Here is a 56,723-nt window from a genome sequence, read left to right as displayed (position 1 = left end):
CGCGCTCGCCGAGTCCCGCAAGGACCACAACGAGAACGATCTGCGACTGCTCCAGGCCGTGCACCGGCTCCATGAGCAGAACCCGATGCTGGGCCTGCGCGGGGTGCGGCTGGGCCTGGTCATTCCGGGGCTGTTCGCCATGCAGGTGCGGGCGATCGCCGAGGCCGCCGCCGAGCGCCGGAACGCCAAGGGCGACCCGCGGGCCGAGATCATGATTCCGCTGGTCGGCACGGTCCAGGAGCTGGAGATCGTCCGTGAGGAGGCCGAGCGGGTCATCGCGGAGGTCGAGCAGGCCCGGGGCGTGAACCTCAAGCTCACCCTCGGCACCATGATCGAGCTGCCGCGCGCCGCGCTGACCGCCGCCCAGATCGCCGAGTCCGCCGACTTCTTCTCCTTCGGCACCAACGACCTCACCCAGACCGTCTGGGGCTTCTCCCGGGACGACGTCGAGGCCAGCTTCTTCACCGCCTACCTGGAGAAGGGCATCTTCGGCGTCAGCCCGTTCGAGACCATCGACAAGGACGGCGTCGGCTCCCTCGTCCGCGACGCCGCCCAGGCGGGCCGCGCCACCCGCCCCGACCTCAAGCTGGGCGTCTGCGGTGAGCACGGCGGCGACCCGGAGTCCGTCCACTTCTTCCACGAGGTGGGCCTGGACTACGTCTCCTGCTCCCCGTTCCGCATCCCCGTGGCCCGCCTGGAGGCCGGCCGCGCGTCGGCGAACGGGCGGTAGCCGGTAGGGGGCCGGTGGATGGTGACGCCCGCGGCGGGCTGATCCCCTCCCCGCCCCTTCCCCCGCAGCATCGATTTGCGGCTCCGCCGCGTGGGGGCTCCGCCGCGTGGGGGCTCCGCCGCGTGGGGGCTCCGCCCCGGACCCGGGGTCCAGGGGCGAAGCCCTCGCCACGCGGCGGAGCCCGTAAGACCACCGGAGCCGGTGCCGGGAACACCCACCCTCACCCCCGGCATCGGCTCCGGACCTCAAAGGGGGCGGCACCTTGTGCGGAGGTGCCGCCCCCTCTTTCATATCTGTCAGTCGAGGGGCATATCAGGTGAGCGGAGCCAGAGTCGCTGTCCGCCGGGGGACACGGTCAGTCCGAAGTCGCCGGGGTCAGGGCTGCCGTCGTCCACGTATGCCCTGTGCACGGCGGTGGTCTCGTCCCACAACTGGCGTGGGCCGTACTGCCACACCTCCTCCTCGGTGACCGTGGCCGCCGAGCCACTTCGATCGTGGAGCCACATCTGATAGCTGCCGTCCGGCGCTCCGTCGGCCATGACCACGCCCGGCAGTTTCGCGCCCGCGTAGAGCGCGAAACCGAGGCCCGCCATGGTCTCGGCGGGAAGCGCGCCGGTGCCGCCGCGCCGCCCGGTTCCGCTGTCCACCGGGCGGTCCGGGCGAGGGCGCTCCGAGCGCATCGGCATGAACCGGGCACCGCCGATGAACCGGCCGGAGGCCACCCCATCGCCGCCCACGTCGAGCCGTACCAGCGTCCCGGACCAGAAGTCCCCCGCCAGCGGGGCGAGGATGAGCCCGCCCGGCTTGGTCTGCCGTACCCATGCGTAGGGGATGCGGCGCACCGAACAGGTCGCGATGATCCGGTCGTACGGCGCACCGGACTCCCACCCCCGTGCGCCGTCGCCCCACACGACGGCGGGGCTGTACCCGGCCTCCTTGATGACCTTCGCGGCTTGCTCCGCCAGCACCGGATCGACCTCGACGGTGGTGACGTTCCCGCTCCCCAGACGCGCGGCGAGCAGCGCCGCGTTCCAGCCGCTGCCGGTGCCGATCTCCAGCACGCGCTGCCCGTCGGCGACCTCGAGCGCGGTGAGCATGCGCGCCACCATCGTGGGCATGGAGTTGGACGAGGTCGCGATACCCGGGCCGGCACTGCGCCCGTCGTCCACCTGCGTCACGATCGGCACATCCCGGTAGACCAGGTCCCACCAGGCCGCGTCCGTCGTGACGGGAACGCAGGTGGCCCGCTGCTCCCAGATCTCGCCGGGGATGAAGTGGTGGCGCGGGACAGCGGCGAAGGCCGACGCCCATGCGTCCGGCAGTTCACCGGACGCGATGAGGGCTTCCAGCAGCGCCGCGTGACGCGGTCGCCAGTCCTCGGACATGGACCCTCACCTCTCTCGCGGGGGCGGGGTGCCGTCCGGCGGGGGCGGCGGCGGGGGTGTCCACGGCTTGATCGGGGCGGGGTCGCCCTTGCGCTTGTTCTCGACGGTCATAGTTCTACCTCCTGGGTACGGGTGCCGTGCCTGGGCGTCCGGGTTGAAGGCCCGTCCCGGCCGGGCCTGCCGCGTGGCCTGCTCGTAGGCGTGCAGCAGCCGCTCCCCGGTCCCGCACTTGGCGCCGGGCGTCCGGCAGGACAGGCAGCCCGCGGCGTGTTCGATGGCCGTACGCCATGCCTCGTCGGCGAACGGGTCCTTGGCCTCTTCGGCGGTGTGCTCGGGGGCCGTCACCGGCCGTCCCTCCGACCGTCAGTGGCGGTGGCGAGCAGCGCGCGGATCAGCGCCTTGTACAGCAGCCGCGGGTCGGTCAGGTACCCGTCGCGGGTGAACGGGACCCGCCAGTGCGTGCCGGGCCGGGTGAGCCGGTCCACGGGAGGAACGCCGAGGTAGGTGGCGACGCCTTCGACCGCACCGAGGACGTTGACCCGGTAGAGATTCCAGGTCGCGGCGGAGCCGGGGGCGATGAGCCAGTAGAGGGTGTTGCAGCGGTCATTGATGACGGCGCCGGACTGGGCGCCGAGGACGCCGAGGGCGTGCTCGCCGATGTCCTCGGGCACGCGGACCGCGTCCCACCATGTGCCCGCGGGTAAGGCCGCGGTCTGTGGCCCGGTGGGTGGTGTCCACTGCTCGGTGTTGGTCGTCATGGGCGGCTCCGTGCACGGTCTGTGTTCTGACCGTCACATGGTGTCGAGCTGGCGTGGCGTCAAGTTGCACTCCGTTGTGCAACTTGACGGTTACCGTCCGTGCTACAGGCCGATCCAGTTCGAGAAGTCGGCAAGCTCGCTGCTCCGGGACCGTTCACGCGACCGCAGTGCGATGACCGTCTCGCGGGTCGTGGGGTGGTAGCGCGTCTGCTGCGGCGCCGTTCGACGCGCCTTCTGCAGACAGCTGAGTGCCTGCGCCGCATCCCCGGTCCATACGCTGGCCCTGCTCAGGTCCAGCCAGTGATGTCCTGCCCGAGACCGGTCCCACCGCTTGGGGAACCGTACGCCGTCCGCCAGTTGGACCGCCTGGTCGTACTCCTCCAAGTCACAGGCGATCGCGACGGCGTGGACGCCGACGTTCGTCGGACCCCAGCCCACCCCGTAGGCCGCGGTCTCGCCGGTTCGTCGGGCCAGTTGGCGGGCCTCGGTTACGCGGGCTTCGACCTGATCGGGGTCCTTCATCCGGCCCGCGATCACAGCCGCCCGCAGCTGAAGGACACCGGCCATCGCGGCGAGGCCGTGCGGGCTCCGCGCATCCTGGCCCTCCAGGTCCCGGAGGGTGCTGTCCACGACGCGCATGCCCAGGTCGTATCGGCTGGAGGAGAGAGTGGTCTGGGCACGCAGGTAGCCGTACATGGCGGCAAGGCCCGGTTCGTCGGCGCGGGGTGCCGCCCAGTCCAGGCGTTGCAGGGCAACGGTGGCCAGGTCCACGTACCCGAAGGACCAGGCCAGCGTGAAGACGCACCGGAACGCCCAGGCCAGACATTCGTGGGCCTGCCGCTGCTCCTCGCCGCCGGTGGTGTGTATGGCCTGCACGCATTCGTCGATGAGTGCCGGGAGGTCGACCGCCATCGGCAGATACTCGGCTTGTCGCCGCTGCACCAGGACCTTCTCCATGTCGGCACGGATGAGCGCGACCGGACGGGCCGGCACCTGCCAGTCGAGGGGGATGTCCCAGTTCTCCATGCTGACCCGGATGGGCTGTATGACCTCGTCGAGCCGCTCGCGCCGAAGCTCCTGGATGTAGGGCTGGCCGAGCAGATCCGAGGTGGTCACGCTCAGCGCGCGTGCGCAGGCCGCGATGAGCGATGGCGAGGCGGGCCGCTGGCCGCACTCCACCTTGGACAGCAGGGACTTCGAGACGTTGGCGCGCATGGCCAGACCCTGTTGGGTCAGGTCGCGTTCGCGGCGGGTGCGAGCGATGCGTGCGCCGGTGTGTTCCTCATTGCTCTGCGGCATGGTGAACTCCGTTCTGGCCTCGACACTCAGAACGGTACCCGCGGCTGCGGCAGTGGTGCCTCCAACTCGGCCCCGCCACCGCGGCTGACCCGGGCGAGCGCGTAGTAGCCGACCGCGCCCACCACCAGGCCGACCAGCCAGGCGATGTCGGCACCGCCGAGCGGTTCCACCAGCGGGCCGACGTAGAGGCTGCTGTTGACGAACGGCAGCTCCGCGGCGATGGACACCGCGTAGAGGATCACCGTCCCCCAGTTGCACCGTCCGTAGCGGCCGTCCGGTTCGAAGAGGGCGGAGATGTCGTAGTGGCCGCGCCGGACGAAGTAGTAGTCGGTGAGGTTGATGGCCGTCCACGGGATGAGCAGATACAGCAGGAACAGGGTGATGTTCGTGTAGGTGGTGATCATGCTCCCGCTGGACAGGATCGCGAGGACCGCCCCGACCAGGGTGAAACCGATGACGAAGAGCGCGCGGGCGAGGGCCGGGGAGCGCAGGCTGTCCTTCCGGGAGAAGATGCTGAGGGTGGAGAGGAAGGCACCGTAGGCGCCTTCGGCCCCGGCCGGGATCATGGACATCAACAGGGCGAAGACCACCAGGCCGCTGATCGCCGGGTAGCGGTCGGCGAGGAAGCCGATCGCGTCCGCGTTCAGCGCCTTGTCGTTGATCGCGGCGGCCATCGCGCCGATGACCATCGTGAGCGTGCCGCCCACCGCAGAGCCGAGGTAGGTGTACCAGAAGGTGGTTCCTCTGGGGGTGTCCTCGGGCAGATAGCGCGAATAGTCGGAGACGTAGGGCGCCCAGGTGACCTGCCAGGAGATGGAGATCGAGACGGCGAGCAGCACCGTGCCCGGCGTGGCCGGGGAGCCGGAGTTCGGCAGGTGGGCGGGAAGGTGGGTGGCGAGCTGCACGAACAGTGCCAGGAACACGATCCCCGAGAGCACGGAGATCACCCGCGCGGTGGCGTGAATCAGCTTGTAGCCGACCAGCGCGACCAGCAGGTGCAGCACGCAGAAGATCACGATGCCCGTGGGCTTGGGTATGCCGGTCCAGCCGGCCAGTGCCCCGCCGCCCACCAGACCGCCCTCGACGGAGAAGCCCAGGTACATCAGGACGACGATGAAGGAGGGCAGCGCCCCGCCGAGAAACCCGAACTGGGCCCGGCTCTGGATCATCTGCGGAACGCCGAGTTCGGGCCCCTGCACGCTGTGGTAGGCCATGAAGACGCCACCGACCAGGTTGCCGACGACGATCGTGGCGATGGCCCACGTCAGGTCGAGGCCGAGGGTGACCGCCACCGCTCCGGTGACCACCGCGGTCATCTGCACATTGCTGGAGAACCAGAGGGTGAGCTGATGCCACGGCTTGCCGTGGCGCTCGGCGGCCGGGATGTGCTCGATGCCGTGCTGTTCGAGAGTCGGCGCGGGGTCCTGGCCCGGCGTTGGCGCGGGGTCCTGGCGTGGTCCCCCGGTGTCGTTGCTCATCGTGGCTCCTGGCCGAGGCGGGAGGACCGGCGGGCGGCGGCGACCGCGGCCGCGATCTGGGTGAGGGACGAAGCGTGCTCGGCGCGCTGCGCGCGGGGGCCCAGCAGGCTGGACTGTTTGGCGATGACCACGTCCCGTTCGGGATCGAGCCAGAGGTACTGGCCGAAGATGCCGAGGCCGAGGAAGCTCCCGGCGGCGTCGCCGGTGATCCACCACTGATTCCGGTACGAGCCGTTCGGGTGGACCTTACGGAAGTCCGCGTCCGGGACCACCCCGGACGGCGCACCGCCGCGGGTGGCGCGGACCCATGCCTCCGGGACGACCTGGGTGCCGCCGACCGAGCCGTTGTCCAGCACACAGCGCCCGAAGCGGGCGAGATCCCGCGCCGTCGCGTTGACCCCGGCGCAGGCGTAGGGGGTGCCCTCCGGGTCGGTGGTGACCAGGGCGTCGTGTTCGGCGCCGATGCGGGACCAGATCCGGTCGGCGATCACCTCGGGGTAGGGCTGTCCGGCGGCTCGTTCGAGGATCCAGGCGAGGACGTCGGTGGTGGCCGAGCAGTACTGGGTGGAGCGGCCGTGCGGCCGGTCCGGTTCGAGGGTGGCCAGGAAGGCGCGCACGGCCGGGTCCCCGGGGCCGCGCGGGCGCCAGCCGGAGGCGCGGTCCAGCGCCTGCACCTCGGACGCCGGATCACGGTAGTCATGGTTGAACCGGAGCGAGACCGACATGTCCAGGACCTCGCCCACGGTGGCGGTCCCGTACGCCGAGGCGGCGAGTTCGGGCACATAGGACCCGACCGGCGCGGACAGCGTGAGGCGTCCCTCGTCCACCAGGCGGCCGGCGGCCATGCCCGCGATCGACTTCGAGATCGACATCAGGGCGTGCCGCCGGTCCGGCCGCCCCTCGCCGAAGTACCGCTCGAAGACGATGTGCTCCCCGTGGAGCACCACGATCGCGTCGGTCCGGGTTCGCTCCAGGAACTCCGCCACCGTGCCGGGTGCCCCGGCCAGGTCGATCTCGGCGTCATCCAGCGGAAGGGGCGCCTCGGCGAGGGAGCGGTGCTCGCCGCGTCCCCGCGAGATCACGGCCGTCGGCAGGAACTCCTCGACATGGTTGAAGGCCCACCGGTTGACCGGCGGTTCGAGCCAGTCCCCGAGTGAGGAAGGCGGAGAGGCGGGTGTCATCGCGGACATAGGCGGATGCTCCGGGGGAGTCGGCTCTGAGGGGCCTCCATCGTCTTGAGCTCGAAGCATGCTGTCTAATACCAAAAGTGCCGGGATTCCCATGCCGATATGGCATGATGCCGCGATGGAGATCAAGCGCCTGCGGTACTTCCTGGCCGTCGTCCGCGCCGGTACCGTCACCGCGGCGGCCGAGCGGCTCCATCTCGCCCAGCCCGCGCTCTCCCGGCAACTACGCAACCTGGAAGACGAGTTGGGGGTCGTGCTGTTCGACCGCTCCGGCCCGCGCCTGCGGCTGACCAGTGCCGGCCGGCAGCTCATCGACAGTGCGACGGACCTGGTCAGCCGCGCCGACCAGATCGAGTCGGTGGCGCATCACATGGCGCACGGCGGGCTGCGTCGCGTGGTCGTGGCGGCCTCGGAGACCACGATCCACGAAGTGGTCGCCCCCTTCGTGGCCCGGCTGTCGCCCGCCGACCCGTTCGTCTCGATCCGGGAAGTGCCCGCACAGCAGGTGCCCCATACGGTTGCCGAGGGTGCCGACCTCGGCGTCGCCGCGACCGCGCCGGTCGCCCATGGGCTGAGCTGGCGGCCGCTGACGGACGTTCCACTGCGCGCCTATGTCGCCGCCGCCCACCCCTGGGCCGTCCAGCGCCGCGGCAGCGTCGAACTCGCCGAGCTGGTCCGGGAACGGCTCGTGCTGCTGACCGGCGAGCACCCGGCCAGGGCCGTACTCGACCAGGCGGTCGTGGCGGCGGGCCTGGCCTTCACCCATGTCGAGGAGAGCTCCACCGCGCGGATGATCCAGGCCCTCGCCGCCGCCGGATCGGGCGTCGGCGTCGTCACGGACCTGCCGCACTTCTCCGCCCATCCGCTGCTGATCACCACATCCGACGGAAATCCGCTGCGGCTGGCCCTGCACGCCTGCTGGCCCACTCAGCACTACGCGGCCCCCGCGATCGCGTCCTTCGTCGCCGGTCTCGGAGAATTCGCCACCGCCCATGTCCGCCCGGCGGCCTGGCGGCTGGACGCGGGCGGAGACGCCGGCCGTCGTCCGCCTTCCTGACCACGACGAGGGCGGTGCCGCGGCGCATTCAGGGCGTCATCGCGGCTCCGGATCTCAAAGGGGGCGGCACCTTGTGCGGAGGTGCCGCCCCCTCTCACTCCCCCCACGGGAGCTGTTGCCGCGCGCATCGGCTACGTGCGGCAACACAAGTGCCCAGTCGCCGTAACGTACTCGTCACCCCCCACGGGAACGAGCGAACTGGCTCTGAGCACCGCCTGTTGAATTCCGGACAGCCCCGGGAAGCTTTTCCCGGTGGTCCCCGGCTTTCCTGGGGAACAGCTTTCCTCTTCCGGGCTCCGCGCCGCTCCCCGTTTCACATCTGGCTAAAAGGGCGTGGTGACTGACCGTGCCAGCGTGCATACTCATCGGTGATCGGGGGGCGGTCGCATGTCATGTGTGGGGGTCTGGTGCTCCGTGTTCATTTCAGTGAACTCGATCTGGCCCGGCTGCGGATGGCGGTTCGCCCGGACGCGCTCTGGGAAACCGTTTTAAGTTTCCATAGGTTGCGGGAGAACCGGGCCGAGACCGTATACGGGAAATGGCGTTCCGAGGCGCGAAACCGACTCAACGGCGAAGCGCGGCTGCTTGCGCCGCTCATTCCGTCGCGCGGCTATTTCCCGGACTTCCTGACACCCGCCGAAGGGGTAATCGGTTGCGATGCCGCGATGTCCGCGCTGCGCGCCGTCCCGGGTGAGCGCTTGCACACGGAGCTGGCCGGGCTTCCGGGGTTCCGGGCGCTCCCGGGGTGGATACGGGATCTGGCGCAGGGCGAGCGAAGATCGCTGGACCGCCTGATCAGCACGCTGCGCGCCTACCACCAGGCCGCCGTGGCCCCGTACTGGCCGCATATCCAGGCCCGGATCGAGGCCGACCGGGTGGCCCGGGGCCGTGCCCTGCTGGACGGGGGCGCCGACGGGCTGCTGGCCTCGCTGCCGCCGACGATGCGGTGGCGGGCGCCGGTGCTGGAGGTGGACTATCCGGTGGACCGCGATCTGTGGCTGCGGGGGCGGGGGTTGCTGTTGTTGCCGTCGTTCTTCTGCCGGGGGACGCCGGTGGCCTACCGGAACCCGGATCTGACGCCCGTTCTGGTCTACCCCGTCGAACACGCCCGGTGCGGTCTGATTCCCCGCCCCGAGCAGCGGCCCGCCGTGGCGTCCGGGCCCGGGGCCGGGTCCGGGGCCGGGTCCGCCCAGACGCTCGGCAAGCTGGTCGGGCAGACCCGCTCGGCGGTGCTGCTGGAGGTCGGCGGCGGCTGTACGACCAGTGAACTCGCCCGCAGGGTCGGCGTATCGCTGGCCTCGGCCAGCCAGCACGCCAGCGTGCTGCGCGAGGCGGGCCTGGTGCACACCCTGCGCCAGGGCAGCGCCGTCCTCCACACGCTGACCCCGCTGGGCGCGGCGCTGCTGCGGGGCGGGGCCCCGGGGGAGCGCGTCTTCGGCGTACCGGCGGCGCTGCCGCCGGTCGCCACGAGCGGACGGGGGCCGTCAGGGCGCGGATGAGGTTTTCCGGCCCCTGGCGAACTCCATCAGACCTTCTTCGGGGGACCCACGGCTTTAGCCGAGGGAGCGTCGAATCCTTGGGCCGGAGCCGCGTAGCGGTGGAGTCCACTGCGTTGTCAGTGGCGGCCGGTAGAGTGACCACATATGCGTTGACCTGGGGAAACGGGTGAGGGGCGGGCTGCGTTTTGTTGCGTGCGTATAAGTTCCTGCTGCGCCCTACGGCCCGTCAGGCGGTTGCGCTGGGCGAGATGCTGCGGGATCACTGCTCGCTGTACAACGGAGCCTTGCAGGAACGCCGCGATGCCTACCGGCACGCCTCCAGGACGAGTATCAAGTACGGCGACCAGTCCGCCCAGCTCAAGGAGATCCGGGCGTTCGACCCCGAGCGTCAAGGCCGCTGGTCGTTCTCCTCCCAGCAGGCCACCCTGCGCCGCCTGGACAAGGCGTTCCAAGCGATCCGGCGGCCGCCGCCGCGGCCGTCACCGCGGCCGCCACCGCGCATCTGTCCCAGACCGAGGTCTGGCTGCGGCGGTACGCCCCGCTGCCGGACGACGGCCCGGCCGCCGGATGAGCCCAACCGGCCACAGGCTCTCAGTCGTCGATGCCCGTGCGCTCGACGCCCGCGACGATGTAGCGCTGCAGCACCAGGAAGACCACCAGCAGCGGCACGATCGACACCGCCGCCGCCACGAACAGCTCATGGAGGTTGACGGTCTGGGCGGTGGTGAACGTCGACAGCGCCACCTGCACCGTCCAGGCGTCCCGGTCCTGCCCGATGACCAGCGGCCACAGGAACGAGTTCCAGGCGCCGATGAAGACGATCGTGCCCACCGCCGCGAACACCGGCCGGGAGTTCGGCACCACGACCCGCCAGTACGTACGCCAGTAGCCGAGACCGTCCACCCGCGCCGCGTCCTCCAGCTCCCTGGGGAAGCCCAGGAAGTACTGGCGGAAGATGAACGCCGCGACCGCGCTGAACAGCGTGGGCACCACCAGACCGCGCAGCGTGGACACCCACCCGAGCGAGCTGACCAGCACGAAGCTGGGCACGAAGGTGACCGCCGCCGGGACCATCAGGGTGCCCAGGATCCAGTAGAAGACCACATTGGCGTAGGCGTACGGGATGCGCGCGAGACCGTACCCGGCGAGCGAGGCCGGCAGCAGGGTGCCCACGGTGGTGAGGACCGCGATCAGCGAGGAGTTGAGCAGCGCGTGCGCCATCGGCACATTGGGGTCGTCGAACAACTCGCTGACGTTGGACCAGTGCAGCTCGCCCGGGAAGAACGTCCACCCCGGGGAGGTGAGGTCCGCCTCGCTCGACAGGCCGTTGCGCACCAGCAGATAGAACGGGATCAGGAAGACCAGCGCGAGCGCGAGCAGCAGCACCAGCCGCACGGCGCGCCCCACGCCGACGAGGGCGTCCCGGACGTCGCGCGACTTCGGGGGAGTGGGCATCAGTCCTCCTTCCGGCCCAGGCCGAACCAGCGGGCCTGCACCACCGTCACCACGGCGATGATCAGCGCCAGGATCACCGCGCCCGCACTGCCCAGACCCAGGTTCTGCCCCTGGCCCAGCGCCGTGTAGTAGAGATAGACCAGCGGCGGACGGGCGTAGGGCGGATAGCCGCGCGAATCCGACAGCAGGTTGTAGAACTCGTCGAACGCCTGGAAGGCGTTGATCACCAGCAGCAGCACCACCGCGACCGAGGTCGCCCGTAACTGCGGAAAGGTGATGTGCCGGAACACCTGCCAGCCGGGCCGCGCCCCGTCCACGGCCGCCGCCTCGTACAGCCGCGGGGAGATGCGCTGCAGCCCGGCCAGGAACAGCACCATGTAGAACCCCGCCTGGAGCCACAGCCGTACGGTCACGATGACCAGCCAGTACCAGGGCGGGTCCGTGGTGGACAGCCAGGCGATCTGATCGGCGCCGAACCAGTCCAGCACGGTGTTGGCCAGCCCGAAGCGCACCCCGTTGAAGATCGACATCTTCCAGATCAGCGCCGCCACCACATACGAGCACGCCACCGGCAGGAAGAACACCGACCGGAAGAACGCCTGCGCCCAGCGCAGCCGGTTGACCATCAGCGCGAGCGCGAGCGAGAGCGCGTAGGTGGCCGGGACGATGAACGCCGTGAAGACCAGGAAGGTCACCAGGCTGCCGGTGAACGCGTCGTCGCCCAGCATCGCCGTGTAGTTGTCGAAGCCGACGAAGTCCGTGGGCGAAACGGTGTTGTGCGCGTCGAAGAAGCTGAGGTAGACGCTCCAGGCCAGCGGGACGTAGGTGAAGAGGGTCAGCCCCAGGACGAACGGGCCGACGAATACCCAGAACCACAGATGGCGGTTCTGCGGGCCCAGGAGCCTGCGGACGAACGCCCCCCGCATCAGCTCTTCTTCTTCACGCGGCGCAGCTCGGCCTCGGCCTTGCGGACCACCGACCGCAGCTCGCCGTCCGGATCGGCCCCGCCCTTGATGATCCGGCTCAGCGCGTCCTGGTAGGCCGTACGGCTCGCGGCGGTCCACAGCAGCGGTTCGGCGTGGCCGTGGTCGGTGGCGAAGCGCACCGCCTCACCGGCCGCGCCCTGCCGCAGCTTGGCCGCCTTCGTGGCGAGCGAGATCCGGGCGGGGATGTGGAAGCCGTAGCGCAGCGCGAAGTCCTCCTGGTAGTCGGTCCGTTCCACCCACAGCCACTTCACATACGCCTTGGCCAGCGCCGTGTTCCGGGCCCGTGCGCTGACCGCGGCCCCGTACGCGCCGACCGGCACCGCGGGCGCGCCGTGCGCCCCGTCCGGGGGGAACGGCAGCACCCCGAAGTCGTCCCCCAGCGCCTTCTTCACCTGCGGCAGCGCCCACAGCCCGGACCACTGCATGGCGGTGAGCCCCTGGGTGAACGCGGCCGGGTCCGACCAGTCGGACGGCGCCCCGAGCAGCAGCGACTTCTCCGCGTAGAGCTGACGCAGCTTGCCGAGCGTCCGGGCGGCGGCCGGGTCGTCGAAGCCGACCTTGCCGTCCTCGGCGACGAGCGTGAGCCCGGCGGCGTTGAGCGGGGTGCCGCCGAGGACGCCGGGGCCGCCGTCATTGCCCAGGAAGAGCCCCTTGACGTCCTTGGTGGTCAGCTCCTTCGCCGCGTCGATCAGCGCGTCGAGGCTGCGCGGCGGCTCCACTCCCGAGGCCTCGAGCATGCTCTTGCGGTAGTAGAGCAGCTGGGTGTCGATGACCTGCGGTACGGCCCAGATCCGGTCCTGATACGTCTTCGGGGCGAGCACGGCCGGGTTGAAGTCGTCCCTGGCCTCGCTGAGGAGATCGGTCAGATCGGCCACCTGACCGCCCTGGATCTGGTCCAGCGTCGGGCCGTTGACCTCGAAGACGTCCGGGCCGGACTTCGTGAGCAGCGCGGCGGCGGTCTGCTGGTCGTAGTTGCCCGGCCGCCACTGCACCTGGACGTTGGCCTTTTCGAACGCGTCGGCGTAGCGCCTGACGGCCTGCTCGGTGCCGGGCTCGCCGTACTGGTGGTACCACTGTTCCAGCACCGGCTGGCCGGCGTGGTCATCGCCGTCCCGCCCGGTGTTCGACCCGCAGGCGGAGGCGAGCGCCCCGGTGAGGGCCAGCCCTCCGCCCGCACCCAGCAGCCTTCGGCGGCTCATGGACATGGGTGTGTGCCCCCTCGTCTCCCGGTCTCGGTCTCCCGGACCCCGGTCCCCGTACGACCCAACGATCAACGATGGAGGCGGATTACGACAGAGGTGTTGCGGGGGGATGTCACTTTTCGGTATTGGAATGTGACGCAGAGTCGACGTCGGTGCCGGGCGCGGCGTCGGTGCCGGGCGCGGCGTCGAGCGCGGCGTCGGGCTCGACGTCGGTGTCGCGCTCGGTGCCGGGTTCGACGTCGGCGTCGATCTCGTCGAAGACGCGCTGGGCGGTGGCGAAGGCTGAGTTGGCCGCCGGGACGCCGCAGTAGATCGCGGACTGCAGCAGCACCTCGCCGATCTCCTCACGGGTCAGCCCGTTGGTGAGCGCGGCCCGGATGTGCATGGCCAGTTCGGCGTCATGGCCGTGGGCGATCAGCGCGGTGAGGGTGATACAGCTACGGGTCCGCCGGTCCAGCCCGTCGCCGGTCCAGATCTCGCCCCAGGCGTAGCGGGTGATGAAGTCCTGGAAGCGGGCGGTGAACGGGGTCGTCCGGGCCACCGCGCGCTCCACGTGCGCGTCCCCGAGGACGGCCCGGCGCACGGCCATCCCGGCGGCGTGGCGTGCGGCGTCGTCCCGTGGCCGCGACGGTGCCGGGCCGTCGAGGTGGGCGAGCAGCGCCCCGGTGACCGCCTCCGGCCGCTCCACGCCCGCGAGGTGCGCCGCCCCGGCGACCTCCAGCAGGCTCGCGCCGGGCGCGGCGTCGGCGATCCGGCGGGCGTGCGCGGGCGGCGTCGCGGGGTCGTCCCGACCGGCCACGACGAGGGTGGGTGCCGTGATCTTCTCCAGGTCGGCCGTCATGTCGTACCCGGCGAGAACGTCGCAGCAGGCGGCATACCCCGCACGGTCGGTGGCCCGCAGATCCTCGATCAGCGCGGCGGCGACGGGCGTACGGGCGAAGTCGTGCGAGAACCAGGTGCCGGGACGGCTCGCCACCATCGCCTCCGTGCCCTCGGCCCGTACGAGCGCGGCCCGCTCACGCCAGACGGCGGGCTCGCCGAAGCGGGCCGAGGAGCAGACGACGGAGAGGCGGCTGATCCGGTCGGGGTGGTGTGCGGCGAGATGCAGTCCGACGGCGCCGCCGATCGAAATCCCCGCGTACGCGAACCGCTCCCACCCCTGATCGTCGGCGAGCCGCAGCACGAGGGCGGCGAGGTCGTCGATGGTGGCCGACCCGTCCGAGGGCAGCAGCGTGGCGGGGGAGCCGCCGTGGCCGGGCAGATCCCAGCGCAGCACGCGGTGGCCTCGGGCGAGCGCGGGAAGCTGTGGCTCCCAGACGGCGAGGGAGGTGCCGATGGAGGGACCGAGGACGAGGGGTGGGGCGGTGGGGGGTCCGGTGAGGTCGTGGTGCGGTGGGGTGTTGGTCATGGGGTGGGGTGCTCCGGTGGGTGGGGGTTGGCTGCTGCGGGGTGGCTGTGGCCGGGTCTGGGGCTGGGGCTGGGGTTGGCGGCCGGGTGCGGGCCGGTGGTTTTTCCCCACCCCGCCCCTTCCCGTAACCATGGGCTCCGCCCCTGGACCCCGGGGCTGCGCCTCCGGGCATCTCCAGCCCCCCGGCGATTGAGGAGCGGGGTCCGGGGCGGAGCCCCGGCGGGGGTGTGGCGGAGCCCCCACGGTGGGGGCCGGGGGTGTCCCCCGGTTCGGGAAGGGGCGGGGTGGGGGCTGGGCCGCCGCGAGGCGTTACCCATCGCGGGACAGGGCGCGGTCCACCAGGACGGGGGCCGAGCCCACGTACGCGGTCGGGTCCGTCAGTTCGCGTAGCCGGTCCGGCGACAGGACGTCCGACAGGGCTTCGGTCAGCCCCGCGCCCTCCTTCGCCGCCTCCGCCAGGAGTTCCTTCGCACGGGCCCGGCCGACCCTCGGCTCAAGCGCGGCGAGAAGGCGTTCGCTGACGATCAGCCCATCCGTCAGCCCCAGGTTCGCGGCCATGCGGTCAGGGAAGACCCGCAGCCCGGCGGCGAGGTCCACGGCGTCGCGGGCAGCCCCGCCCGCGAGCCGCAACAGCTCCCGCAGCGGCAGCCACTCCGCATGCCACGCCCCACCCGGCCGTTCGTCCTCCGCGGCGAGCGAGCCGAGCAACGTGGCGGCATGCCCCGGGGCCTGACGGGCCGCGGCGGCCATCAGCGTGGCACGCACCGGGTTCGACTTATGCGGCATCGCGGACGAGCCGCCCCCCGCCCCCTCCGCCACCTCGCCGATCTCCGTCCGCGAGAGCACCAGCACATCCGCCGCCACCTTCCCCAGCGCCCCGACGGCGAAGGCGAGCGCGGTGCCCAGGTCGGCCACGGGGGTGCGCAGGGTGTGCCAGGGCAGTTCGGGCTCGGCGAGACCGGTTTCCTCGGCGAACCGGCACAGCAGCGTGACCCCGCCGTCGAAGGCGGCCAACGTGCCCGCCGCACCGCCCAGTTGGGCGGGCGGCCGCAGCGCCGCGAGCCGGTCGCGGGCGTCCAGGGCGAGCGCCCGCCAGCCCGCCGCCTTCAGCCCGAAGGTGGTGGGCACCGCGTGCTGGGTGAGGGTGCGGCCGGGCATCGGGGTGTCGCGGTGCGCGGCGGTGAGCCGCGCCAGCTCCGCCGCCGTACGCTCCAGATCGGCCACGATCAGCGGCAGCGCCCGCGCGGCCACCAGCATCGCGGCCGTGTCCACGATGTCCTGGCTGGTCGCGCCCCGGTGGACATACGACGCGGCCTCGGCGTCCGTACGGGCCACCGCCGCCGTGAGTTCGGCGACCAGCGGAATGACCGGATTGCCCCCGGAGCGGGCGCGCAGCGCCAGATCGCGTACGTCGTACAGCTCGGCGCGGGCCGCGCCCGCCACCGCCTCCGCCGCCCCCGCCGGTGCCACCACCCGCGCCAGCGCGGCCTCGGCGTCCAGCATGGCCTGCAGAAACGCCGTGTCGCCGGTGGCTGCCTCCACCGCCGACCCGGTCCGCACCGGGGACAGCAACCCCACGTCGTCGCTACCGGAACTCAAGGAAGACCGTCTCCCCCTCGCCCTGCAAGCGGATGTCGAAGCGATAGGTCCCCGCCGGGGACGCCGCCGTCGCCACCAGCGTCTCGCGGCGCGCCGGTTCCAGCGAGGCGAGCAGCGGATCGGCGGCGTTGGCCTCGGCGTTCTCCGGGAAGTACACACGGGTGAAGAGGTGGTGCAGCAGCCCCCGGGCGTGGACGCACACGCTGATGTACGGCGCGGCGGGCGCGGCCGGGCCGCCCGGCGGCAGCGTACGGGCCGTCCAGTGGCCGTCCGCGTCGGTGGCGATGCGGCCGAAGCCGGTGAAGTCCACGCCGTTGCGCCCGAGGAAGCCGCCGGTCACCGGGTCGCGCCGGATCGACCCGCCCGCCCCGGCGAGCGATCCGTCCGGACCCGCCTGCCACAGCTCCAGCAGCGCGTCCGGGACGGGAGCGCCCTCGCCGTCGCGGACATGGCCGTGGAGCGTGATGGCGCCGGGGTGGCCCGCCGGGGCCATCTCGCCGCCGCCGGGGAAGGGCAGGGCGTAGCCGTAGAAGGGGCCCACGGTGTGGGAGGGGGTGGGCGCGAGCTTCCCGGCGGGTGCGAGCCCTTCGGCGGGTGCGAGCCCTTCGCTGGGTGCGAGCCCTTCGGCGGGTGCGAGTCCCCGCGTGGGTGCGAGCCCCTGCGTGGGTGCGAGCCTCTCGCTCATCAGCGGCCCTCCTCGATCCAGGTGGCGGACGGCCCGTCCAGCACGATGTCCCAGCGGTAGCCCAGCGACCACTCCGGCCGCGACAGCGCGTGGTCGTACGTCGCGACCAGCCGCTGCCGCGCCGAGTCGTCCGTCACCGACTGCAGGATCGGGTCGTAGGCGAAGAGCGGATCGCCGGGGAAGTACATCTGGGTCACCAGCCGCTGGGTGAACGCCGCGCCGAAGACGGAGAAGTGCAGATGCGCCGGGCGCCAGGCGTTCTCGTGGTTGCGCCACGGATACGCGCCCGGCTTGATGGTGGTGAAGTGGTACGAACCGTCGTCGCCGGTCAACGTCCGCCCCACACCCGTGAAGTTGGGGTCGAGCGGCGCGGGGTGCTGATCGCGCAGATGGGCGTAGCGGCCGGACGCGTTGGCCTGCCACAGCTCGATGAGCTGTCCCCGGACGGGGCGGCCCCGGCTGTCCAGGAGCCGTCCGGAGACCGTGATCCGCTCGCCGAGCGGCTCGCCTTGGTGCTGCACGGTGAGGTCGTTGTCGATCGCGGTGATGTCGGTGTGGCCGAAGACCGGGGTGTGCAGCTCCACGGTCTCCGGGTCGCCGTGCACCGCGACCAGCGGCTGCTTGGGGTGGCGCAGCACACTGCTGCGGTACGGGGGGAAGTCGCGCGGCGGGTGGTCGGCGGCGGGAGCGCCCTCGGCACGCGCCTTGCCGTACGACTCCCGTATGTGCGCGAGTTCGCGGTCGATGTCGGACTGGGTGAGAGCCATGTCTGCCGTCAGCCTTACCTTTCCGGCCTTACCTTTCCGGCCTTGCCGTTACGGGATTACCGCTCCAGGACGAGGGCGAGGCCCTGTCCGACGCCGATGCACAAGGTGGCCAGGCCCGTTCCCGAGCCGCGGGCGGCGAGCTGATGGGCGACGGCCCCGGCGAGCCGGGCGCCGGAGGCGCCGAGCGGGTGGCCGATGGCGATGGCGCCGCCGCGCGGGTTGACGATGCCGGGGTCGAAGCCGGGGTCCTGGGCCGACCACTCGGCCAGGCAGCCCAGCACCTGCGCGGCGAACGCCTCGTTGAGTTCGAGGGTGGCCAGATCGGCGAACGAGCGGCCCGCCTTGGCGAGGGCGCGGCGTACCGCCTCGACCGGGCCCAGCCCGAAGTACTGCGGCTCGATACCCGTCACGGCCGAGGCACCGATCCGGGCCAGGGGCTCGCGTCCGGTGGCCTTCAGCCCCTCCTCGTCCACGAGCAGCAGCGCGGCCGCGCCGTCGTTGAGGGGCGAGGAGTTGCCCGCGGTGACGGTGCCGCCGGGCTTGCGGAAGGCGGGCTTGAGCTTGGCCAGGGCCTCGGTCGATGTGTTCTCGCGGATGGTCTCGTCCCGTACCAGCTCGGCGTCCGGATACGGCAGCACCTCGGCGTCGTACGCCCCGTCCTTCCACGCCCGCGCCGCCCTCTCGTGGCTGGCGAGCGCGAACGCGTCCTGCGCCTCGCGGGTGATGCCGTGCTTGTCGGCGATCAGCTCGGCGCCCTCGCCGAGGGCGACGGTCCACTCGGGCGGCATGTCCGGGTTGGTCATCCGCCAGCCGAGGGTCGTGGAGTACATCTGCTGATGCCCGGCGGGGAAGGCGCGCTCGGGCTTGGGCAGCACCCAGGGGGCGCGGCTCATCGACTCCACGCCGCCCGCGAGCGCGATGTGCGCGTCGCCGACCGCGATGGCGCGGGCGGCCTGCAGCACGGCCTCCAGGCCCGAGGCGCACAGCCGGTTGACGGTCGCGCCGGGCACGGTGACGGGCAGCCCGGCCAGCAGCACGGCCATGCGGGCGACGTCGCGGTTCTCCTCGCCCGCGCCGTTGGCGTTGCCGAAGTAGACGTCGTCGACGCGCGCCGGGTCCAGGGCGGGGGTGCGGGCGAGCAGGCCGCGCACCACATGGGCGGCCAGGTCGTCGGGGCGTACCCCGGCCAGGGCGCCGCCGTATTTGCCGATGGGGGTGCGGACGGCGTCGACGATATAGACATCACGATGGACGTCACGATGGACGTCACGCGAGGTGGTCATCGGGTCTCCTTCGCGGGCTTCCCGGCGGCTTTGAGGGCGCGCAGCGCCGCCAGCTCCTGGGGCGTGGGCGGCTCGGTGGTGCCCACGGTGTCGGCGACGGTCAGCTCCCAGCCGGTGGCGGCCCGGACCCGCTCCACGGTGACGTCCGGGTGCACTTCGGTGAGCACCAGCTCGGCGGTGGCCGGGTCGGGGCGCAGGATGCCCAGGTCGGTGATGACGGCGGTGGGGCCGGCGCCCGGCATGCCGAGCTTCTTACGGTCGCCGGGGCCGCCGCCGTGGCCCAGGGTCGTCACGAAGTCCAGCCGCTCCACGAAGTTGCGGGTGGAGTGGCGCAGCACCATGAGCACCTTGCCGCAGTTGGAGGCGATCTCGGGGGCGCCGCCCGCGCCGGGGAGGCGGCCCTCGGGCTTGTCCGGGCCGCGGTCCACGACGGTGGTGTTGATGTTGGCGTGGCGGTCGACCTGGGCGGCGCCGAGGAAGCCGACGTCGATCCGGCCGCCCTGGAGCCAGTAGTTGAACATCTCCGGCACCGGGACCACCGCGTCGGCCGTCTCGGCGAGTTCGCCGTCGCCGATGGACAGCGGGAGCCGGGTGGGCTTGGAGCCGATGGTGCCGGACTCGTAGATGAGCACGAGGCCGGGGTTGACGGTGGCGCGGGCCAGGTTGGCGGCGGTGCTGGGGAGGCCGATGCCGACGAAGCAGGTGGTGGCGTCGGCGAGCGCGCGGGCGGCGTTGACCTCCATCAGCTCGTCGGAGGTGAAGCCGGTGGTTCCGGTGGTGCCGGTCGTCTCGGTGGTTCCGGCGGGGGTCGCGGTCATCGGGTGAGTGCTCCCTCGCTGTTGCGCACGTTGTCCTCGATCCACGTCGAGAACGCCTCACGATCGCGGGCGATCGGGTCCCATGCCTGGTAGAAGTCGTTGTCGCGGGTCGAGTACCCGGTGGCGTAGGAGGGGTGGGCGCCGCCGGGGACGACGGACACCGCGTCGATCACCCACGTCGGCAGGACGATCCCGCCGGGGCGTGGCGTGAGTTCCTCGACGATCTCCTCCACGGTGACCAGTACCCGGTCCGCCGCGAGCGCCGCCTCCTTCTGCACCCCGGTCAGCCCCCACATCTGCACATTGCCGGCCCGGTCGGCCCGCTGGGCGTGGATGACGGTGACGTCCGGGTTGAGCGCCGCGACGGCGGCCAGTTCCTCCCCGGTGAAGGGGCAGACGACGGTGGAGACGGTGTCCGTACGGGTCGGGATGTCGCTGCCGCGATAGCCGCGCAACACGGCGAACGGCAGCTTGGACGCGCCCGCCACATAGCGGTTCGCCATGCCCGCGTGGCTGTGCTCGTCCAGCTCAAGCGGCCGCGGCCAGCCGTTCTCGACGGCGTCGCGGAAGCGGTGCAGTGAGCCCACGCCGGGGTTGCCGCCCCAGGAGAACACCAGCTTGCGGACGAGTCCGGCGCCGATGAGCTGGTCGTAGATGACGTCCGGGGTCATCCGGACGAGGGTGAGATCGGTGATGCCCTGGCGGATGACCTCGTGCGCGGCGGCGTACGGGATCAGGTGGGTGAATCCCTCCATCGCGACGGTGTCCCCGTCGTGGACGAGGTCCGCCACGGCGTCCTCCAGGCTTCGGATGTCGGCCATCGTCACTCCGAGGGTCGGGATGCTCAGTGTGCTGACTAATGTGGTGTCGATTTCGCACGGTGCCATTGGCTGGTGCGCTCGTCAAGGCAGTCTAGGTCGAATCTCGGCCTCTCGACATGGGGTCTTCCACAGGGCAGAATCGCTCAGTACACGGACTAATGAGTGATCCCGTGATTGATGGGCAATCCAGCAGGCGAGTGGCAGGGAAGCCGGGAGGCACGGCATGGGCGGCGCGGTGGATCTGAACACGCACCCCGGGCATCTGGCCCGCCGCTTCCAGCAGGCGCACTCCCTGCTGTGGGGCGCGATGGTCTCCGAGGAGACCACCTCGCCGCAGTTCGCGGTGGTCAACGCGCTGATCGAGAAGCCGGATATCGACCAGCGGACGCTGAGCGAACACGTCCACCTCGACCGCTCCACCATCGCCGACCTGGTCGCCCGGCTGGCCCGCCGCGGCCTGCTGGAGCGGGTGCGCGACCCGAACGACGGCCGCCGCAACGTCCTGCGGCTGACGGAGGAGGGCGTCCGGGTCCACCGGAAGCTGGTCACCCGGACGTCCCGGATGAACCGGGTCTTCCTGGCCCCGCTGGACGAGACGGAGCGGGAGACCCTGCTGCGGCTGATCGTGCGGGTCGCGGACGCGGCGGAGGAACTGCGCGCGTAGGCGGGCGGGGTGCGCGGTGCGCGAGACGCGCGGATCTTTCCCCTCCCCGCCCCTTCCCGAAACTGGGGCTCCGCCCCAGACCCCGGGCCGGGGCTCCGCCCCAGACCCCGCCCCAGACCCCGCGCCGGGCTACCGCCCCGGACCCCGCGCCGGGGGTTCCGCCCCAGACCCCGAAACTGGGGCTCCGCCCCGGACCCCGCGCCGGGGCTTCGCCTTCGGACCCCGGGGGCGGCGGGCCGGCCGTCGCTGCCGTGAATGCCTGCACCGGCGGCTGACCGGGCGGGCGCCCGCGCGCGTCCGGGTCGTTCGGCCGGGGTCTGGGGCGGAGCCCCGCACGCGGCGGAGCCGCATATCGTCAGGTGTTGGGAAGGGGCGGGGAGGGGAACAGCCCGCCGCAGGCGTCACGAACCGGCGGACACCGACTAAGCGGCCGATGGCCTCGTGCCGACGATGACCGTGGCGTCCAGCTCGTCGCATTCCGCCAGCCGTGGTTCCAGACCGCCCTCCGCCACGATGGCCATCGCCGTGGGCGCCTGCCGGCCGCTCGTCTCGAAGAGCAGGGAGCCGCCCGGGGCCAGCCAGTCGCCCGCCCCGGCGGTCACCCGGCGCAGGACGTCCAGCCCGTCCGCGCCGCCGTCCAGCGCCACCCGCGCCTCGTGGACCCGGGCCTCCGGCGGCAGCAGCCCGACCTCCTCGGTGGGCACGTACGGGACGTTGGCCAGCAGGAGGTCCACGCGGCCGCGCAGCGCGGCGGGCAGCGGTTCGTAGAGGTCGCCCGCGTACACCGTGCCGCCCGCCGCCCCCACGTTGCGCCGCGCGCAGCGCACCGCGACCGGGTCGATATCGGTCGCGTACAGCTCCACCCCGCCCAGGGCCGAGGCCAGCGCGGCGCCCAGCGCGCCCGAGCCGCAGCACAGGTCGACCACCACGGCCCCGGGCCGGGCCAGCGGTACGGCCTGGTCGACCAGGAACTCGGTGCGCCGGCGCGGTACGAAGACCCCGGGGTCGATGGATATCCGAAGCCCTCGGAAGTCCGCCCAGCCGAGGACGTGCTCCAGCGGCAGCCCGGCGGCGCGCCGGTCCACCATGGCGTCGATCTCGGCCGGAACGCCGCCCGCGGAAAGGATCAGTCGCGCCTCGTCCTCGGCGAACACGCACCCGGCGGCGCGGAGCCTGGTGACGACGGCGGAAAAGGTGACAAGTGAAGATGAGGAAGCCGACATGGAGCCCGGAAAGCCTTTCGGGATGCCTGGGGCGCTCCCACCGGTCGGCTATACCGCGTCGTACGTCGCGTATACCGCGTCGTACGTCACGGCGACCGCACGGCCGTCAAGGGCGAGCACCCAGCCTGAACTGGCGTTGATGGGTCTCACCTCCTCGGTGCGTACGAGTGGGGCCACACTACCCGATGCCCCGGCGCCGTGGCGGTCACGATGTGGCCGGGGCATCCGGGGCGCGGAAGGTGCGCCGGTACGCCGACGGGGCGACCCCCGCCTCCGCCGCCAGATGCCGCCGCAGCGAGGTGGCGGTGGCGAAGCCGACCTCGTGGGCGACCCGTTCCACCGGCAGGTCGCTGGACTCCAGCAGGTGCCGCGCCCGCCGCAGCCGCTGCTGGGTCAGCCAGCGGCCGGGGCTCAGGCCGGTCTCCTCCCGGAAGCGCCGGGCGAAGGTACGGGTGCTCATCGCCGCGTGCGCGGCCAGCTCGTCCAGCGACAGCGGCAGTTCCAGCCGTCGCAGCGCCCAGTCGCGGGTCGGCCCGGTGCCGGTGCCGTCCGCCGGCGGCAGCGGCCGCTCGATGTACTGCGCCTGTCCGCCGTCCCGGTACGGCGGCACGACGCAGCAGCGGGCGACCCGGTTGGCCACCTCGCTGCCGTGGTCCTGGCGCACCAGGTGCAGGCAGACGTCGACACCGCTCGCCGCCCCCGCGGAGGTCAGCACGTCACCGTGGTCGACGAAGAGCACACCGGCGTCGAGCTCGACCCGGGGGAACAGCTCCCGGAAGTGGTCGGTGAGCGCCCAGTGGGTGGTGGCCCGGCGCCCGTCCAGGAGACCGGCGGCGGCCAGCAGGAAGGCGCCGGTGCAGATGGACACCAGACGGGTGCCGGGGCGGACGCGGGACAGGGCGGCGAGGGCCTGCGGGTCCGGGGTGGTGGCCGAGGCCCGGGAGATCGCGTACGGAGGGATGACCACGGTGTCCGCCTCGGCCAGCACCTCGGGACCGTGCCCGGGGGTGACGGTCAGGTCCGAGTCGGTGCGCACGGGCCGCCCGTCCACGCTCGCGGACCGCACCTCGTAGCGGCCGTCGGCGGACCCCAGGACCCGGTGCGGGATGCCGAGTTCGAAGGGGTAGACGCCGTCGAGGGCGAGGACGACGACCTGGTGGGCGCCGGGCCGCGGGTCCGGGTGCAGCAGGCGGTCCAGTCCGGCCGTGCGGTCGGCGAGGTCACGGGCCCGGGAGGGCGCGGCGGAGGCGGGGCGGGCGGCGGGGTCGAGGGGCATGGCAGGAATGTATCGGAAGATGACCTTCTGGCCATCGCTCCGGGGCGGGCCGTACGGCCAGGATCGAGGCATGACTTCGACGGACACCCCTCAGCACCTCGATTCCCCGGGCCCGGCGGCCGCCACGGACTCGCCGCACCCCGCCGCCCCGGACGGCGCCCCCGTGATGCGCGCCCTGCACCAGACGGCCCTCGGCGGCCCCGAGGTTCTGCGGCTGACGGAGCTTCCGCGGCCCACGCCCGGCGTCGGGGAGATCCTCGTCGCCGTGCACGCGGCCGGACTCAACCCCACGGACTTCAAGCACCGCGCCCTGAGCATCTTCCTGCCGCCCCCGCCGCTGACCCTCGGCTGGGACGTCTCCGGCACCGTGGTGGAGACCGGCTTCGGCGTCACCCTCTTCCGGCCCGGTGACGAGGTGTTCGGCATGCTGCCCTACCCGTACGGGGCCGGCTCCCACGCCGAGTACGTGACCGGCCCCACCCGCGCCTTCGCCGCCAAGCCCGCCGGGATCGACCACGTCCAGGCGGCCGCGCTGCCGCTGGCAGCGCTCACCGCCTGGCAGGCCCTCGTCGAGACCGCGGGCCTCCGGGCCGGGCAACGGGTGCTGATCCACGCCGCGGCGGGCGGTGTCGGCCATCTCGCCGTACAGATCGCCAAGGAGCGCGGCGCGCACGTCACCGGGACGGCGAGCGCCCCCAAACACGACTTCCTGCGCGAACTCGGCGCGGACGCCTGCGTCGACCACCGCTCCGAGGACTTCACCGACACCGACGAGCGCTACGACGTCGTCCTCGACACCCTCGGCGGGGAGACCGCCACCCGTTCCGTGGGCGTGCTCCGCCCCGGCGGCACCCTCGTCTCCCTGCTGCCGGGCGCCGAGGACACCCGGGCGGCGGCGGAGAAGGCGCAGGTCCGCGCCGTCACCCTGCTCGTCGAGCACGACCGGGCCGGGATGCGCGCCATCGCCGAACTCGTCGAACGGGGCAGGCTCCGCGCCCATGTCTCCGAGACCTTCCCCCTCGCCGAAGGCGCCCGGGGCCACATCCAGGGGGAGACCGGCCGCACCACGGGCAAGCTGGTCATCACCGTGCGGACGTGACTCAGCTCGCGAGCGCCTCGTACCGCACCCCCGTCAGCCGCTCGGACGCGGCCCACAACCCCCGGCCCGCCGTGTCGCTGAGCGTCCACTTGGCGCGGGCCGAGCGGACGGGGGCGCCGCGCCACAGCCCCTGGAGGGGCGGGCCGAAGAAGTCGTCCTGGCGGACATCCGGGCCGGTCGCCGCGTACAGGACGGGGAGCATGCCCTGCTCCGGGCTCTGGGCGAAGTAGCGGTTGCCGATCTCCATGAACCGCTCCTTCGCCCGGTGGCCCTCCATCTTCGGCGCGGCGGACATGAGGTTGGTCGCGGCGTACCCGGGGTGCGCGGCGGCCGCCACCAGGCGGACGCCCGCCGCGCGCAGCCGGTGGGCGAGCTCATGAGTGAAGAGGAGATTGGCGGACTTGGAACGGGCGTAGGCGACCCAACGCCGGTACCCCCGCTCCATGTTCAGATCGCGCGGATCGACCGTCCCCAGCAGGTGCATAAAGCTGGAGACGGTGACCACCCGCGCCCCCGGGCCCGCCTCCAGCAGCTTCGGCAGCAGCAGCCCGGTCAGCGCGAAGTGGCCCAGGTGGTTGACGCCGAACTGCATCTCGAAGCCGTCGGCGGTCCTGCGGTGCGGGAGGGCCATCACCCCCGCGTTGTTGACCAGCAGATCGAGCCGGTCGCCCTTGTGCCCGGCCGCGAAGGCCCGTACGGACGTCAGATCGGCGAGATCCAGCGGCGCGACCTCCACTCGCGCGCCCGGCGCCCGCGCCCGGATCCGCTCCGCCGCCTCGGCGCCACGCTCCTCGCTCCGGCACCCGAGCACCACCCGCGCACCGCACCGCGCCAACTCCCGGGCGGTGACGAAGCCGAGCCCGCTGTTGGCGCCGGTCACGACGGCGGTGCGGCCGGTCTGATCGGGGATGTCGCTCGCGGTCCAGCCCTTCATCACGCGCTCCTTCGCGGTGTGCGCTACGCGCCGGTAGCCATCGAACAGCGGCGACAGCCTAGGCGCGCCACCACGAAGATGCGAGGGAACGGCTACTCGGCTCGGTCAGGTGTGGCGCCGTCTCGCGCCTTCGGCGCAATTGAGCAGCGGGGCAGGGGGTGCCGGGCACGGGCCGCGTCGCCGGCCGCCGGGCCGGTGGGGTGGGCATCGGTGGCGGCTCCGGTGCTCGCGGGGCCGGGGTCGTTGCCGGGCTGCCGCTCTGCGCGGGGTACCGCCCTGGGAAATGTTTGACAAATTAGTTGCTTCAGGTCAAGCGTTTTTTCGAGGGGTACCCGCAAGGGCCGCCCCGGGACCAACCTGCTCGCGGTCCGGAGGGGCCTCGGACGACGAAGTGGGAAGCCGCCACCGGCGCCCGCACCCGCCGGCCCGGCGCCCGGCGACCGTGCCGCACCGGGTACCCCCTGCCCCGCTGCTCAATTGCGCCGAAGGCGCGAGACGAAAGCGGCACCCGACCGGGCGCGGCAGTCCCGCCGTCGGAGCCATGGGCGATGATCTGCGCATGGCGCATGGCGCATGGCGCATGCGACGGGCGACCGGGGAGACGGGGGACGTCCGATGACGACCGGTGCGTGGGCGGCCGTGGACGACCGGCGCGTGGTGCCCGCGCTCGGCGGGCTCGGGATCGTGGTCACCGAGCGGCTCGCGGTGCGCGACGGGCACGGGGCGGCCGTCAGCGTGGGGTGGAGAAGGGCGAGGGACCGGCCTGAACCGGCTCCTCGCCGCCGCTACTTCACCCGCACCTCGCACACCATCCGCCGCCGGTGGTCCACCGTGCGCTCGGGCCCGGTCAGCGTCAGCGGCACGGTGTGCCGTACGCCGGAGTCGGCGCTGGAGGAGGCCAGCCGCAGCTCCAGCGCGCCCGGTTCCACCACTCTCGTGCCATCGGCGCCCAGCGGATACGAGGCGAGATCGGCATGGAAGGCGAAGTGGACCTCGGCGGACTCGCCCGGCCGCAGCGGCACCCGTGCGTAGCCGATCAGCCGGGAGACCGGCCGGGCGATACGGGCCACCGGATCGTGCAGGTAGAGCTGTACGACCTCCGCCCCGGCCCGGTCACCGGTGTTGCGCACGGTCAGCCGGACCGTGGTCTCCCCGTCGGTCGGCACCTCGGTCGCGTCGGCCTCCGGGCGCTCCCAGGCGAACGAGGTGTAGGACAGCCCGTGCCCGAAGGGGAACAGCGGGGTCGGGTCGATCGAGCTGGCGTCGCCGTGCAGCCCGAGCGGCGGCTGAGCATACGTCCAGGGCTGGCCGCCGGGCGCGTACGGAACGCTCACCGGCAGCCGGCCCGAGGGGTTGACGCGCCCGCTCAGCACCCCGGCGACCGCCGGGCCGCCCTCCTCACCGGGGAAGAACGCCTGCACGGCGGCGGCCAGCAGGCTCGACCAGCGGCCGAGGGCGTACGGCCGGCCGGTGAACAGCACCAGCACCACGGGCGTGCCGGTGGCCACCAGGGTGTCAAGCAAGGCCCCCTGCTCACCGGGGAGTTCGAGATCGGCGGCGTCACACCCCTCGCCCGAGGTGCCCCGGCCGAACAGACCCGAGCGGTCGCCCAGCACCGCGACGCACACATCCGCGTCCGCCGCCGTCCGGGCCGCCTGCGCCAGCCGGCTCTCGGCGGTGAGCGCCGCCGCACCGGCCGAGGCCACGCCCCCCGCGTCCCCGGCGGACGCGGCCGGGCCGGGCGCGGCACACCCCTCGGCATGGGTGATCCGCGCACCGGGCAGCTCGGCGCGCAGCGCGGCGAGCAGCGTCGGCACCTCGATGCCCAGGGGGAGTCCGGGGTGCTCCACCCCGACATGGCGGGGGAAGGTGTAGCAGCCGAACATGGCGGCCGGGTCGTCGGCGAGCGGGCCGACCACCGCGATCCGGGCGTCCGGCGCGAGCGGCAGCACATCGCCGTCGTCGGCGAGCAGCACCACCGACTCCTCGGCGAGCTCCCGCGCCACGGCCCGCAGCTCCGGCGGATCGAGGTCGACGGGCCCGGTGGAGTCCACGGCCCCCGTGAGCGCCGACGGCGTCGGCGACCAGTCCGCGTCCAGCAGCCCCAGCTCGCACTTCTGCCGCAGCACCCGCAGCGCCGCCCGGTCCACCAGCGCCTCGTCCACCTCCCCGGCCCGCACCGCGTCCCGCAGCGGGGTGCCGAAGCAGCGCACCGCGGGCAGCTCCACGTCCACGCCCGCCGACAGGGCGAGCCCGGCCGCGCCGCCCCGGGAGTCGGCCACCCGGTGGGCCAGCTCCAGGAAGGACACCCCGAAGTAGTCGGCGACGACGGTGCCGGAGAAGCCCCAGGTGTCGCGGAGCAGTTCGGTCAGCAGCCACGGGTTGGCGGCCGAGGGCACACCGTCGAGGTCGTTGTAGGAGTGCATGACCGACCGCGCGCCCCCGTCCCGTACCGCCAGTTCGAAGGGCGGCAGGACGACATCGGCGAGTTCCCGGGGGCCGATGGAGACCGGTGCGTGGTTGCGGCCGCCCCGGGAGGCGGCGTAGCCCGCGAAGTGCTTGAGGGTGGCGACGATCCCGGCGGACTCCAGGCCGCGGACGTACGCGGTGCCGATGGTCGCGACCAGATACGGGTCCTCGCCGATGGACTCCTCCGTACGGCCCCAGCGCGCGTCCCGCACCACGTCCAGCACCGGGGCAAGACCCTGGTGGATACCGGCCGACCGCAGCGAACCGCCGATCAGCCCGGCCGCCCGCCCCACCAGCGCCGGGTCGAAGGACGCGCCCCAGGCGAGCGGGGTGGGGAAGACGGTGGCGCGCCAGGCGAAGAAGCCGGTCAGACACTCCTCATGGGCCAGCGCCGGGATCCCGAAGCGGTTCCCGGCGGCGATCCGGGCCTGGAGGCGGGCCAGCGCGGCGGCGCCCTCGGCCGGTTCGACGGGGAAGGTGCCGAACGGGCGGGTCAGCTGGCCGACGCCGTGCGGGAGGAGGCCGTCGAGGTCCACGGCCTCGGACACCTCGTGCTGGAGCGGGGCGACGTCCTCGCCCTCCTCTGCCTCGGATCCCGGCCATACGCCGACGAGTTGGGCGAGCTTCTCCTCCAGCGTCATCGAGGAGAGCAGGGCCGCCGCGCGGTCCTCGGCGGAGAGGGAGGTGTCCTGCCAGGGCTGAGGCATGAAGCTCCTTGTCGGGGGAGGACGGCGGAGTGGGCGAACGGCTTGCGGGCCGGGCGTGGGCGGCCTATTTGCCGCCCACGCCCATCAGTCCACTGATCAGCTGACGGCGGGCGAAGAGATAGACCAGGAAGATCGGGACGATGGAGAGCACCACGGCGGTGAGCAGCGCCGGGGTGTCCACCCGGAACTCGCCCACGTAGTCGTACAGCCCCAGGGTCAGCAGCCGGTTGCTCTTGGACTGGGTGAGCAGCAGCGGGAAGAGGAAGCCGTTCCAGGCGTGCAGGGCCGACATCACCCCGACCGTGGAGATCCCGGACCGCGACAGCGGCACCACGAGCTGAAGCAGCACCCGGGTCGGGCTCGCCCCGTCCAGCGCCATCGACTCGTACAGCTCCTCGTCGATGTCGCGCATCGTGCCGACCAGGATCAGCACGCTGACCGGGAGGGAGAAGGCGGCGGTCGGCAGGATCACCGCGAGCAGGGTGTCGTACAGCTGGAGCTTGGTGATGACCAGATAGACCGGGATCACCACCGCCTGGGAGGGGATCGCGAGGCCCAGCAGGAAGATCTGGAAGATCCGGCGGGAGGCCCGGCCGCGGGCGCGGACGACCGTGTAGCCGACGGTCACCGACAGCGTGATCACGATCGCCGCGCACACGGCCGTGACCAGCGCGGTGTTGAGGAGGTAGGAGAGGAAGTCGGAGCGCAGCACCCGCCGGTAGTTGGCGAGCGTCGGATGGTCGGGCAGGGCCAGCGGGCCGTCGTCGATATAGCCGTCGCGGGTCTGGAAGGTGGCGGCCACCAGGACGTACAGCGGCAGTCCGACGATGCCGAGCCAGATCAGGGAGCCGAGCCCGGCCGGGTAGTTGGCGCGGGGCAGACCCCGGCGGCGGAGGCGGGGGCGAGAGGCCGCCGGGGTCTTGTTCGGCGTACGGACGCCGTTCAGGGGGCGGTTCGGGCGAGGATTCGGGTGGTCGTGCAGGACGCCGGTCACATCCCCTCCCGGGTGCTTCGCATCGCGGCGAAGCCGGTGAGCCGCACCAGCAGCAGCGAGACCGTGGTGGCGACGACGACGAGGATGGTGGCGACCGCGCTGGCGTAGCCGAGGTCGAACGCCTGGAAGCCGTTCTTGTACATCAGGTACGGCACGATCGTGGTGTCCGTGCCGGGCCCGCCCTTGGTGAGGATCAGGACGGTGTCGAAGAAGGTCAGCGCGCCCACCACCATGATCACCGAGGAGGTGACGACGGTATTGCGCAGCTGGGGCAGGGTGATCGAGAAGAACTGCCGTACGGTCCCGGCGCCGTCGATCGCCGCCGCGTCGTAGAGCGAGCGCGGGATGGCGCGGGCGCCGCCCTGGTAGATCAGCGTGTGCAGCGGGATGAACTGCCAGGCGGTGACAAAGAGGATCGCCCCGAAGGCGCCCTTGGAGCTGCCGAGCAGATCGCCGTCCGCGAAGCCCAGGGCGGGCCCGATGTCGGCGATCAGACCGAAGTTGGGGTCCAGCAGCGACTTCCAGACCAGCGCGAGCGCCACGGACGAGCCGAGCAGCGGCAGGAAGAAGATCGCCGACAGCACGGCCCGGTTGCGCTGCCGCCCGGCCGCCCATACGCCCAGCAGCAGGGCGAGCGGAGTCTGGAACACCCAGGTCAGCACGGTCAGCACCAGACTGAGCCAGATGGCCTGATGGGTCTCCGGGTCGTCCCACAGCCGGGACCAGTTGCTCATCCCGGTCCAGCTCGGGGTCCCGATGCCGTCCCAGTCGGTGAAGGCGAGGGCGCCGACCAGGACCATCGGCGCCACCGCGAAGAAGACGAAGAACAGCGCGCCGGGGAGGGCCCAGACGACGCCGGGCCGGCCGACCCCGGCCCGGCCGACGCTTCGGCGCCGCTCGCGGGTCGTGGCGTCCGCCATCACATGCCCTTCAGGGCGTCGATGAACCCGGCCGGGCTGAGCTGCCCGTTGAACAGCTTCTGCACGGCGGTGTGCAGCGGCGGGGTGTACTTGGCGGGCAGCGCCTGATCCCAGGAGAGGGTGAAGTCCGGGGCCCGCTTGACCAGGTCGTACTGGAACCGCGCGTAGCCGGGGTTCTCATGCTCGGCGAGCAGGGAGGTGGCGTCGGAGGTGGTGGGGACGTCCCCGTTGGCGATCAGGTCCTTGGAGTAGTCCTGCTTCGCCGCGAACTTCACGAACTCGATCGCCGCCTTCTGCTTGTCGCCCTTCACCTTGGCGTTGACCGACCAGTAGTTGGTCGGGTTGCCGACGACGTTCTTGGGGTCACCGCTGCCGCCGGGGACCGCCGGGAAGGTGGTCCAGCCCAGCCCCGACTTGGCGAACGCGGGCTGGTTGGCCTTCTGGTTGGCGTACTCCCAGCTGCCCATCAGATGCATGGCCGCCTTGCCCTTGGCGAAGAGCGTGGAGGCCCCGTCGGCGGTGTAGTTGACCGACTTGTAGTTCTTGCCGAACGCGCCCCGGCCGACCAGGTCCCTGACGGTCCGCGCGGTCTTGAGCACCGCCGGGTCGTCCCACGCCGCCATGGACTGGCTCTGGATCTTCTGGAACACCCCGGCCCCGCCGTAGCGGTCCATCAGGTACTCCACCCACATCAGCTCGGTCCAGGCGTCGGTGCCGGCCAGCGCGAACGGGGTGACGCCCTTGCCCTTGAACGTGTCGATGAGCTTCAGCAGATCGTCCCAGGACTTCGGGGGCCGGGCCCCGGCGTCCGCGAAGACGTCCTTGTTGTAGAAGAGGATCACCGGCTGCATCCCGCGCATGGGGATCCCGTAGTGCTTTCCGTCGATCGCGCCCGCGTCGAGGATCGTGGGGATGAACGCCTTCTTCAGCTCCGGGTCCTTGGCCATCGCCGGGTCCAGGTCGAGCAGCATGTCCTTCTTGACGAAGTCGCTGATGCTGCCGCCGCCCCAGTTGAAGAAGATGTCCGGGGCGTTGGGCGTGCCCATGGAGGTGCGCATCTTGTCCGAGTAGCCCTCGCCGGGCACCTGGGTGAGCTTCACCTTGATGTCGGAGGTCTTGTTGAACCGCTTGACGACCTCGCGCTGCACCTTGGTCGAGGCGTCCTGGTAGACCCAGACGTCGAGGGAGCCGTCATCCGATCCCCCGGGCCCGCCGCTTCCGCAGCCGGCGAGTGCCGTTCCGACCAGCAGCACGGCTGCCGCCAGGGTGGATGCACGAAGGGTGGACCTTGGCCGAGGTATGCGCATCATGTGCCTTCCGGAAGTAGCCCGATAATTCTCGGAAGCGGTTGCGTGGAAGGTATGGGGGTGCTGATGCGGTGTCAAGGGCTCCGGCAGCGCCGGGCGTTGTTCCCCACCCTGTCCCTTCCCGAACCGGTGGCTCCGCCCCCGACCCCGCCGGGGCTCCGCCCCGGACCCCGGTCCTCAATCGCCGGACGGGCTGGATTTTCCAGCCCGTCCGGCGATTGAGGACACGCCCGAAGGGCGCCCGGGGGCGGGGGCGGAGCCCCCGATTCGGGAAGGGGCGGGGTGGGGAATCAGCCCCCGGCAGGCGGCACCTGATGAGGGTCAGCCCTCGGTGGGCGGGGCCGTGCTGGCACGGGTGACCAGCTCGGTGGCCAGCTCGACCCTCGGCGACTCGATCTCCTCCCCCCGCGCCTGCCGCAACACCGTCCGCGCGGCCAACTTCCCCATATCCGCCAACGGCTGTCGCACCGTCGTCAGCGGAGGCGCCGACCAGCGGACCTCGGGCAGGTCGTCGAACCCGACAATGCTCACGTCCTCCGGAACCCGCAGCCCCCGCCGCCGCAGCGCCTCGATCGCGCCCAGCGCCATCTGGTCGCTGGAGGCGAAGATGGCGGTCGGCGGGGTGGGGCCGGACATCAGCTGGTCACAGCCGTGGAAACCGGACTCGTGGTAGAAGTCGCCCTGCGCCACCAGCGCCTGGTCGAACGGCACCCCGGCCGCCTCCAGCGCCGCGCGATGGCCGTCCAGCCGCGCCCGGCTGCACAGCAGCCGCGGCGGACCGGCGATCAGCCCGATCCGGCGGTGGCCGAGGCTCAGCAGATGTTCGGTGGCGGCCATGCCGCCCGCCCAGTTGGTGGCCCCCACGGTGGGCGCGTCCAGCGCCGGGGAGCCGGCCGGGTCGACGACCACGATCGGCACGTTCAGCCGCCGCAGCTCCTCGTGGACCACCGGCTCCAGTACGGACGTCACCAGGATCACCCCGTCCGAGGCGCGGGCCCGCAGATTCTTCAGCCACTGCCGGGCCGAGCCCGCGCGGCCGTGGATCGCCGAGACCACCGTGCCCACCCCGGCCTGGTGCGCGACGTCCTCCACGCCCCGGATGATCTCCACCGCCCAGGGGCTGTCCAGATCGTTGAAGACCAGGTCCACCAGGGCGGCGCGATCGCCGGGCGCGCTCTGGCGGCGGCGGTAGCCGTGGAGCCGCAGCAGGTCCTCGACCCGGGCCCGGGTCTCGGGCGAGACATCCGAACGGCCGTTGACCACCCGGGAGACCGTGGGCACCGACACCCCGGCCTCCTGGGCGATGGCCGTGATCGTCACCTTGGGCCGGGCGCCGCCCTCGGTGCCCCTGCTCTCCGTAGCCATGTCCGCCTCCTCCGTTGACGGGAGCCACCCCCGCCTCGTGCTTCCCGGGGACGCGCCCTCGGAACCTTGCAGAAGTCTTCCGGAAAACCGGATCAGACGTGAAGAGACGAGAGAGGGACGTCCCCATGAAGCTCCTGAGCTTACGCAGCGCCGCACGGCAATCGCGTCCGGCGGCCTTCCGGCGGCCTCCACCGTCCCGGGCACCTCGCCGCCCGGAATCCCCGCTCCCCGGGGTGTAAGAAGGCGCGGCCCTCGACCACTGCATGGTGAGAGAGCCGAGATGAGGAGACGGCGTGACCGACGCCCAACGCTTTCGGGACCTTTACGAGGAGTGTCATCCCCGTGTGCTGGCCTATGCGACCGGCCTGGTGGGCCGGCAGGTCGGTGAGGACATCACCAGCGAGACCTTCACGGTCGCCTGGCGGCGGATGCGGGACATCCCCACGCCACCGCTGCCGTGGCTGCTCGGCGTGGCCCGCAATCTGACCCGCGAGCTGTGGCGCCGCGACGGCAGGCAGTACGCCCTGGCCGCTCAGGAGGCCCAGCGCCTCATCACCTCCGGCGCCCAGGTCGAGGACGTGGCCGCGGGGGTGGCGGAGCGCGCGGTGGCGCTGCAGGCGCTGGCGGGGCTGTCCGCCGCCGACCGCGAACTGCTGACGCTGGTCGCCTGGCACGGGCTCGGCCCGAGACAGGCGGCACGCGTCCTGGGCTGCTCCACCGCCACCTTCTCGGTGCGGCTGCACCGGGCCAGACGGCGGCTGGAGCGGGCCGTGGAGGCCGCCGGCCCCTCCCACGCCCCTCACGACTCCCGCGACCCTCGCAACTCCCGCCCGAAAGCCGAAAGCCGAAAGCCGAAAGTGACAGTGAAGGAGCACTGACATGGCACACAAGCGGCCCGATGTCATGAAGACGCTGGCGGACGCCCGGCCCCCGGAGTTCGACCCGGAGCGTCTGGCCGGTTCGGAACGCGCCCGGCACGACCTGAACACCATCCTGGCCGGCGCGCCGGAGGAGCGGACGGCGTCCCGGTCCGCCCGGCCGTTCACCTGGCGGTGGGCGCTGCCCGTCGCCGCGACGGCGGCCGCGGCCGGGGTGCTCGTCGCCACCCTGCCGGAGGGCGGCTCCGGCACCCGGGACACCCGCGGCTCCCGCGCCACCGCAGGACCCACCGCGGGACCCGCCACGGACGGCCCCCGGCACACCCCCGAGAGCGGCCGCCTGGCGCTGCTCAACGTGGCCGCCCGGGTCGATCGCACGGCGGACGAGGGCACGTACTGGCAGACGACCACGCGGTCGTCCCGGATCGACGTCGCCACCGCGGCCGAGTCCACCTTCGCGGTGGCCTCGTCCGAGACCTCGCGGTGGTCCTTCGGGGTGCGACCCGGTACGCGGAGTCTGTGGATCTCGGGGATCGACGCCACCACCGAGCCCCGCACCGAGCGCGACACGGCGCGCTGGCGGGCCGCCGGATCGCCGAAGGACCTGACGCTCGCCGAATCCGGGTCGGGCGGCAAGCTCGGTCTGCGGCTGGAGCCGGGGGCGAGGAAGCGGCCGACGGTGGAGCGGATCAACGGCGGCGACAAGATCGCCGCCCTCGGCGCACGCAATGTGAGCTACGCGGAGCTGCGGAAACTCCCGGGCGACAGCCCGAAGTTGAAGGAGGTGCTGGCGGACCTGTACGAGGAGGACCGCGGAAGCGAGATCTCCGGCCGCACCGAGTGGATGTGGCGGCAGGCGGCCGGGTTGATCGGCCTCCCGGTCAGGCCCGAGGTCCGGGCCGCCGCGTACCGCGTCATCGCGGATCTGCCGGGCATCAGGTCGCTCGGCGAGATGACCGACCCGCTGGGGCGTAAGGGGGCCGGCTTCGCCCTGCCCGCGACCGCCCGCCCCGACTACGGGACCGCGCGGTCGGAGCTGATCGTGGACCCGGCGACCGGGGCCCTGCTGTCCGACCAGGAGGTGCTGACCAAACCGAACGCGAAGGCCGCCGAGGCGGGGCTCACGGCGGGCACGGTGGTGAACTCCACCGCCACGGTGACGTCGAAGTGGACCGACCGGCAGCTGAAGACCCCCTGAACGACCGGCCGGGGCGAGCTGTAAGAACGGCCGGGCGGCGGCCATTTCCTGCTGAGCACCCCACCCGAGCAGAAGGAGCGTCATGGACAGGACCACAGGACGGCCCGGAACCCGTCGCACGCGGCTGCGCACAGCGGTCACGGTGTGCGCGGTCGCACTCGGCACGCTCGCCACCCTCGCCACCCCCGCGAACGCGACCCCCGCGACCCCCGCGACCCCCGCGAACGCCGCGAACCCCGCGCCCAGCACTGCCCCCGGCGCCTCCGCCGACCTGGCGGCCCGCGCCGGCACCCCGTGGAAGCTGCGGACGCCGCTGAGCGAGACCGCCTCACGGGAGTTCTGGGACGTCGCCGCGACCGGCGCCAAGGACGCCTGGGCGGTGGGCCGCAGGACGGACGGTGCCGATGGGCCCGCCCCCCTGATCCGGCACTGGAACGGCGGCACCTGGACGGACGTACCCGCCGCCGCCACCGACGGCAAGGCCGCCCAGCTGGAGAAGGTCGCCGCCGCCGCGCCCGACGACGCGTGGGCGGCCGGCAGCCTGGCCGACAACACCTCCGCGCCGATCGTGCTGCAGCACTGGGACGGCACGAAGTGGACGAAGGTCGGCCACGCGGCCCCCGCGGAGGGCGCGCTGAGCTTCGTGGGCGACCTGGCCGCGTTCGGTACGAAGTCGGCCTGGCTGACCAGCTTCGACTGGGATCCGAACGGCGGCACCCAGGTCTCCCGGCTGGAGCGCTGGACCGGCTCCGGGTGGGAGACGGTGTCCCTCCCCGCCGCCCCCGGTGGTGGCGAGGTACAGCCCTGGGACATCACCGGCACCGGCCCGGACGACGTATGGGTCACCGCGAGCGCCATGACCGGCGAGGTGTCCGTACCGCTGCTGTACCACTGGAACGGCGGCGGCTGGACGGTCCGCGAGGTGCCGGCCCCCGCCGAGCACCCGACCGGCTGGGTGGCCAACCACGCGGTGGCCACCGGCCGTAACTCGGTCTACGTCGTGGGGAAGACCAACGACCCGCAGTCGCCCACGGCCACCATGGCCGCCCGCTGGACCGGCAGTCGCTGGCAGTCGCTCCCCGCGCTCCCCTTCGGCGAGGCGAACGCCGCGGGCGCGGACGGCGCCGGGCGGCCGTGGATCGCCGGCTGGGCCCCGGGCAACCCCCACTCCGTACTGACCCGCTGGACCGGTACGAAGTGGGCGACCGAGGAGCTGCCCGCCGACGTCACCGAGCACAGCGAGATGTCCACGGTGCTGGGCGTCGCGGGCGTCCCCGGGACGAGGGGCGTGCTCGCCGCGGGGACGGCCGGCTGTGCGAGCGACCCCGTCCAGTGCGGGGTGCTGGTCTCACGCGACCTGGGCTGACACCTCGTCCGCGCCCGCCCGGGTACGGGTCGCGTATGCCTGGACGACGACCCCCTCGTCGTCCAGGCACCGCCCCGTCTCCAGGTCGAAGCGCTGCTTCAGCAGCGGGGACGCGACGAACGGCCGTCCGCCCGCCGAGCCCAGCAGCCCCCGGGAGAGGACATACGCCCCGGTGAACGGGTCGCGGTTGGCGATCGCGTACACGCGCCCCGAACGGTCAAGGAAGACCGCCACCTGGGCGCCGTCCGGCAGCAGGGCGGCCACCCCGCGCCCGGGGGTGAGGTCGGCCAGCTCGCAGACGGTGAACCAGCGCTGCTCGACGAGGAGTTCCACGCGGCTCGCGGTCCGCTCGGCTGCCATGGGTGTCATGGGCGTCATGGGTGCCATGGTCATCGGCTGGCGGTCCCTTCGAGAGTACGGACGGGGAGGGTGGGTCCTGACAGGATCGTCAGGTCGGGCTTGACCTGGTCGCGCTCGGGCACGAACTTCACCGTCGGGTCGGGGGCGCCCGGCGCGTTGACGAAGGAGACGAAGCGCCGCAGCCGCTCCGGATCGCCCAGGGTCTCGGCCCACTCGTCGCGGTAGCCGGTCACATGGTCGGCCATCATCGCCTCGAGCTCGGCGCCCAGCCCGAGTGAGTCCTCGACCACCACCTCGCGGACGTGGTCCAGGCCGCCCTCGATCCGCTCCAGCCAGGCCGAGGTGCGCTCCAGACGGTCCGCGGTGCGGATGTAGAACATCAGGAACCGGTCGATGAGCCGGATCAGCTCCTCGTCGTCCAGGTCCTGGGCGAGCAGATCGGCGTGGCGCGGGTCCGCCCCGCCGTTGCCGCCTACGTACAGGTTCCAGCCGTTGGACGTGGCGATCACGCCGAAGTCCTTGCCGCGTGCCTCGGCGCATTCGCGGGCACAGCCGGAGACGGCCGACTTGAGCTTGTGCGGTGAGCGCAGCCCCCGGTAGCGCAGCTCCAGGTCGATGGCCATCCGGACCGAGTCCTGCACCCCGTAGCGGCACCAGGTCTGGCCCACGCACGACTTCACGGTGCGCAGCGCCTTGCCGTACGCGTGGCCCGACTCGAAACCGGCCTCCACCAGCCGCGCCCAGATCGGCGGGAGCTGGTCCACCCGGGCGCCGAAGAGGTCGATCCGCTGGCCGCCGGTGATCTTCGTATAGAGCCCGAAGTCCCGGGCCACCTCGCCGATCACGATCAGCTTCTCCGGGGTGATCTCCCCACCGGGGATCCGGGGCACGATCGAATACGACCCGTTGCGCTGGAGGTTGGCCAGGAAGTGGTCGTTGGTGTCCTGGAGGGCCGCCTGCTCGCCGTCCAGCACATAGCCGCTCGCGCCCAGGGTCGGGGCCAGCGAGGCGATGATCGAGGCCACGGTGGGCTTGCACACCTCACAGCCGTCGCCCTCCCGGGCCTCCGCCCGGCCGTGGCTGTCCAGCAACTGGGCGTAGGTGGTGATGCGCAGGGTGCGGACGATCTCGTACAGCTCGGCGCGGGTGTACCCGAAGCAGCCGCACAGCCCCTTGTCCACGCTGACCCCGCTCGCCTCCAGCTCGTCGTTGACGAGCGAGGTGAGCGCCTTGACGCAACTGCCGCAGCCGGTGCCCGCCTTGGTGCACTTCTTCACCTCCGGGACGGTCGCGCAGTGGTGGTCGGTGACGGCGGAACGGATCGCGCCCTTGGTGACGTTGTGGCAGTTGCAGATGACCGCCTCGTCCGGCAGCGCGGAGGGGCCGAGGGCGGCGGGTGCGCCCAGCCCCGCCGGGAGGACGAGCTGTTCGGGCGCCACGGGCGGCACCGAGCCGGTGAGGGGGCGCAGCATGCCGTACGCCTCGGCGTCGCCGACCAGCACCCCGCCGAGGAGGGCGCCGTCGGCGCCCACCACGAGCTTCTTGTAGACGCCCGTACGGGAGTCGGAGTAGACGACGTCCAGACAGCCGTCGGCGGTGCCGTGGGCGTCGCCGAAGCTGGCCACGTCGACGCCGAGGAGCTTGAGCTTGGTGGAGGTGTCGGCGCCGTCGAAGCCCTCGCCGTCGGGCGTATCGGCGATCTCGCGGGCCGCCACCTCGGCCATCTCGTAGCCGGGCGCGACCAGCCCGTACACCCGGCCGTCGGCGGCCAGCGCGCATTCGCCGATCGCGTACACCGCGGGATCGCTGGTGCGGCACGTCTCGTCCACCGCGATTCCGCCGCGCTCGCCGACGTTCAGGCCGCAGTCGCGGGCCAGTTGATCGCGGGGGCGCACGCCCGCCGAGAAGATGACGAGGTCGGTGTCGATCGACGAGCCGTCGGACAGCGTCATGGCGGTGACGGCGCCGTCGCCGTCCGCCGTGATCTCCTTACCGCCGACGCCGGTGTGCACGATCAGGCCCATGTCCTCGACCGTGCGGCGCAGCGCGGCGCCGCCGCCCTCGTCCACCTGGATGGCCATCAGGCGCGGGTTGAACTCCACGATGTGGGTGGTGAGCCCGAGCCCCTTGAGCGCACCGGCGGCTTCGAGGCCGAGCAGCCCGCCGCCGACGACGATGCCGGACGCGCCGGACGCTCCGGACGCGCGGTTCTTCGCGTACTCCTCGATCGCGAGCAGATCCTCGATGGTCCGGTAGACGAAGCAGCCGTCGCTGTCCTTGCCGGGCACCGGCGGGACGAACGGGTACGAGCCGGTGGCCAGCACGAGCGTGTCGTAGGCGATGGTCAGCCCGGACCGGCTGGTCACGGTGCGGGCGTCGCGATCGATGACCTGGGCCGGATCGCCCAGGTGCAACTCGATGCCGTGCCGCGCGATGAAGCCGTCCTCGACGAGGGAGAGCTCGTCCGGGGTGCGCCCGGAGAAGTACGAGGTCAGCTGGACGCGGTCATAGGCGGGACGGGGCTCCTCGCAGAACACGACGACGCGGGCGGTCTCGGTGACCTTCCGCTCGGCCAGCGCTTCGAGAAACCGCTGGCCGACCATGCCGTGGCCGATGAGCACGATGGTGGGGATGGCGGCTTCGGCGTTCTCGGCGTTCTCGGCGGTTCGGGGATTCGATGCGCTCATCGTCAGGACCCTCCATCGGTGGTCAGCAGGTGGAGCAAGGGGCTGGCGGGGAGCGGCTCGTCGCTCTCCCAGGTACGGGCGAGCGCGCCGACGCTGCCGAGATCGCCGAGAAGAATGCCCCCGAGCAGGCGGTCACCGCGGACCACGACTTTGCGGTACGTGTTGCGGGTGGCGTCGGTGAGGTGAATGACGTCGTCGCCGGGGGCGGGGGTGGGGTTGCCGAAAGCGGCGAGATCGAGGGGGCCGGGGGCGGAATGCCCATCGGGTGCTGCGGTGGTGGCCGCGGGGGCCGAGCGGGGCGCTGCGGTGAGCGTTAGCCGGGTGAGCGTACGGGTGCCGTGGTACCGGGGCGCGGTCTCGTTGCCGGGTGCGGCCCGGTGGCCGGTTTGTGCCCACTCGTTCCTCCCCCAGCTACCGCTGGGAGGTGCCCCCTCCGCGGAACGATTACCCACAAACCGGTTCCCGAGTGCGGGGTCTGGGGCGGAGTCTCCGTGGGGGTCTAGGGGGCGGAGCCCCGTGGGTTCGGGGAGGGGCGGGGCGGGGGAGAGCAGGCGCGCCAGCACGTCCGCCTGCTCCTGCGCCGCGCCCGCCAGACCGTACACGACCCCCGCGTGCTCCGCGCAGTCCCCGATCGCGAACACCCGCGGATCACTCGTCCGCAACTCGTCGTCGATCACGACCCCCCGCGCCACCTCAAGCCCAGCGGCCCGCGCCAGCCCGACCCGTGGCCGGACCCCGCACGCCAGCACGACCAGGTCCGCCTCCAGGGCGTATCCGTCGGCCAGTTCGACGGCGCTCACCGCGCGCCCGCCTCCGCCCTCGCCATACGCGGAGCGCGTCCGCAGGCCGCGGACGCGGCACTCCGTGTGGACCTCCACGCCCAGCGTCGCCACATGCCGCCGCAGCAGCCCCGACGCGCCCGGGTCGAGCTGGCGCTCCATCAGGTGCTCGCCCTGGTGCGCCAGGACCACCTGGGCGCCGCGCTGGGCCAGCGCACGCGCGCCGGAGACGCCGAGGAGTCCGCCGCCGATGACGACGGCCCGCGCCCCGGGGCGTACGGCGGCGCCGAGGGCGAGGCAGTCGTCCATGGTGCGGAAGGCGTGGACGCCGTCCGGAAGGTCGTGGCCGCCGGGCTCGAACAGGCCGCGCAGCGGCGGCAGCACCGGGTTGGAGCCGGTGGCCAGCACCAGCGCGTCGTACGGCACGCGGTGGCCGTCGTCGCACACCACCTCCGCCGCGGGGCGGTCGACGCGCACCACCCGCACCCCGCTGAGCCGCCGCACCCCGGCGGCGGGGGCGGGGAGCGCGATGACCTCCGGCCCGTACCGCCCGGCCAGCACCTCGGCGAGCAGCACCCGGTTGTACGCGGCGTGCGGCTCCTCGCCGATGATCGTGACCTCGACGGAACCCGTACCCACGGCAACCGGGGGCGCGGCCAGCTGCTGCGCCAGCCGCGTACCCGCCATCCCGCCGCCGACGATCAGCACCCGGCGGCGGCTCGGGCTCATCCGGTCCCTGTACGACTCCATGCCAGGAAGCCTGCGGGGTGCCTGTTACCCGACCGCATCCCCGCCGTTTCCCGTAGGCAACGCTGCCCTCAGCGCCCCTCGTCAGCCGTTGTGAGGCACCCCCGGCCGGATGGGCAGCCGCCGCGGGCTGTTGCCGACGAAGCTGGGGTGGGGGACCAGCTCCTCGTCGGGGACCGCCAGATCCAGCGTGGGGAAGCGGGTGAAGAGCGCCTCGAGGGCGATCACGGCCTCCATGCGGGCCAGCGGGGCGCCCAGGCAGAAGTGGGCGCCGTGGCCGAAGGACAGATGGCGTGCGCCCCGGGTGACGTCGAAGCGGCCGGCGTCCGGGCCGTACGCCCGCTCGTCGCGCCCGGCGGCGGTGTACGAGACGAGCACGGGCGCGCCCTTCGGGATGACCGCGTCCCCGACCGGGAGGTCCCTCGTGGCGTAGCGGAACGGGAAGAAGGACACCGGGCTGTCGTACCGCAGCGTCTCCTCGACCACATCGGCCCAGCTCGCGGCCCCGGAGCGGACCAGCTCCAGCTGATCGCGGTGGGCGCACAGCGCCCGCACCGCGTTGGTGATCAGATTGAGCGTGGTCTCGTGCCCGGCGATGATCGTCAGCATCAGCGTGCCGATCAGCTCCTCCTCGCTGAGCCGGTCGCCGTCCTCCTCACGGGCCGCGATCAGCGCGCTGGTCAGATCGTCCCCGGGGTCCCGCAGCCGGGCGGCGGCCACCTGGCCGAGGATCGCCACCATCTCGCGGTTGGCGGCCGGGACCCGCTCGGGCGCGGTCTGGGTGGAGACGATCTCGTTGGACAGCTCGTGCAGCCGGTCCTGGTAGTGGTCGTCCACGCCCAGCAACTGGCAGATCACGCTCATCGGCAGCGGCAGCGCGAAGTGGCGGCGCAGATCGGCCACCCCGTCCGGATCGGCCGCGGCGGCCTCGCCCAGCCGCTCCAGCAGCGTGCCGGTCAGCTCGTGGACCACCGGGCGCAGCGCCTCCACCCGGCGCGGGGTGAACGCCCGGGTCACCAGCGACCGCAGCCGCTTGTGGTCCTCGCCGTCCGCGGTGATCATGCCGCGCACGGTGGCGAAGGTCCGCATCGGCCAGCCGGGCGGGAGCTCGTCGTTCTGCAGCGCGGCGAAGTGGCAGGCGTTCTTGGCCACGTCGGGGTGGGTGACGAAGTCCTTCAGCTCCTCGTGCCGGGTGATGGCGTACGCCGGTACGTCACCGGGCAACAGGACCGGGACCGCGGCCCCGCGGGCGCGCAGCTCTTCGTTCACCGCGTGCTGGCGCGCTCCGGTGGGGTCCAGGCGGTGCGGTGCGGCGGGGTCGGCGTGCGACACGGGGCATCGGCCGTCGGTCATCTGCTGTCTCCTGCGGGGGAGTCGGGGGTCGGGACCGGTGGTCAGTCGGGGGGTGTCGCCGGTGAGCCGGGGGCCGGGGCCGCTGACCTCGAGGCCACTGAGCGCGAAGCGGAGCCCGAACCCGAAGGCGCTGAGCCCGAAGCCGCTGAGCCCGAAGCCGCTGAGCCCGAAGCCGCTGAGCCCGAAGCTGAGCCCGAACCCGAAGCCGCGCCAGAGCCAGAACCCGAGCCAGAACCCGAACCCGATCCCGGGGCCTCGGCGGCAAGCTGCGGTGCCGAGAACCGCACCGGCAGCTTGGCCAGACCCTTGGACCACGGCGAGGTGATCCACGGAAGCTGCTCCTCCGGCACCGCGATCTCCATATCCGGCAGCCGGTGGCGCAGCGTGTCCACGGCGGTACGGGTGATCAGCCGGGCCGGATCCCGCGCCGGGCAGCCGTGCGGGCCCGCCCCGAAGGCGAGGTACGAGCGGTTGCCGACCACCGGACGCCCGTCCTCGGGCAGCACCTCCGGGTCCGCGTTGGCGCCCGCGAGGCCCAGGATGAGCATGTCCCCGGCGCGGATGTCCTGGCCACCGAAGCGCAGATCGCGGGTGGCGTAGCGGCCGGGGAAGTTCTGGGTGGGCGGCTGGCGCCACAGCACCAGGTCCAGGGCGTCGTCCACGGTGAGGTGGCCACGGACCAGCGAGGAGCGGAACGCGGGGTCGGTGAGCAGGATCTGGAGCGTGGAGGCGATCCAGTTCACGGTGGTGTTGTTGCCCGCGACGATGATCACCACGAGGTTGTGCAGCACCTCCTCGTCGCTCAGCCCGACGGGATGCTCCAGCAGCCAGGACGTCAGATCCGCGCCCGGCCGCCGCTTCTTCCCGGCGATCAGCTGGAGCAGGATCTGGCCCATCCGCTTGTTGGCGCCGGTGGCGGCCACGGTCGGGGCGACGATCGTGGTCAGCGTCTCGACCAGCCGGGCCCCGTTCTCCTCATCGAGGCCCAGCAGTTCGGTGACGACCTGGAGCGGCAGGAGGCGGGCGTACTGCTCCACCAGATCCGCCGCGTGCTGGTCGGCGAACCCGGCGACCAGCCGCTCCGCGGTGGCCCGCACCCGGCGGATCAGCTCATGGCCGTCGACCCGCGCCAGCGCGTCGGCCACCGCCGAGCGCATCCGGCGGTGCGCCGCGCCGTCGGCGAACAGCAGCGCCGGGCGCCAGCCCACCAGCGGCATCAGCGGCGAGTCGGCCGCGACGCGGCCCTCGCGCAGCGGGGTCCAGCGGCGCGGGTCATGCGAGAAGTACTGCTCGTCGCGGGTGAGATGGAGCAGCTCACGGTGGCCGATGACCAGCCAGGCCTCGACCCGGGGCGCGATCTCCACCGGGACCACCGGACCGTGGTCGCGCCGCATCCGCTCGTACAGCTCGGTGAGCGGGCCGTCGAGCGCGGTCCCGTGCAGCGGCACCCGGGAGGCGGCCCGTGCGGTCATGACGCCTCCGTGAGCGTCTCGATCAGATGCGAGACGAGCGAGATCAGCGCCTGGACCGAGGACTTGTGCTCCCGGGCGTCACAGATGACCAGCGGGGTGTGCGGGAGCAGATCGAGCGCGGAGCGCAGATCGTCCTCGTTGTGCGGGGTGCTGTCCGGGAAGGCGTTGACGGCGACGGAGAACGGCACATCCAGGTCCTCCAGATGGCCGATCGCGTCGAAGGACGCCTCCAGATCGCGGGTGTCGACCAGCGCGAGCGCGCCCAGCGCACCGCGTGCCAGGTCCTTCCAGGCGGGGAGGAACCGCTGCTGGCCGGGGGTGCCGAAGAGGTACAGCACCAGCTCGCCGCCCAGGGTGATCCGCCCGAAGTCCAGCGCGACGGTGGTCGTGGTCTTCGACGGCCGCACCTTGGTGTCGAGCCGGGCCCCGGCCTGGCTCATCGTCGCCTCGGTGGACAGCGGCTTGATCTCCGACACCGTGCCGATCAGCGTGGTCTTGCCGACGCCCATCGGGCCGACCACCAGGATCTTGGCCGCCCCGGCCACGCTGGACTCCACGTACATGACGGGGGTGTCGTCCATGTCATCCATGTCGTCCGTATCGCCCGTCTCGTCCGTCTCGCCTGTCTCGTTGGTGTGGTCTGTGCGGGTCGTGCGGTCCGCGTGGCCCCGGTGGGCCGTGTGGTCGGTCCTGGTTGTGCCGTCCGTACCGGCCATCGAGATCTCAGAGCTTGCTCTCAAGCCCATCGAGCACCTTCCTCAGCAAGTCCAAATCGGCACGTTTTCGCTTGACCACCCGGATCGGCGGACGCGCCACGATGTGCCCCCAGTCGATGAGATCCGCGAGCAGCACCTGCACCACGGCCGGTGGCTGACCGAGATGGGCGGCGACCTCCGCCACCGACAGCAGCCCCTGGCAGAAGTCGGCGATCCGCCGGTACTCGGGCTGGAGATGCGGCGGCAGCGCGCTCCCGGACGCCACGACGAGCGTCTCCAGCGGCAGAGCATCCCGTGAGGAACCGGCACGTCCCCGTGTGATCACATAGGGGCGCACCGCGGCCGTGGTGCGTTCCTCGCCGGGTTGGCTCATGACGTCGGGCGGCCCATCGGCTCCCGCGGCCGGCTGCTCAGATGGGCACCGATCTTCGCGACCAGTAACTGCATCTGCTGAGCCACCAGGCCGACGTCCGCCTCCGTGTCGGTGGCCACCCCCAGCGAGGCGCCCTGACCGGCCGAGGTGAACAGCACGAACCCGCTGTCGGACTCGATCATCAACTGCCGCACCCCGGCCTCGTCGCCGAACAGCAGCGACACCGTGGACTGGCTGGTGACCGTGAGCGCGGCGCAGGCGGCGGCCAGTGACTCGGCCTCGTCCACCCCGAGCCGGGACACCTCGCCGGTCAGCCCCTCGGCGGAGTCGTGGCCCATGCGCAGACCGTCCTCCGAGACGACGACGGCATGCCGCACCCCGGGGATCCCGGTCAGCGGACGCAGCATCCACCCAACGTCGGGCAACCTGGATATGGTTCCGGCCACTACCGGCCTCCCTCTCGGTCTTCTCGGTCCGGACTCGGTTCATCCTCGGGCGGTACGGCCTCCGCTTCCGCGCGTCCGCGGCGGGTGCCGGAGACGACGCTGGTGATGGAGGCGCGGGCGGCCTCGGGTGTCCAGGGGGCCGCCGCGGCCGGCGGAGCGGGTGCGGCGCGGGCCGCGGCGCCTGAGACGGTGGCCGGGTCGATCACGTCGGCCGATGGGGCGGGCGAGGCCGGAGCGGCTCCGGAGGCCGGGCGGCGGCGGTTGCGGCGCCGGGGCAGCCCGGTGCCGAGGGGCGTGGGGGCGTCGGGCGAGCCGGGCGCGTCGGGGACGTCGCCCACGGACCCGCCGTTCAGCGGGCCGCCCCCGGCGGGGCCCGCGGCGGCGGGGCCGAGCCCCGCGCCGCCCGCGTCCTGGTTCACCGTGCCGACGACCACGGGCTCCACGACCACCGGCCGGTGGTCCGCCGCCCGTACGGCGCTCGTCTGCTCGGTCAGCAGCCGGTGCGGTACGAAGACCACCACCCGCGTACCGCCGTACGCCGACGCCGTGGACAGCTCGACGCCGAAGCCCAGCTCCCGCGACCAGCGCCCCACACAGGCGAGCCCCAGCCGGGGCACCGCGCCGAGCTGGGCCAGGTCGAGACCGTCCCGCAACTGGCCGACGGCCTTCTCCAGCACGTCCGGCGGCATTCCGAGCCCCGCGTCGTCGATCTCGATGACCGCGCCCGCCGCGACCTCGCGGATGGCGACCGCGACCTGGGTGCGGGAGGGGGAGAAGACGGTGGCGTTCTCCAGGAGTTCGGCCACCGCGTGCATCAGGCCCTCCACGGCGGGGGCCACCGCGTAGAGGGTCTGACCGCCGTGGACGTCCACCCGGCCGAACTCCACGATCCGTGACTGCGCGCCCCGCACACAGTCGAAGAGCGACACCGGCCGGGTCTCCCGCCGCGCGGGCCAGATCCCGCACATCACCAGCAGCGTCTGGGCCTTACGGGTCATCTGGGCGGCGGCGTGGTCCGCCTTCATGACCTCGCCCATCAGCGCGGCGTCCTCGACATGCTGCTCCAGGCCGTCGAGGACCTGCTGCTGCACCATCGACATGGCGTGCATATTGCGGGCCACGGACTCGAACGACGCCTGGACGGAGTCGCGCAGGATCCGCTCCCGGCGCGCGGCCTCGTCCAGATCGGTCCGCACGGCGGCCAGCCGGGCGACCTCCTCGCCGCGCTCGGCCGCCAGCGCCCGCTCTTCGGCCGCTTTGGCTCGTTCCCGCTCGGAAACGGCTCGTTCCCGCTCGGTCGCCCTACGCGCGTCCGCGAGCGCGCGGCGAAGTCTGACCACCCAGGTGAGGCACAGCGATAACACCAGTACCAGCACCGCGGACGCGGCCAGCACGACGGCCCCCGTCCCCGACAGCACCTTCGACACCTCCATCTGGGACACGGCCAAGAAAGGGCAGATACTACTGACCAACTGATCAGTCTGGTCCGGTAGTTGCCAAACTCTCACGACTGGGCGGCCGTGTCCGCACCGGGGTCGGGGTTCGGCTACGCCGCCCTGGGCAGGCGCAACAGCAGGCGAGCCCCGCCCCGCGGGCTGGTGAGCACCGTAAGAGTGCCACCGTGGGCGTGAGCGATGTCATTGGCGATGGCGAGGCCGAGACCGGTGCCGCCGTCCTGGCGGGCTCGGGCGTCATCCAGCCGGGTGAACCGCTCGAAAACCCGCTCGCGGTCGCTTTCGGGGATGCCGGGGCCGTCGTCGTCCACGGCCAGTTCGACCATGGAGCCGTGGACCGCCACGGTGATCGAGACGGTGGTACGGGTGTGGCGGCGGGCGTTGTCGGCGAGGTTGGTGAGCAGCCGGGACAGCTGCACCCGGCTGCCGGTCACGACGGCGGCCCGCTCCTGGCCCCCGGCCGTTGTCCGGCCCTCGGCCGTTGTCCGGCCCTCGGCCTTTGTCCGGTCCCCGGCCTTTGTCCGGTCCCCGGCCTTGGTGAGGTGGTCCCCGGCCATCGTGGGCCGGTCCGTCGTGGGCCGGTCCATCGTCAGCGCGTCCGGGTGGCGCCGTACCTCCTCGGCCGCCAGCGCGCCGAGGTCCACCGCGGCCTTGGGCGGCGCCTCCTGCGCGTCGAGCCGGGCGAGCAGCAGCAGATCGGAGGCGACGGCCTGGAGCCGGTCGGTGTCCCGCAGCGCCTTGTGCACGGCGGCCGGCCAGTCGGTGCGCGACGGGCGGGCCAGGACCAGCTCGAGCTGGGCGCGTACGGCCGCGATGGGGCTGCGCAGCTCATGCGAGGCGTCGGCCACGAACTGCCGCTGCCGGGTCATGGCCCGGTGCAGCCGGTCCAGCGTGGCGTTCATGGTCCGGGCCAGCCGGTGGATCTCGTCCTGCGCCCGGGGCACCGGCACCCGGCGGTGCAGATCGCGCTCGGTGATCTCGGTGAACTCCTGCCGCATCGCGGCGACCGGGCGCAGCGCGCGGCCCACCAGCAGCCAGGTGAGCCCGGCCACGAACAGCACCAGACCGGCGGCCGCGGGGGCGGCCTGGCGCAGCAGCAGCCCGGTGGCGCTGTCGAGGGAGGTGGTCGAGGGGCTCACCGACACGCTGTACGGCTGCCCGGCCTGGACCGGCTCGGTGGGTTCGGTGGGTTCGGCGGGTTTGGTGCGTTCGGTGGGGAGCCGCGAGAGCCCGGTCGACTCCTGTGAGGCGGCGTCCGTCGGGGTCGCGGGGGCGACCGTCCGACCGGCGGCGTCCTTGATCGTCACCTGGCCGGGGGCGGCGACGATGTACGCCCGCTGCGGCATGGCCCGGGTCTTGCCCAGCTGACCCTTGATCGCCACGGCGGCGTTCCTGGCGTCCAGGTCGGCGCTGGCACGGAGGTTGTGCTGGAGGGCGAGCACCAGGGCCAGCATGCACAGCGCGATCGCGAAGGCCACGGTCCCGGCGGCCGCCAGCACGGCCTTGGCGCGCACGCTCAACCCGGAGGTCAGGCGCGGGCGGTGGGTCCGGGTGGGCTCCGGGTCCCGCATGCCCTCCGGCTCCCGCTGCCCGTGCGCCATGTGCCCCGCGTCCGCGATGTGCCCCACTGTCTCACCCTCCGTCGCGGGCCAGCAGATAGCCCGCGCCCCGTATCGTGCGGATCGACCGCCGCCCGTACGGCACATCGATCTTCCGGCGCAGACTGCGGATGTAGACCTCGACGAGATTGGCCCCGCCGTCGTACGCGGCGTCCCACACGCTCTGCACGATCTCGGACTTGGAGACCACCTGCCCGGCGCGGCGCGCGAGGTACTCCAGCACGGCGAACTCCTTGGCCGTCAGCGTGACCTCGTCCGTCCCGCGTGCGCAGGCCAGCGCCGCGGGCTCCAGCCGCAGATCGCCCAGCTCCAGCACCTCGGGCCGGTCCAGCCCGCCGCGCCGCACCAGGGCCCGGACCCGGGCGATCAGGACGACGAAGGAGAACGGCTTGGTCAGATAGTCGTCCGCGCCCACGTCGAGCCCATCGGCCTCGTCGTACTCGCCGTCCTTGGCGGTGAGCATCAGGATCGGCGTCCAGTCGCCCTCTTCGCGCAGCCGCGAGCACAGTTGGTAGCCGGAGCACCCGGGGAGCATCACATCCAGCACGATCGCCGCGTACTCGCCGGACCGGGCGAGCGCCAGGCCGCTCAGCCCGTCGGCCGCCGTCTCGATGGTGAAACCCTCCTGCTCCAGGCCCTCGGTGAGCAGCTCGCGGAGTCGGGCGTCATCTTCCACCACCAGTATGCGCACGCGGTCAGGATGGCACGGGCAAGCTGAGGCCCCGCTGAAACCGGCACCGGCTTCAGCGGGGTCTCAGGCGCTTCAGCGAGGACTCAGCATCGGTGCGCGACGGTGAGTGCGCCGACGGATCAAGGGTTCATCGGCAGCCAGTGCGACCCCCTGAGTGAAGGAGAGCTGTGCCCATGTCTCGTACCCTGCCCCGTTCCACGGCCGCGAAGCGGCGCGGTGTCGTGCTCGCCGTGGCGGCGGGCGCCCTGGCGCTGGGGGCCGCGGCCCCCGCCTCGGCCTCCCAGTCCGCCTCGGCGTCGGCCGCCAAGGGGAAGACGTCCCACGGTCCGGCCCTCTGTGCGATCCGGTCCGACGACGACAGCGCCAGGCCGACCACGCCGACCACACCGACCAAGCCGGGCAAGGTGGTTGCCCATGCCAAGACGGTCAAGCTGGCAGAGGCGGGCAAGGCCGCCGGTGAGAAGGCCACCGCGATATCGAAGGGCCGCACCCACGGGCACGACGACACCTGCGTCGCCATCCCCGCCTTCCCGACCCACCCGGGGAAGACCTGCAAGGTCGTGGTGATCAAGCGTGGCTCCGGGAACTCGGACTCCATCCCCGCCACGCCCGCGAAGCCGGGCAAGCCCGCCAAGCCCGCCACACCCGCCAAGCCCGGCAAGCCCGCCACACCCGCCAAGCCGGCGACGCCCGCCAAGCCCGGCAAGCCGGCGAAGCCGGGCAAGACCTGCGTGATCGTCCTGCCCAAGGACGCGGTCCGGGCCGCCAAGCCGTCCGCGGACGCGAAGGGCACGGCGGCGGTTGAGGCGACCCGCGCGAGCCGCTCGACCAGCTCGGCCCGCTCCTGATCCACCGGCCGGCCAAGTGGGGGGCCGGCCGTCACAAGGCCCGGCGCGTATGGCGCGCCGGGCCTTTTCCGCGCGCTGTGGGACCGTGTCGGCGACCAAGAAGCGTACGAGAGCGAAGGCGTTGACACGGCATGTCGATCATTCACAAGACCACGTTGAGTCCGACCAAGTTGGAGCTCCTCACCCCGTGGCTGCCCCAGCAGCCGTGGTACGCCGCCGCGCAGCGCCCGCCGGAGCTGTCCCGGGTCGGGGGCTTCCGGCTCGACGACCCGGAGGGCGAGGTCGGGATCGAGTTCATGGTGGTCCAGGACGACGCCGGTGATCGGCCCGCCTGGTACCACGTACCGATGACCTACCGCGCGGCGCCGCTCGAGGGAGCCGAGGAGGCCCTCATCGGCACGACCGAGCACGGGGTGCTGGGGCGGCGGTGGATCTACGACGGGCCGCATGACCCGGTGCTGGTGGCCCAGTTGATCGCGCTCCTCCAGGGCCGCGCCGAACCGCAGGCGCAGAGCGAGTCCCACACCCCGGACCCGTCCGTCACGGCCGAGGTGACCGGAGCCGGGCTCGACATCCCGGACGGGGCCGCGGGGGCCCCGGCCGTCGCGAACGGGCCGGACGGCACTCGTCTGCTGCTGGGCGACGGGGGCCCCGTCCTCCGGGTGACGCGCGTGCTGCGTCCGGAGTCCGGTGCGGAGTCCGGTGCGGAGTCCGGTGCGCGGTCCGGTGCGGAGTCCGGTGCGGAGTCCGCCGGGGTCCTGGGCGCCCGGGGCCATGTCAGCGCGGGCTGGCGGCTGTCGGAGGGCGGCGCGGCCCGCGGCCGGTACGTCGTGCTGTATGACAGCGACACGGCGTCCTGACACCCCGAACCCCCTTACCGGGCCGATAGATCCAATGAATTGACGCCCTGGAGGCGAGGCGAGGCGATTCTGTGCTCGCTGTATTGACGTGTTCCTCTCATAGATCCTACCTTTCCCGGGGTCATGCTCCACGAGTTCCAGCAGGGTTCCAGCAAGGTTCCGCAGGGAGGGACATGTCGGAGTACGTACGCTCACGCCTCCGGGCGGTCCGGACGCCCAGGACCGTCCGTAAGGCGGCCCCGAGAGCCACCGCCGTCGCGGCCGTCTTAGCCACCCTCGCCACCCTCGGCGCCGCCTTCGGTGGCACCGCCGACGCCGACGCGCGCGGGCCCCGCCCCGCCGCCGATGTCTATGTCGCGCCCAACGGCGACGACCGCGCCCCCGGCACCCGCGACGCCCCCGTGCGTACCCCCGAGCGCGCCCGCGACCTCGTACGGAAGCGCGTCCCGCACCAAAGCGCCGACCTCACGGTGCACCTCGCGCCGGGCACGTACCGCCTCTCCCGCCCGCTCGTCCTGGACGCCCGTGACTCCGGGGGCAATGGCCATCGCGTCATCTGGCAGGGCGGCAAGGGCACCGTGTTCAGCGGTGGGCGGGAGGTCCGGGGCTGGCGGCCGGTCAAGGGCGAGGCCGGGCTGTGGTCGGCGCCCGCGCCCGCCGGGCTGGCCAACACCCGGCAGCTGTATGTGAACGGCGTCCGCGCACAGCGGGCGCGCGGGCCGATCCCGGTGACCCTCACCGCCACCGCCACCGGCTACACCGCGTCCGCCGACACCCTCGCCCGCTGGCGCAATCCGTCGGACATCGAGTTCGTCTACCCCAGCGGTGAGGCGCTGTGGAACATCCAGCAGTACGGACTCGGCCCGTGGACCGAACCGCGCTGCCCCATCGGCTCGTTGACCGGCACCACCGTCACCATGGCCCAGCCGTGCTGGGACAACTCCACCCGGCGCGTGGAGTTCCCCGACATCCCCGGGCGCAGCATCAACATGGTCGGCCCCGCCAAGCTCACCAACGGCGCGCTGCCCGGCTATGCCGAGAACGCCTTCGAGGTCCTGGACCAGCCCGGGGAGTGGTACCTCGACCGGCACACCCGCACCGTCTACTACCGCCCGCGCCCCGGGGAGAACCCGCGCACCGCCGACGTGGAGGCGCCGGTCCTGGAGAAGCTGGTCGACGGGCGGGGCACCGGGCGGGCCCCGCTGCACGACATCGCCCTGCGCGGTATCGAGTTCTCGTACGCCACCTGGCTCACCCCGTCCTCGCCCGAGGGCTTCTCCGAGGTGCAGGCGGGCTATACGGTGACCGGCCCGGAGGGCTGGCGGACGCAGGGGCTGTGCCAGTACACCCCGGGCGGCACCTGCCCGTACGCGTCCTGGACCAAGATGCCCGGCAACGTGGCCATCAGCCACGGCCGTGACATCGAGTTCTCCGACGACGCGTTCACCCACCTCGGCGCGGCCGGGCTCGAACTCGGGACCGGGACGCGCGACGCGACCGTACGCGGCAATGTCTTCACCGACATCTCCGGCAACGGCATGGAGATCGGCGGGGTCGACGCGCCGGAGCCCGGCAGCGACGCCGACCTCACCCGCGCGGTCTCGGTGACGAACAACCACCTCTACGCGCTGCCCCGCGAGTACCACGGCGGCGTCGCCATCCTCAACGGCTACACCCGCGACAACACCATCGCCCACAACCAGATCGACCATGTCGCCTACACGGGGATCTCGATGGGCTGGGGCGGCTGGCCCGACAAGATCGGCAAACCGGCCACCGCCAATGTCTCGCGCGACAACAGGGTGTCCGACAACCTCATCTTCGACTACATGCAGGCGCTCGACGACGGCGCCGGCGTCTACACCCAGGGCCTCACCGGAAGCTCCCTCGACAACGGCGAGAAGATCACCGGCAATGTCATCCACGACGGGTGGGGGCTGGGCCGGACCGTCTACACCGACAACGGCTGCACGTATGTGACGGTCGAGGGCAACGTCCTCTACGGCGCCCAGGCCAACGTCCTCAGCGCCCACGTCGACTACCGCGACGACCTCGGCAACAACGACCCGACCCGCATCGTCGGCAACCACTGGGAGCAGGGCGACCCCGACGGGGCCGACAAGGGCGTGGTGACCAGCGGCAACCACATCCTGGCCGACCCGTCCAAGGCGCCGGCCGACATCGTGTCCGGAGCCGGTCTCGAACCCCGCTACCGGGGGCTGCTCGGCCGCACGTTCGCCGTCGGCTCGGTGCCCGAAGCGCCCACGCGGGTGGGGGACTTCGCGGCGGACGGCTCGGTGTACGTCACCTGGAACCCGTCGTACGTCGACGGCGGTGCCCCGGTCACCTCGTACACCGTCACCGCGACGCCCTCCGGTGGCGGCCGGACCGTCTCCACCACCGTCCCGGCGGCGCGCTTCAAGCGGATCGCGTACGTGGTGGTCGACGGGCTCACCAACGGCACGCCGTACACGGTGACCGTCACGGCCCGCAACGGGGTGGGGCGGAGCGAGAGGTCGCTGCCCGCCGCGCCCGTCACGCCGAGCGCGGGTGGTTCCGGCGCCCTGCCCGGCGCCCCCACCGGTGTGAAGGCCAACGCCGATGCCACGGCCGCGACGCTCTCCTGGACCCCGCCCAAGACCACCGGCGACACCCCGGTCATCGGCTACCGCATCACCGTCTCCGACGGCCGGGATATCGCCGTGACCGGCCGGGACGTCCTGGTCTCCCAGCCCCGGGCCAAGGGGCTGCTGCGGGTGATCGGCAAGCTGCGCCCGGCCACCGGGTACACCTTCTCGATCGCGGCGCTGACCGCGACGGGGGCCGGCCCGTCGAGGGAGGTGTCCTTCACGACTGTCACGACTGTCACGACTTCGAACGGTTAAGGGGGCGAAAGCTCAAATCCTGCTCTGAAACGGCACTCATCGGGGTTCACCGCGGTCCAAAAAGACAAAACTGACGGTACGTGAGCAGTTCGGATGGACGGGGGCATTCCGATGTGTGCCATGACCAGAGGCCCGAGCCCGGACCTCTATGACATCGCCTACCTGGTGGGCGGGCGGCCGTGGGTGATCCAGACCCTCCTGATGGCGCTCCAGGAGCGGGATGTGATCACTCTCCGGCGCTCCCGGATCCGCGCCACGGCGGGGGAGGGGGCCGGGCGTCCGGGGACCGAGCACCCGGTCGAGCGTGCGCTCATCGCACTGTGCCCGCGCTCGAAGCCGGTGGACCGTGTGGTCCCCGCGCTGCTCGCCGGACCCGAACTGGCGGAGATCCGGCGCCGGCTCACCGCCGACGGCCTGCTCACCCATCTCCGGGGCCGCCCCACCCGTGCGGGCAGGCGCCGCGTGGAAACGGCCGTGCGGGAGGGGGCGCTCCCCTCGTACGTCTTCTACGGCCCCGTCGTCATCCCGGAACCGGCCCGGCGCAGGGCCGTCAGCGACGCGATACCCATCCCGACCGGCGACCCGGCCTACTGGGACCGGAACCTCCTCATCGCCCACGACCCCGGCTACCTCGACCAGGAGTCCTTCTCCACCGCGCACGGCTGGGGCGACGACGGTGGCGGGGGCCATGGCGGCGACTACGGCGGGGGTCACGGCGGCGACTACGGCGGCGGCCATCACTCCTGCGGGGGCGGCGGAGGCGGTGGCGGTGGCGGCAGCGACTAGGCGGCGCCCGCAGCGGACTGCTCCCCTCCGCGCCCCTTCCCACAACCGGGGCCCAGCCCCAGCCCCCGGCCGGACGATCCGGACCCGCACGGTCGCCCGCTGAGGGCGGCTCCACCGCGTGGTCCGCCGGACACTCCCCGTAGGCCCGGTCGTCGTCAAGTCGTCAAGCGGTGGCCGCGTCCTCGTACGGGGTGGGGCACCCATGCGTGGCGGTCACGGCCGTCAGCAGCACCACCGAGTCCTCCAGCGCCCGCAACCCGTGCCGTTCGTGCGGCAACTCATGCACCTGGCCCGCGATGAGATCCAGCCGGTCACCGCTGCCGGTCAGCCGTACATGCCCGTGCAGCACCTGGAGGCTGGCCGCCGGGGGAGCGTTGTGCTCGTCGAGCTCACAGCCGGAGACCATGGCGATCACGCTCTGCCGCAGCGGACCGTCGTGCAGGAACAGATGTGCGCTGCGCCCATGCGGATCGGCCTTGGCCTGGTCCAGATGGTGGCGCGCGAGCGTGGTCAGGTCATCCATGAGTGCCCCTCGATCGGTCCGGTCTGATCGTCGGCGGGTTCCCTCAATCCTCACCGGCTAGCGTGGTGGGCGCCAGTTCACAGCCGCGCCGTGCAATCGCGCCGTGCAATCGCCCCGTGCGACCGCCCCGTGGAGAGAGGTACCGCAGCAGTGGCCGACTACCTGACCGTACTGACCACCACCGACACCCCGGAGAAGGCCGAGGCGCTGGCCCGCGGGGCGATCGAGGCCCGGCTGGCGGCCTGTGCGCAGATCAGCCAGCCCGTGACATCCGTCTACCGGTGGGAGGGGGAGGTCGAGACGGCGGCCGAGTGGCAGGTGCTCTTCAAGACCACCGCCGCGCGCTACGACGAGCTGGAGGCGCATATCCGCGAGGCGCACGACTACGAGACCCCCGAGGTCATCGCGACGCCCATCGTGAACGGCAGCGAGGACTACCTGGCGTGGGTGGTCTCGGAGACGACCATCGGCTGATGGTGATCGGCTTACGAGGTTCGGCTGATGGTGATCGGCTTACGAGGATCGAGGGCCGGGGGGCGGGGGCACCCGCTCAACGCGTACCCGAGCCCGAGCCCGAGCCCGAGCCCCGCTCCGCGAGCGCCAGCGCCTCCTCGATCCCCCGCTCCCGCGGCCCCAGGAAGCGCGGATCCGGCTCGAACGCCGCGTCCAGCGCCGCCTTGCCCGCCGCCACGACCTCCCGTGTGCCACCGAAGTACCAGGTCACATCGTGCGGCTCGTCGACCGCGACCCCGTACGCGTCGATCCCCGCCGCCCCGCACAGCGCCAGCGCCCGGCGGACATGGAACCCCTGGCTCACCAGCACCGCCTTGCGCACCCCGAAGACCCGCCGGGCCCGGCTGCAGGAGTCCCAGGTGTCGAACCCCGCGAAGTCGCTCACGATCCGCCGGTCCGGGACCCCACGCTTGACGAGATACGCGCGCATCGCGTCCGGCTCGTCGTAGTCATGGCGGCTGTTGTCCCCCGTGACCAGCAGCGCACGGACCCTGCGCTCCTTGTAGAGCCGTACGGCGGCGTCCAGCCGGTGGGCCAGATACGGCGACGGCTCCCCGTTCCACAGCCCCGCCCCGAAGACCACCCCGACCGGCGCCGAGGGCACATCGGCGACCGTATGGATCCGGTCGCCCGTGCTCAGCCGCAGCCAGGTCGCGGGGAGCAGGGCCAGTACGCACACCAGGACGCCCCCCTGCACCAGCCGCCGCCACCCCCGCCGCGTCCTCGGCAACCGCCCCCCCCCCCCCCCCCCCCCCCCCCCCCCCCCCCCCCCCCCCCCCCCCCCCCCCCCCCCC

The 56,723-nt window shown here is 72.5% G+C and carries 50 protein-coding genes and 1 pseudogene (1 of these 51 running past the window's edge); 14 read left to right on the top strand and 37 right to left on the bottom strand.

Translation table 11 applies throughout. The annotated features are described in order from the left end of the window. Positions 1-730: the 3' portion of a pyruvate, phosphate dikinase gene (ppdK, locus tag NP777_RS15480; RefSeq protein ID WP_256650725.1), read on the top strand. It extends 1,988 nt beyond the left edge of the window; only the last 730 of its 2,718 coding nucleotides appear in the window; its start codon lies beyond the left edge, outside the window; its stop codon occupies positions 728-730. A gap of 296 nt (positions 731-1,026) precedes the next feature. On the opposite strand, the gene NP777_RS15475 is transcribed toward ppdK, so the two are convergent. From NP777_RS15475 to NP777_RS15450, 6 genes are all read right to left on the bottom strand, one after another. Beyond that, the gene (locus tag NP777_RS15475; RefSeq protein ID WP_256650724.1) at positions 1,027-2,115 is read right to left on the bottom strand and encodes a methyltransferase domain-containing protein; all 1,089 of its coding nucleotides are present in this window, start codon (positions 2,113-2,115) and stop codon (positions 1,027-1,029) included. Positions 2,116-2,121: 6 nt separating this feature from the next. Then, complete coding sequence (locus NP777_RS15470; RefSeq protein ID WP_256650723.1) at positions 2,122-2,460, bottom strand: hypothetical protein; 339 nt, start codon at positions 2,458-2,460, stop codon at positions 2,122-2,124. Then, positions 2,457-2,873, bottom strand: a complete 417-nt coding sequence (locus NP777_RS15465) for a hypothetical protein (RefSeq protein WP_256650722.1) — start codon at positions 2,871-2,873, stop codon at positions 2,457-2,459. Before NP777_RS15465 ends, NP777_RS15470 begins: the two co-directional genes overlap by 4 nt. A 102-nt stretch (positions 2,874-2,975) precedes the next feature. Beyond that, positions 2,976-4,172, bottom strand: coding sequence for a helix-turn-helix domain-containing protein (locus NP777_RS15460; protein ID WP_256650721.1), 1,197 nt, complete (start codon positions 4,170-4,172; stop codon positions 2,976-2,978). 26 nt (positions 4,173-4,198) lie between these two features. After that, positions 4,199-5,650, bottom strand: coding sequence for a purine-cytosine permease family protein (locus NP777_RS15455; protein WP_256650720.1), 1,452 nt, complete (start codon positions 5,648-5,650; stop codon positions 4,199-4,201). Continuing rightward, positions 5,647-6,840 (bottom strand): serine hydrolase domain-containing protein, encoded by a 1,194-nt coding sequence (locus tag NP777_RS15450; protein WP_256650719.1) that lies wholly within the window; start codon positions 6,838-6,840, stop codon positions 5,647-5,649. The genes NP777_RS15455 and NP777_RS15450 overlap by 4 nt, the downstream gene beginning before the upstream one ends. A 115-nt stretch (positions 6,841-6,955) precedes the next feature. On the opposite strand from NP777_RS15450, the gene NP777_RS15445 reads away from it, so the two are divergent. The 3 genes and pseudogenes from NP777_RS15445 to NP777_RS15435 all read left to right on the top strand — a co-directional run. Next, positions 6,956-7,894, top strand: a complete 939-nt coding sequence (locus tag NP777_RS15445; RefSeq protein WP_256650718.1) for a LysR family transcriptional regulator — start codon at positions 6,956-6,958, stop codon at positions 7,892-7,894. A 407-nt stretch (positions 7,895-8,301) separates the two neighbouring features. Further along, positions 8,302-9,393, top strand: coding sequence for an ArsR/SmtB family transcription factor (locus NP777_RS15440; protein ID WP_256650717.1), 1,092 nt, complete (start codon positions 8,302-8,304; stop codon positions 9,391-9,393). Positions 9,394-9,578: 185 nt separating this feature from the next. Then, positions 9,579-9,852: pseudogene (locus NP777_RS15435) on the top strand (helix-turn-helix domain-containing protein); the annotation flags it as partial. Positions 9,853-9,984: 132 nt separating this feature from the next. Here NP777_RS15435 and NP777_RS15430 read toward each other — a convergent pair. From NP777_RS15430 to NP777_RS15385, 10 genes are all read right to left on the bottom strand, one after another. Further along, complete coding sequence (locus tag NP777_RS15430; protein ID WP_256650716.1) at positions 9,985-10,848, bottom strand: carbohydrate ABC transporter permease; 864 nt, start codon at positions 10,846-10,848, stop codon at positions 9,985-9,987. Further along, a complete protein-coding gene (locus NP777_RS15425) occupies positions 10,848-11,774 on the bottom strand; it encodes a carbohydrate ABC transporter permease (RefSeq protein ID WP_256650715.1) in 927 nt (308 codons plus the stop codon). The genes NP777_RS15430 and NP777_RS15425 overlap by 1 nt, the downstream gene beginning before the upstream one ends. Further along, entirely contained in the window at positions 11,774-13,039 is a 1,266-nt protein-coding gene (locus NP777_RS15420; RefSeq protein WP_256650714.1) for an ABC transporter substrate-binding protein, read from the bottom strand. Before NP777_RS15420 ends, NP777_RS15425 begins: the two co-directional genes overlap by 1 nt. Positions 13,040-13,148: 109 nt before the next feature. Continuing rightward, positions 13,149-14,444 carry a bifunctional 3-oxoadipate enol-lactonase/4-carboxymuconolactone decarboxylase PcaDC gene (gene pcaDC / locus NP777_RS15415; RefSeq protein ID WP_256650713.1) on the bottom strand — a complete coding sequence of 432 codons (1,296 nt, stop codon included), beginning with the start codon at positions 14,442-14,444 and terminating at the stop codon, positions 13,149-13,151. Between the two features lie 309 nt (positions 14,445-14,753). Beyond that, positions 14,754-16,043: a 3-carboxy-cis,cis-muconate cycloisomerase gene (pcaB, locus tag NP777_RS15410; RefSeq protein WP_256650712.1), complete on the bottom strand. Its 1,290-nt coding sequence runs from the start codon at positions 16,041-16,043 to the stop codon at positions 14,754-14,756. After that, the gene (gene pcaG / locus NP777_RS15405) at positions 16,030-16,728 is read right to left on the bottom strand and encodes a protocatechuate 3,4-dioxygenase subunit alpha (RefSeq protein ID WP_256650711.1); all 699 of its coding nucleotides are present in this window, start codon (positions 16,726-16,728) and stop codon (positions 16,030-16,032) included. The genes pcaB and pcaG overlap by 14 nt, the downstream gene beginning before the upstream one ends. Further along, positions 16,728-17,495 carry a protocatechuate 3,4-dioxygenase subunit beta gene (gene pcaH / locus NP777_RS15400; protein WP_256650710.1) on the bottom strand — a complete coding sequence of 256 codons (768 nt, stop codon included), beginning with the start codon at positions 17,493-17,495 and terminating at the stop codon, positions 16,728-16,730. Before pcaH ends, pcaG begins: the two co-directional genes overlap by 1 nt. 56 nt (positions 17,496-17,551) lie before the next feature. Further along, positions 17,552-18,778, bottom strand: a complete 1,227-nt coding sequence (locus NP777_RS15395) for a thiolase family protein (protein WP_256650709.1) — start codon at positions 18,776-18,778, stop codon at positions 17,552-17,554. Continuing rightward, a complete protein-coding gene (locus NP777_RS15390; protein WP_256650708.1) occupies positions 18,775-19,596 on the bottom strand; it encodes a CoA-transferase subunit beta in 822 nt (273 codons plus the stop codon). The genes NP777_RS15395 and NP777_RS15390 overlap by 4 nt, the downstream gene beginning before the upstream one ends. Next, positions 19,593-20,417, bottom strand: coding sequence for a CoA transferase subunit A (locus NP777_RS15385; protein ID WP_256650707.1), 825 nt, complete (start codon positions 20,415-20,417; stop codon positions 19,593-19,595). Before NP777_RS15385 ends, NP777_RS15390 begins: the two co-directional genes overlap by 4 nt. Before the next feature lie 223 nt (positions 20,418-20,640). Between NP777_RS15385 and NP777_RS15380 the strand changes: the two genes are divergently transcribed. Then, entirely contained in the window at positions 20,641-21,081 is a 441-nt protein-coding gene (locus NP777_RS15380) for a MarR family winged helix-turn-helix transcriptional regulator (protein ID WP_256650706.1), read from the top strand. Positions 21,082-21,503: 422 nt separating this feature from the next. Here the strand turns inward: NP777_RS15380 and NP777_RS15375 are convergent, their stop codons facing one another. Then, positions 21,504-22,304 (bottom strand): putative protein N(5)-glutamine methyltransferase, encoded by an 801-nt coding sequence (locus tag NP777_RS15375; RefSeq protein ID WP_256650705.1) that lies wholly within the window; start codon positions 22,302-22,304, stop codon positions 21,504-21,506. Between the two features lie 205 nt (positions 22,305-22,509). Next, positions 22,510-23,580 (bottom strand): GlxA family transcriptional regulator, encoded by a 1,071-nt coding sequence (locus NP777_RS15370; protein WP_256650704.1) that lies wholly within the window; start codon positions 23,578-23,580, stop codon positions 22,510-22,512. Positions 23,581-23,650: 70 nt separating this feature from the next. Between NP777_RS15370 and NP777_RS15365 the strand changes: the two genes are divergently transcribed. Beyond that, the gene (locus tag NP777_RS15365) at positions 23,651-24,679 is read left to right on the top strand and encodes an NADP-dependent oxidoreductase (RefSeq protein ID WP_391858519.1); all 1,029 of its coding nucleotides are present in this window, start codon (positions 23,651-23,653) and stop codon (positions 24,677-24,679) included. Between the two features lies 1 nt (position 24,680). Here NP777_RS15365 and NP777_RS15360 read toward each other — a convergent pair whose 3' ends face one another. The 6 genes from NP777_RS15360 to NP777_RS15335 form a co-directional block, all read right to left on the bottom strand. Next, positions 24,681-25,613 carry an oxidoreductase gene (locus NP777_RS15360; RefSeq protein WP_256650703.1) on the bottom strand — a complete coding sequence of 311 codons (933 nt, stop codon included), beginning with the start codon at positions 25,611-25,613 and terminating at the stop codon, positions 24,681-24,683. Between the two features lie 785 nt (positions 25,614-26,398). Then, entirely contained in the window at positions 26,399-28,789 is a 2,391-nt protein-coding gene (locus NP777_RS15355) for a beta-xylosidase/alpha-l-arabinosidase (RefSeq protein WP_256650702.1), read from the bottom strand. A gap of 64 nt (positions 28,790-28,853) precedes the next feature. Beyond that, positions 28,854-29,783 carry a carbohydrate ABC transporter permease gene (locus NP777_RS15350; RefSeq protein WP_391858518.1) on the bottom strand — a complete coding sequence of 310 codons (930 nt, stop codon included), beginning with the start codon at positions 29,781-29,783 and terminating at the stop codon, positions 28,854-28,856. Then, positions 29,780-30,703, bottom strand: coding sequence for a carbohydrate ABC transporter permease (locus NP777_RS15345; protein WP_256650701.1), 924 nt, complete (start codon positions 30,701-30,703; stop codon positions 29,780-29,782). The genes NP777_RS15350 and NP777_RS15345 overlap by 4 nt, the downstream gene beginning before the upstream one ends. Continuing rightward, a complete protein-coding gene (locus tag NP777_RS15340) occupies positions 30,703-32,010 on the bottom strand; it encodes an ABC transporter substrate-binding protein (protein WP_256650899.1) in 1,308 nt (435 codons plus the stop codon). Before NP777_RS15340 ends, NP777_RS15345 begins: the two co-directional genes overlap by 1 nt. Before the next feature lie 321 nt (positions 32,011-32,331). Then, positions 32,332-33,375 carry a LacI family DNA-binding transcriptional regulator gene (locus tag NP777_RS15335; RefSeq protein ID WP_256650700.1) on the bottom strand — a complete coding sequence of 348 codons (1,044 nt, stop codon included), beginning with the start codon at positions 33,373-33,375 and terminating at the stop codon, positions 32,332-32,334. A 293-nt stretch (positions 33,376-33,668) separates the two neighbouring features. On the opposite strand from NP777_RS15335, the gene NP777_RS15330 reads away from it, so the two are divergent. The 3 genes from NP777_RS15330 (at position 33,669) to NP777_RS15320 (ending at position 36,817) form a co-directional block, all read left to right on the top strand. Further along, positions 33,669-34,253, top strand: coding sequence for an RNA polymerase sigma factor (locus NP777_RS15330; RefSeq protein WP_256650699.1), 585 nt, complete (start codon positions 33,669-33,671; stop codon positions 34,251-34,253). A 1-nt stretch (position 34,254) separates the two neighbouring features. Continuing rightward, positions 34,255-35,451 carry a CU044_5270 family protein gene (locus NP777_RS15325; protein WP_256650698.1) on the top strand — a complete coding sequence of 399 codons (1,197 nt, stop codon included), beginning with the start codon at positions 34,255-34,257 and terminating at the stop codon, positions 35,449-35,451. 82 nt (positions 35,452-35,533) lie between these two features. Beyond that, positions 35,534-36,817: a hypothetical protein gene (locus tag NP777_RS15320; protein WP_256650697.1), complete on the top strand. Its 1,284-nt coding sequence runs from the start codon at positions 35,534-35,536 to the stop codon at positions 36,815-36,817. Here the strand turns inward: NP777_RS15320 and nirD are convergent. The 11 genes from nirD to NP777_RS15265 form a co-directional block, all read right to left on the bottom strand. Next, positions 36,800-37,186 (bottom strand): nitrite reductase small subunit NirD, encoded by a 387-nt coding sequence (nirD, locus tag NP777_RS15315; RefSeq protein ID WP_256650898.1) that lies wholly within the window; start codon positions 37,184-37,186, stop codon positions 36,800-36,802. The two genes, NP777_RS15320 and nirD, sit on opposite strands and share 18 nt — an antisense overlap. 20 nt (positions 37,187-37,206) lie before the next feature. Continuing rightward, positions 37,207-39,864 carry a nitrite reductase large subunit NirB gene (gene nirB, locus NP777_RS15310; RefSeq protein ID WP_305889791.1) on the bottom strand — a complete coding sequence of 886 codons (2,658 nt, stop codon included), beginning with the start codon at positions 39,862-39,864 and terminating at the stop codon, positions 37,207-37,209. 2 nt (positions 39,865-39,866) lie between these two features. Next, positions 39,867-41,330 (bottom strand): NAD(P)/FAD-dependent oxidoreductase, encoded by a 1,464-nt coding sequence (locus NP777_RS15305; protein WP_449343546.1) that lies wholly within the window; start codon positions 41,328-41,330, stop codon positions 39,867-39,869. Positions 41,331-41,474: 144 nt separating this feature from the next. Continuing rightward, entirely contained in the window at positions 41,475-42,743 is a 1,269-nt protein-coding gene (locus NP777_RS15300; protein ID WP_256650695.1) for a cytochrome P450 family protein, read from the bottom strand. Between the two features lie 41 nt (positions 42,744-42,784). Continuing rightward, positions 42,785-44,215: a cytochrome P450 gene (locus NP777_RS15295; protein WP_256650694.1), complete on the bottom strand. Its 1,431-nt coding sequence runs from the start codon at positions 44,213-44,215 to the stop codon at positions 42,785-42,787. Next, positions 44,212-44,955 (bottom strand): GTP-binding protein, encoded by a 744-nt coding sequence (locus tag NP777_RS15290; protein WP_256650693.1) that lies wholly within the window; start codon positions 44,953-44,955, stop codon positions 44,212-44,214. The genes NP777_RS15295 and NP777_RS15290 overlap by 4 nt, the downstream gene beginning before the upstream one ends. Then, positions 44,939-45,304, bottom strand: coding sequence for a DUF742 domain-containing protein (locus NP777_RS15285; RefSeq protein WP_020871498.1), 366 nt, complete (start codon positions 45,302-45,304; stop codon positions 44,939-44,941). Before NP777_RS15285 ends, NP777_RS15290 begins: the two co-directional genes overlap by 17 nt. Continuing rightward, entirely contained in the window at positions 45,301-45,750 is a 450-nt protein-coding gene (locus tag NP777_RS15280) for a roadblock/LC7 domain-containing protein (protein ID WP_256650692.1), read from the bottom strand. Before NP777_RS15280 ends, NP777_RS15285 begins: the two co-directional genes overlap by 4 nt. Then, entirely contained in the window at positions 45,750-47,183 is a 1,434-nt protein-coding gene (locus NP777_RS15275; protein WP_256650896.1) for an ATP-binding protein, read from the bottom strand. The genes NP777_RS15280 and NP777_RS15275 overlap by 1 nt, the downstream gene beginning before the upstream one ends. A 113-nt stretch (positions 47,184-47,296) precedes the next feature. Next, complete coding sequence (locus NP777_RS15270; protein ID WP_305889802.1) at positions 47,297-48,775, bottom strand: sensor histidine kinase; 1,479 nt, start codon at positions 48,773-48,775, stop codon at positions 47,297-47,299. A 61-nt stretch (positions 48,776-48,836) separates the two neighbouring features. Beyond that, positions 48,837-49,514, bottom strand: coding sequence for a response regulator transcription factor (locus NP777_RS15265; protein ID WP_020871501.1), 678 nt, complete (start codon positions 49,512-49,514; stop codon positions 48,837-48,839). A 173-nt stretch (positions 49,515-49,687) separates the two neighbouring features. Here NP777_RS15265 and NP777_RS15260 point away from each other — a divergent pair, with 173 nt between their 5' ends. The 4 genes from NP777_RS15260 (at position 49,688) to NP777_RS15245 (ending at position 54,893) form a co-directional block, all read left to right on the top strand. Further along, positions 49,688-50,362: a hypothetical protein gene (locus NP777_RS15260; RefSeq protein ID WP_256650690.1), complete on the top strand. Its 675-nt coding sequence runs from the start codon at positions 49,688-49,690 to the stop codon at positions 50,360-50,362. Between the two features lie 131 nt (positions 50,363-50,493). After that, a complete protein-coding gene (locus NP777_RS15255) occupies positions 50,494-51,222 on the top strand; it encodes a maltokinase N-terminal cap-like domain-containing protein (RefSeq protein ID WP_256650689.1) in 729 nt (242 codons plus the stop codon). Positions 51,223-51,395: 173 nt separating this feature from the next. Continuing rightward, complete coding sequence (locus NP777_RS47750) at positions 51,396-54,107, top strand: fibronectin type III domain-containing protein (protein WP_305889789.1); 2,712 nt, start codon at positions 51,396-51,398, stop codon at positions 54,105-54,107. 120 nt (positions 54,108-54,227) lie between these two features. Then, positions 54,228-54,893 (top strand): TIGR04222 domain-containing membrane protein, encoded by a 666-nt coding sequence (locus NP777_RS15245; protein WP_256650688.1) that lies wholly within the window; start codon positions 54,228-54,230, stop codon positions 54,891-54,893. A 163-nt stretch (positions 54,894-55,056) separates the two neighbouring features. Here the strand turns inward: NP777_RS15245 and NP777_RS15240 are convergent, their stop codons facing one another. After that, positions 55,057-55,416, bottom strand: coding sequence for a cupin (locus tag NP777_RS15240; RefSeq protein ID WP_256650687.1), 360 nt, complete (start codon positions 55,414-55,416; stop codon positions 55,057-55,059). A gap of 150 nt (positions 55,417-55,566) precedes the next feature. On the opposite strand from NP777_RS15240, the gene cutA reads away from it, so the two are divergent. Then, positions 55,567-55,890, top strand: a complete 324-nt coding sequence (cutA, locus tag NP777_RS15235) for a divalent-cation tolerance protein CutA (RefSeq protein WP_020871507.1) — start codon at positions 55,567-55,569, stop codon at positions 55,888-55,890. Between the two features lie 76 nt (positions 55,891-55,966). Here cutA and NP777_RS15230 read toward each other — a convergent pair whose 3' ends face one another. Continuing rightward, a complete protein-coding gene (locus tag NP777_RS15230) occupies positions 55,967-56,626 on the bottom strand; it encodes a SanA/YdcF family protein (RefSeq protein ID WP_256650686.1) in 660 nt (219 codons plus the stop codon). Positions 56,627-56,723: the final 97 nt, after the last annotated feature.

It is taken from the genome of Streptomyces rugosispiralis, assembly GCF_024505145.1.
GTDB classification, from domain to species: domain Bacteria; phylum Actinomycetota; class Actinomycetes; order Streptomycetales; family Streptomycetaceae; genus Streptomyces; species Streptomyces rugosispiralis.
The sequence above is the reverse complement of the archived record's forward strand: the minus strand, read 5'-3'. Positions and strand labels throughout refer to the sequence as shown.

Excerpts from the sequence above, each read along its gene's own strand:
- NP777_RS15450 (WP_256650719.1), bottom strand. The coding sequence starts at position 6,840 with ATGTCCGCGATGACACCCGCCTCTCCGCCTTCCTCACTCGGGGACTGG.
- NP777_RS15300 (WP_256650695.1), bottom strand. The coding sequence starts at position 42,743 with ATGACCGACGGCCGATGCCCCGTGTCGCACGCCGACCCCGCCGCACCG.
- NP777_RS15360 (WP_256650703.1), bottom strand. The coding sequence starts at position 25,613 with ATGAAGGGCTGGACCGCGAGCGACATCCCCGATCAGACCGGCCGCACC.
- nirB (WP_305889791.1), bottom strand. The coding sequence starts at position 39,864 with ATGAGCGCATCGAATCCCCGAACCGCCGAGAACGCCGAGAACGCCGAA.
- NP777_RS15430 (WP_256650716.1), bottom strand. The coding sequence starts at position 10,848 with ATGCCCACTCCCCCGAAGTCGCGCGACGTCCGGGACGCCCTCGTCGGC.
- NP777_RS15445 (WP_256650718.1), top strand. The coding sequence starts at position 6,956 with ATGGAGATCAAGCGCCTGCGGTACTTCCTGGCCGTCGTCCGCGCCGGT.
- NP777_RS15270 (WP_305889802.1), bottom strand. The coding sequence starts at position 48,775 with ATGCGGGACCCGGAGCCCACCCGGACCCACCGCCCGCGCCTGACCTCC.
- NP777_RS15320 (WP_256650697.1), top strand. The coding sequence starts at position 35,534 with ATGGACAGGACCACAGGACGGCCCGGAACCCGTCGCACGCGGCTGCGC.
- nirD (WP_256650898.1), bottom strand. The coding sequence starts at position 37,186 with ATGACACCCATGGCAGCCGAGCGGACCGCGAGCCGCGTGGAACTCCTC.
- NP777_RS15305 (WP_449343546.1), bottom strand. The coding sequence starts at position 41,330 with ATGGCGGGTACGCGGCTGGCGCAGCAGCTGGCCGCGCCCCCGGTTGCC.
- pcaDC (WP_256650713.1), bottom strand. The coding sequence starts at position 14,444 with ATGACCAACACCCCACCGCACCACGACCTCACCGGACCCCCCACCGCC.
- NP777_RS15395 (WP_256650709.1), bottom strand. The coding sequence starts at position 18,778 with ATGACCACCTCGCGTGACGTCCATCGTGACGTCCATCGTGATGTCTAT.
- NP777_RS15375 (WP_256650705.1), bottom strand. The coding sequence starts at position 22,304 with ATGTCGGCTTCCTCATCTTCACTTGTCACCTTTTCCGCCGTCGTCACC.
- NP777_RS15380 (WP_256650706.1), top strand. The coding sequence starts at position 20,641 with ATGGGCGGCGCGGTGGATCTGAACACGCACCCCGGGCATCTGGCCCGC.
- NP777_RS15295 (WP_256650694.1), bottom strand. The coding sequence starts at position 44,215 with ATGACCGCACGGGCCGCCTCCCGGGTGCCGCTGCACGGGACCGCGCTC.
- NP777_RS15460 (WP_256650721.1), bottom strand. The coding sequence starts at position 4,172 with ATGCCGCAGAGCAATGAGGAACACACCGGCGCACGCATCGCTCGCACC.
- NP777_RS15370 (WP_256650704.1), bottom strand. The coding sequence starts at position 23,580 with ATGCCCCTCGACCCCGCCGCCCGCCCCGCCTCCGCCGCGCCCTCCCGG.
- NP777_RS15425 (WP_256650715.1), bottom strand. The coding sequence starts at position 11,774 with ATGCGGGGGGCGTTCGTCCGCAGGCTCCTGGGCCCGCAGAACCGCCAT.
- NP777_RS15420 (WP_256650714.1), bottom strand. The coding sequence starts at position 13,039 with ATGTCCATGAGCCGCCGAAGGCTGCTGGGTGCGGGCGGAGGGCTGGCC.
- NP777_RS15325 (WP_256650698.1), top strand. The coding sequence starts at position 34,255 with ATGGCACACAAGCGGCCCGATGTCATGAAGACGCTGGCGGACGCCCGG.
- NP777_RS15475 (WP_256650724.1), bottom strand. The coding sequence starts at position 2,115 with ATGTCCGAGGACTGGCGACCGCGTCACGCGGCGCTGCTGGAAGCCCTC.
- NP777_RS15465 (WP_256650722.1), bottom strand. The coding sequence starts at position 2,873 with ATGACGACCAACACCGAGCAGTGGACACCACCCACCGGGCCACAGACC.
- NP777_RS15260 (WP_256650690.1), top strand. The coding sequence starts at position 49,688 with ATGTCTCGTACCCTGCCCCGTTCCACGGCCGCGAAGCGGCGCGGTGTC.
- NP777_RS15335 (WP_256650700.1), bottom strand. The coding sequence starts at position 33,375 with ATGGCTACGGAGAGCAGGGGCACCGAGGGCGGCGCCCGGCCCAAGGTG.
- NP777_RS15255 (WP_256650689.1), top strand. The coding sequence starts at position 50,494 with ATGTCGATCATTCACAAGACCACGTTGAGTCCGACCAAGTTGGAGCTC.
- NP777_RS15340 (WP_256650899.1), bottom strand. The coding sequence starts at position 32,010 with ATGCGCATACCTCGGCCAAGGTCCACCCTTCGTGCATCCACCCTGGCG.
- NP777_RS15245 (WP_256650688.1), top strand. The coding sequence starts at position 54,228 with ATGACCAGAGGCCCGAGCCCGGACCTCTATGACATCGCCTACCTGGTG.
- NP777_RS15355 (WP_256650702.1), bottom strand. The coding sequence starts at position 28,789 with ATGCCTCAGCCCTGGCAGGACACCTCCCTCTCCGCCGAGGACCGCGCG.
- pcaG (WP_256650711.1), bottom strand. The coding sequence starts at position 16,728 with ATGAGCGAGAGGCTCGCACCCACGCAGGGGCTCGCACCCACGCGGGGA.
- NP777_RS15385 (WP_256650707.1), bottom strand. The coding sequence starts at position 20,417 with ATGGCCGACATCCGAAGCCTGGAGGACGCCGTGGCGGACCTCGTCCAC.
- NP777_RS15285 (WP_020871498.1), bottom strand. The coding sequence starts at position 45,304 with ATGAGCCAACCCGGCGAGGAACGCACCACGGCCGCGGTGCGCCCCTAT.
- NP777_RS15345 (WP_256650701.1), bottom strand. The coding sequence starts at position 30,703 with ATGGCGGACGCCACGACCCGCGAGCGGCGCCGAAGCGTCGGCCGGGCC.
- NP777_RS47750 (WP_305889789.1), top strand. The coding sequence starts at position 51,396 with ATGTCGGAGTACGTACGCTCACGCCTCCGGGCGGTCCGGACGCCCAGG.
- NP777_RS15390 (WP_256650708.1), bottom strand. The coding sequence starts at position 19,596 with ATGACCGCGACCCCCGCCGGAACCACCGAGACGACCGGCACCACCGGA.
- NP777_RS15240 (WP_256650687.1), bottom strand. The coding sequence starts at position 55,416 with ATGGATGACCTGACCACGCTCGCGCGCCACCATCTGGACCAGGCCAAG.
- NP777_RS15275 (WP_256650896.1), bottom strand. The coding sequence starts at position 47,183 with ATGGAGGTGTCGAAGGTGCTGTCGGGGACGGGGGCCGTCGTGCTGGCC.
- pcaH (WP_256650710.1), bottom strand. The coding sequence starts at position 17,495 with ATGGCTCTCACCCAGTCCGACATCGACCGCGAACTCGCGCACATACGG.
- NP777_RS15365 (WP_391858519.1), top strand. The coding sequence starts at position 23,651 with ATGACTTCGACGGACACCCCTCAGCACCTCGATTCCCCGGGCCCGGCG.
- NP777_RS15455 (WP_256650720.1), bottom strand. The coding sequence starts at position 5,650 with ATGAGCAACGACACCGGGGGACCACGCCAGGACCCCGCGCCAACGCCG.